Origin of the sequence: Rhizobium sp. BR 315 (assembly GCF_050577975.1) — a bacterium.
Lineage (GTDB): Bacteria > Pseudomonadota > Alphaproteobacteria > Rhizobiales > Rhizobiaceae > Rhizobium > Rhizobium miluonense.
The window spans coordinates 111,952-167,176 of the sequence record NZ_JARWKZ010000008.1; the positions used below are offsets into that span (position 1 = coordinate 111,952).

Annotated in this window: 56 protein-coding genes and 1 tRNA gene (2 of these 57 running past the window's edge); 23 read left to right on the forward strand and 34 right to left on the reverse strand. The window is 60.8% G+C overall.

The window, feature by feature from the left end; all coding sequences use genetic code 11:
- Window positions 1-112 carry the start of a DUF899 domain-containing protein gene (locus QD409_RS11580; protein ID WP_092845863.1) on the reverse strand. 614 nt of this gene lie to the left of the window's left edge, so only the first 112 of its 726 coding nucleotides appear in the window; the start codon lies at window positions 110-112; its stop codon lies off the left edge, out of view.
- A gap of 71 nt (window positions 113-183) precedes the next feature.
- Between QD409_RS11580 and QD409_RS11585 the strand changes: the two genes are divergently transcribed.
- Window positions 184-630 carry a MarR family winged helix-turn-helix transcriptional regulator gene (locus QD409_RS11585; protein WP_092845865.1) on the forward strand — a complete coding sequence of 149 codons (447 nt, stop codon included), beginning with the start codon at window positions 184-186 and terminating at the stop codon, window positions 628-630.
- Here QD409_RS11585 and QD409_RS11590 read toward each other — a convergent pair.
- The 3 genes from QD409_RS11590 to QD409_RS11600 form a co-directional block, all read right to left on the reverse strand.
- Window positions 617-1,387: an RES family NAD+ phosphorylase gene (locus QD409_RS11590; protein WP_092845867.1), complete on the reverse strand. Its 771-nt coding sequence runs from the start codon at window positions 1,385-1,387 to the stop codon at window positions 617-619. The genes QD409_RS11585 and QD409_RS11590 overlap by 14 nt on opposite strands.
- The gene (locus QD409_RS11595; protein ID WP_092845869.1) at window positions 1,347-1,730 is read right to left on the reverse strand and encodes an MbcA/ParS/Xre antitoxin family protein; all 384 of its coding nucleotides are present in this window, start codon (window positions 1,728-1,730) and stop codon (window positions 1,347-1,349) included. Before QD409_RS11595 ends, QD409_RS11590 begins: the two co-directional genes overlap by 41 nt.
- A 123-nt stretch (window positions 1,731-1,853) precedes the next feature.
- On the reverse strand, window positions 1,854-2,276 hold the full coding sequence (locus QD409_RS11600; protein ID WP_092845871.1) for an organic hydroperoxide resistance protein: 423 nt from the start codon (window positions 2,274-2,276) through the stop codon (window positions 1,854-1,856).
- Window positions 2,277-2,409: 133 nt separating this feature from the next.
- Here QD409_RS11600 and QD409_RS11605 point away from each other — a divergent pair, with 133 nt between their 5' ends.
- Entirely contained in the window at window positions 2,410-2,874 is a 465-nt protein-coding gene (locus QD409_RS11605) for a MarR family winged helix-turn-helix transcriptional regulator (protein WP_092845873.1), read from the forward strand.
- 113 nt (window positions 2,875-2,987) lie between these two features.
- Here QD409_RS11605 and QD409_RS11610 read toward each other — a convergent pair whose 3' ends face one another.
- Together QD409_RS11610 and QD409_RS11615 are read right to left on the reverse strand one after the other, a co-directional pair.
- Entirely contained in the window at window positions 2,988-3,719 is a 732-nt protein-coding gene (locus QD409_RS11610; protein ID WP_092845875.1) for a L,D-transpeptidase family protein, read from the reverse strand.
- 162 nt (window positions 3,720-3,881) lie between these two features.
- Entirely contained in the window at window positions 3,882-4,685 is an 804-nt protein-coding gene (locus tag QD409_RS11615) for a L,D-transpeptidase (protein ID WP_167667937.1), read from the reverse strand.
- A 132-nt stretch (window positions 4,686-4,817) separates the two neighbouring features.
- Between QD409_RS11615 and QD409_RS11620 the strand changes: the two genes are divergently transcribed.
- A complete protein-coding gene (locus QD409_RS11620) occupies window positions 4,818-5,003 on the forward strand; it encodes a hypothetical protein (protein ID WP_092845877.1) in 186 nt (61 codons plus the stop codon).
- A gap of 35 nt (window positions 5,004-5,038) precedes the next feature.
- Here the strand turns inward: QD409_RS11620 and QD409_RS11625 are convergent, their stop codons facing one another.
- From QD409_RS11625 to QD409_RS11640, 4 genes are all read right to left on the reverse strand, one after another.
- The gene (locus QD409_RS11625) at window positions 5,039-6,019 is read right to left on the reverse strand and encodes an alpha/beta hydrolase family protein (RefSeq protein WP_092845880.1); all 981 of its coding nucleotides are present in this window, start codon (window positions 6,017-6,019) and stop codon (window positions 5,039-5,041) included.
- 87 nt (window positions 6,020-6,106) lie between these two features.
- On the reverse strand, window positions 6,107-7,744 hold the full coding sequence (locus tag QD409_RS11630) for a cisplatin damage response ATP-dependent DNA ligase (protein ID WP_092845882.1): 1,638 nt from the start codon (window positions 7,742-7,744) through the stop codon (window positions 6,107-6,109).
- Window positions 7,744-8,754 carry a ligase-associated DNA damage response exonuclease gene (locus QD409_RS11635; protein WP_092845884.1) on the reverse strand — a complete coding sequence of 337 codons (1,011 nt, stop codon included), beginning with the start codon at window positions 8,752-8,754 and terminating at the stop codon, window positions 7,744-7,746. Before QD409_RS11635 ends, QD409_RS11630 begins: the two co-directional genes overlap by 1 nt.
- A gap of 29 nt (window positions 8,755-8,783) precedes the next feature.
- Window positions 8,784-9,554, reverse strand: coding sequence for a carbon-nitrogen hydrolase family protein (locus QD409_RS11640; protein ID WP_092845886.1), 771 nt, complete (start codon window positions 9,552-9,554; stop codon window positions 8,784-8,786).
- 218 nt (window positions 9,555-9,772) lie between these two features.
- Between QD409_RS11640 and QD409_RS11645 the strand changes: the two genes are divergently transcribed.
- Entirely contained in the window at window positions 9,773-11,143 is a 1,371-nt protein-coding gene (locus QD409_RS11645) for a TIGR03808 family TAT-translocated repetitive protein (protein WP_092845888.1), read from the forward strand.
- Here QD409_RS11645 and QD409_RS11650 read toward each other — a convergent pair.
- From QD409_RS11650 to QD409_RS11680, 7 genes are all read right to left on the reverse strand, one after another.
- Window positions 11,140-11,928, reverse strand: coding sequence for a crotonase/enoyl-CoA hydratase family protein (locus QD409_RS11650; protein WP_092845890.1), 789 nt, complete (start codon window positions 11,926-11,928; stop codon window positions 11,140-11,142). The genes QD409_RS11645 and QD409_RS11650 overlap by 4 nt on opposite strands.
- A complete protein-coding gene (locus QD409_RS11655; RefSeq protein ID WP_092845892.1) occupies window positions 11,925-12,794 on the reverse strand; it encodes a hydroxymethylglutaryl-CoA lyase in 870 nt (289 codons plus the stop codon). Before QD409_RS11655 ends, QD409_RS11650 begins: the two co-directional genes overlap by 4 nt.
- Window positions 12,791-14,779 (reverse strand): acetyl/propionyl/methylcrotonyl-CoA carboxylase subunit alpha, encoded by a 1,989-nt coding sequence (locus QD409_RS11660; protein ID WP_092845894.1) that lies wholly within the window; start codon window positions 14,777-14,779, stop codon window positions 12,791-12,793. Before QD409_RS11660 ends, QD409_RS11655 begins: the two co-directional genes overlap by 4 nt.
- Window positions 14,780-14,788: 9 nt before the next feature.
- A complete protein-coding gene (locus tag QD409_RS11665; protein ID WP_092845896.1) occupies window positions 14,789-15,172 on the reverse strand; it encodes a RidA family protein in 384 nt (127 codons plus the stop codon).
- A gap of 10 nt (window positions 15,173-15,182) precedes the next feature.
- Window positions 15,183-16,790: a carboxyl transferase domain-containing protein gene (locus tag QD409_RS11670; protein WP_092845898.1), complete on the reverse strand. Its 1,608-nt coding sequence runs from the start codon at window positions 16,788-16,790 to the stop codon at window positions 15,183-15,185.
- Window positions 16,791-16,825: 35 nt separating this feature from the next.
- Window positions 16,826-17,989 carry an isovaleryl-CoA dehydrogenase gene (locus QD409_RS11675; protein WP_092845900.1) on the reverse strand — a complete coding sequence of 388 codons (1,164 nt, stop codon included), beginning with the start codon at window positions 17,987-17,989 and terminating at the stop codon, window positions 16,826-16,828.
- A gap of 86 nt (window positions 17,990-18,075) precedes the next feature.
- Window positions 18,076-21,549, reverse strand: a complete 3,474-nt coding sequence (locus QD409_RS11680) for an indolepyruvate ferredoxin oxidoreductase family protein (protein WP_092845902.1) — start codon at window positions 21,547-21,549, stop codon at window positions 18,076-18,078.
- Between the two features lie 304 nt (window positions 21,550-21,853).
- Between QD409_RS11680 and QD409_RS11685 the strand changes: the two genes are divergently transcribed.
- The gene (locus QD409_RS11685) at window positions 21,854-22,513 is read left to right on the forward strand and encodes a glutathione S-transferase family protein (RefSeq protein WP_092845904.1); all 660 of its coding nucleotides are present in this window, start codon (window positions 21,854-21,856) and stop codon (window positions 22,511-22,513) included.
- Between the two features lie 6 nt (window positions 22,514-22,519).
- Here the strand turns inward: QD409_RS11685 and QD409_RS11690 are convergent, their stop codons facing one another.
- Window positions 22,520-23,416, reverse strand: coding sequence for a LysR substrate-binding domain-containing protein (locus QD409_RS11690; RefSeq protein ID WP_092845906.1), 897 nt, complete (start codon window positions 23,414-23,416; stop codon window positions 22,520-22,522).
- A gap of 150 nt (window positions 23,417-23,566) precedes the next feature.
- Here QD409_RS11690 and QD409_RS11695 point away from each other — a divergent pair, with 150 nt between their 5' ends.
- A complete protein-coding gene (locus QD409_RS11695) occupies window positions 23,567-23,752 on the forward strand; it encodes a hypothetical protein (RefSeq protein WP_092845908.1) in 186 nt (61 codons plus the stop codon).
- 27 nt (window positions 23,753-23,779) lie between these two features.
- Window positions 23,780-24,136, forward strand: coding sequence for an MmcQ/YjbR family DNA-binding protein (locus tag QD409_RS11700; protein WP_092845910.1), 357 nt, complete (start codon window positions 23,780-23,782; stop codon window positions 24,134-24,136).
- Between the two features lie 5 nt (window positions 24,137-24,141).
- Here QD409_RS11700 and QD409_RS11705 read toward each other — a convergent pair whose 3' ends face one another.
- Together QD409_RS11705 and QD409_RS11710 are read right to left on the reverse strand one after the other, a co-directional pair.
- The gene (locus QD409_RS11705) at window positions 24,142-24,762 is read right to left on the reverse strand and encodes a glutathione S-transferase family protein (RefSeq protein WP_092845912.1); all 621 of its coding nucleotides are present in this window, start codon (window positions 24,760-24,762) and stop codon (window positions 24,142-24,144) included.
- 147 nt (window positions 24,763-24,909) lie between these two features.
- Window positions 24,910-25,266 carry a DUF4406 domain-containing protein gene (locus QD409_RS11710; RefSeq protein ID WP_092845914.1) on the reverse strand — a complete coding sequence of 119 codons (357 nt, stop codon included), beginning with the start codon at window positions 25,264-25,266 and terminating at the stop codon, window positions 24,910-24,912.
- Window positions 25,267-25,391: 125 nt separating this feature from the next.
- Between QD409_RS11710 and QD409_RS11715 the strand changes: the two genes are divergently transcribed.
- Window positions 25,392-26,147, forward strand: a complete 756-nt coding sequence (locus QD409_RS11715) for a DeoR/GlpR family DNA-binding transcription regulator (protein ID WP_092845916.1) — start codon at window positions 25,392-25,394, stop codon at window positions 26,145-26,147.
- 167 nt (window positions 26,148-26,314) lie between these two features.
- Complete coding sequence (locus QD409_RS11720; protein ID WP_092845918.1) at window positions 26,315-26,815, forward strand: DUF2127 domain-containing protein; 501 nt, start codon at window positions 26,315-26,317, stop codon at window positions 26,813-26,815.
- Window positions 26,816-26,818: 3 nt separating this feature from the next.
- Here QD409_RS11720 and QD409_RS11725 read toward each other — a convergent pair whose 3' ends face one another.
- Both QD409_RS11725 and QD409_RS11730 read right to left on the reverse strand, forming a co-directional pair.
- Window positions 26,819-27,826, reverse strand: a complete 1,008-nt coding sequence (locus QD409_RS11725; protein WP_092845920.1) for an asparaginase — start codon at window positions 27,824-27,826, stop codon at window positions 26,819-26,821.
- Between the two features lie 101 nt (window positions 27,827-27,927).
- Window positions 27,928-28,554 carry a helix-turn-helix transcriptional regulator gene (locus tag QD409_RS11730; protein WP_092845922.1) on the reverse strand — a complete coding sequence of 209 codons (627 nt, stop codon included), beginning with the start codon at window positions 28,552-28,554 and terminating at the stop codon, window positions 27,928-27,930.
- A gap of 101 nt (window positions 28,555-28,655) precedes the next feature.
- On the opposite strand from QD409_RS11730, the gene QD409_RS11735 reads away from it, so the two are divergent.
- Window positions 28,656-30,080, forward strand: a complete 1,425-nt coding sequence (locus QD409_RS11735) for an MFS transporter (protein ID WP_092845924.1) — start codon at window positions 28,656-28,658, stop codon at window positions 30,078-30,080.
- On the opposite strand, the gene QD409_RS11740 is transcribed toward QD409_RS11735, so the two are convergent.
- The 4 genes from QD409_RS11740 to QD409_RS11755 all read right to left on the reverse strand — a co-directional run bounded on the left by QD409_RS11740 (window position 30,061) and on the right by QD409_RS11755 (window position 34,172).
- Window positions 30,061-31,059 carry an NAD(P)H-quinone oxidoreductase gene (locus tag QD409_RS11740; protein WP_092845926.1) on the reverse strand — a complete coding sequence of 333 codons (999 nt, stop codon included), beginning with the start codon at window positions 31,057-31,059 and terminating at the stop codon, window positions 30,061-30,063. The two genes, QD409_RS11735 and QD409_RS11740, sit on opposite strands and share 20 nt — an antisense overlap.
- A gap of 79 nt (window positions 31,060-31,138) precedes the next feature.
- Window positions 31,139-32,944: a GGDEF domain-containing protein gene (locus tag QD409_RS11745; protein ID WP_430762780.1), complete on the reverse strand. Its 1,806-nt coding sequence runs from the start codon at window positions 32,942-32,944 to the stop codon at window positions 31,139-31,141.
- Between the two features lie 208 nt (window positions 32,945-33,152).
- Window positions 33,153-33,398 carry a ribbon-helix-helix domain-containing protein gene (locus tag QD409_RS11750; protein WP_092845930.1) on the reverse strand — a complete coding sequence of 82 codons (246 nt, stop codon included), beginning with the start codon at window positions 33,396-33,398 and terminating at the stop codon, window positions 33,153-33,155.
- A 225-nt stretch (window positions 33,399-33,623) separates the two neighbouring features.
- Window positions 33,624-34,172: an HdeD family acid-resistance protein gene (locus QD409_RS11755; RefSeq protein ID WP_092845932.1), complete on the reverse strand. Its 549-nt coding sequence runs from the start codon at window positions 34,170-34,172 to the stop codon at window positions 33,624-33,626.
- 152 nt (window positions 34,173-34,324) lie between these two features.
- Here QD409_RS11755 and betI point away from each other — a divergent pair, with 152 nt between their 5' ends.
- From betI to QD409_RS11780, 5 genes are all read left to right on the forward strand, one after another.
- Window positions 34,325-34,912, forward strand: coding sequence for a transcriptional regulator BetI (betI, locus tag QD409_RS11760; RefSeq protein ID WP_092845934.1), 588 nt, complete (start codon window positions 34,325-34,327; stop codon window positions 34,910-34,912).
- 5 nt (window positions 34,913-34,917) lie between these two features.
- The gene (locus QD409_RS11765) at window positions 34,918-35,559 is read left to right on the forward strand and encodes a glutathione S-transferase family protein (RefSeq protein ID WP_430762781.1); all 642 of its coding nucleotides are present in this window, start codon (window positions 34,918-34,920) and stop codon (window positions 35,557-35,559) included.
- The gene (gene betB, locus QD409_RS11770) at window positions 35,559-37,022 is read left to right on the forward strand and encodes a betaine-aldehyde dehydrogenase (protein WP_092846023.1); all 1,464 of its coding nucleotides are present in this window, start codon (window positions 35,559-35,561) and stop codon (window positions 37,020-37,022) included. The genes QD409_RS11765 and betB overlap by 1 nt, the downstream gene beginning before the upstream one ends.
- Before the next feature lie 219 nt (window positions 37,023-37,241).
- Window positions 37,242-38,891, forward strand: a complete 1,650-nt coding sequence (betA, locus tag QD409_RS11775) for a choline dehydrogenase (protein WP_092845938.1) — start codon at window positions 37,242-37,244, stop codon at window positions 38,889-38,891.
- Between the two features lie 181 nt (window positions 38,892-39,072).
- Window positions 39,073-40,434, forward strand: coding sequence for a chloride channel protein (locus tag QD409_RS11780; RefSeq protein WP_430762782.1), 1,362 nt, complete (start codon window positions 39,073-39,075; stop codon window positions 40,432-40,434).
- 2 nt (window positions 40,435-40,436) lie between these two features.
- On the opposite strand, the gene QD409_RS11785 is transcribed toward QD409_RS11780, so the two are convergent.
- A complete protein-coding gene (locus tag QD409_RS11785; protein ID WP_092845942.1) occupies window positions 40,437-40,883 on the reverse strand; it encodes an RrF2 family transcriptional regulator in 447 nt (148 codons plus the stop codon).
- 487 nt (window positions 40,884-41,370) lie between these two features.
- Here QD409_RS11785 and QD409_RS11790 point away from each other — a divergent pair, with 487 nt between their 5' ends.
- From QD409_RS11790 to cysN, 3 genes are all read left to right on the forward strand, one after another.
- On the forward strand, window positions 41,371-42,108 hold the full coding sequence (locus QD409_RS11790; protein WP_092845944.1) for a phosphoadenylyl-sulfate reductase: 738 nt from the start codon (window positions 41,371-41,373) through the stop codon (window positions 42,106-42,108).
- Between the two features lie 126 nt (window positions 42,109-42,234).
- Window positions 42,235-43,188 (forward strand): sulfate adenylyltransferase subunit CysD, encoded by a 954-nt coding sequence (cysD, locus tag QD409_RS11795; RefSeq protein ID WP_092845946.1) that lies wholly within the window; start codon window positions 42,235-42,237, stop codon window positions 43,186-43,188.
- Window position 43,189: 1 nt separating this feature from the next.
- On the forward strand, window positions 43,190-44,680 hold the full coding sequence (gene cysN / locus QD409_RS11800) for a sulfate adenylyltransferase subunit CysN (RefSeq protein WP_092845948.1): 1,491 nt from the start codon (window positions 43,190-43,192) through the stop codon (window positions 44,678-44,680).
- Window positions 44,681-44,816: 136 nt separating this feature from the next.
- Here the strand turns inward: cysN and QD409_RS11805 are convergent, their stop codons facing one another.
- On the reverse strand, window positions 44,817-45,740 hold the full coding sequence (locus QD409_RS11805; protein ID WP_092845950.1) for a LysR family transcriptional regulator: 924 nt from the start codon (window positions 45,738-45,740) through the stop codon (window positions 44,817-44,819).
- A 182-nt stretch (window positions 45,741-45,922) separates the two neighbouring features.
- Between QD409_RS11805 and QD409_RS11810 the strand changes: the two genes are divergently transcribed.
- From QD409_RS11810 to QD409_RS11825, 4 genes are all read left to right on the forward strand, one after another.
- Complete coding sequence (locus tag QD409_RS11810; RefSeq protein WP_092845952.1) at window positions 45,923-47,485, forward strand: MFS transporter; 1,563 nt, start codon at window positions 45,923-45,925, stop codon at window positions 47,483-47,485.
- A 241-nt stretch (window positions 47,486-47,726) separates the two neighbouring features.
- On the forward strand, window positions 47,727-48,068 hold the full coding sequence (locus tag QD409_RS11815) for a hypothetical protein (protein WP_092845954.1): 342 nt from the start codon (window positions 47,727-47,729) through the stop codon (window positions 48,066-48,068).
- A 427-nt stretch (window positions 48,069-48,495) separates the two neighbouring features.
- On the forward strand, window positions 48,496-49,557 hold the full coding sequence (locus tag QD409_RS11820; protein ID WP_092845956.1) for a porin: 1,062 nt from the start codon (window positions 48,496-48,498) through the stop codon (window positions 49,555-49,557).
- 412 nt (window positions 49,558-49,969) lie between these two features.
- On the forward strand, window positions 49,970-51,055 hold the full coding sequence (locus QD409_RS11825; protein WP_167667935.1) for a 3-deoxy-7-phosphoheptulonate synthase: 1,086 nt from the start codon (window positions 49,970-49,972) through the stop codon (window positions 51,053-51,055).
- A 29-nt stretch (window positions 51,056-51,084) separates the two neighbouring features.
- On the opposite strand, the gene QD409_RS11830 is transcribed toward QD409_RS11825, so the two are convergent.
- The 6 genes from QD409_RS11830 to QD409_RS11855 form a co-directional block, all read right to left on the reverse strand.
- A complete protein-coding gene (locus QD409_RS11830) occupies window positions 51,085-51,513 on the reverse strand; it encodes a DUF6314 family protein (protein ID WP_092845958.1) in 429 nt (142 codons plus the stop codon).
- A gap of 87 nt (window positions 51,514-51,600) precedes the next feature.
- Complete coding sequence (gene msrA / locus QD409_RS11835) at window positions 51,601-52,128, reverse strand: peptide-methionine (S)-S-oxide reductase MsrA (protein WP_092845960.1); 528 nt, start codon at window positions 52,126-52,128, stop codon at window positions 51,601-51,603.
- Window positions 52,125-52,574, reverse strand: coding sequence for a peptide-methionine (R)-S-oxide reductase MsrB (gene msrB / locus QD409_RS11840; protein WP_092845962.1), 450 nt, complete (start codon window positions 52,572-52,574; stop codon window positions 52,125-52,127). The genes msrA and msrB overlap by 4 nt, the downstream gene beginning before the upstream one ends.
- Window positions 52,575-52,721: 147 nt before the next feature.
- The gene (locus QD409_RS11845; RefSeq protein WP_092845964.1) at window positions 52,722-53,249 is read right to left on the reverse strand and encodes a GAF domain-containing protein; all 528 of its coding nucleotides are present in this window, start codon (window positions 53,247-53,249) and stop codon (window positions 52,722-52,724) included.
- A 43-nt stretch (window positions 53,250-53,292) separates the two neighbouring features.
- Complete coding sequence (locus QD409_RS11850) at window positions 53,293-54,066, reverse strand: pentapeptide repeat-containing protein (RefSeq protein WP_092845966.1); 774 nt, start codon at window positions 54,064-54,066, stop codon at window positions 53,293-53,295.
- A gap of 391 nt (window positions 54,067-54,457) precedes the next feature.
- A tRNA-Pro gene (locus QD409_RS11855) sits at window positions 54,458-54,534 on the reverse strand.
- A 303-nt stretch (window positions 54,535-54,837) separates the two neighbouring features.
- Between QD409_RS11855 and QD409_RS11860 the strand changes: the two genes are divergently transcribed.
- Window positions 54,838-55,225, forward strand: the 5' portion of a protein-coding gene (locus tag QD409_RS11860; protein ID WP_430762783.1) for a hypothetical protein. Its footprint extends 38 nt past the window's final position; the window shows 388 of its 426 coding nt (coding positions 1-388); its start codon is at window positions 54,838-54,840; the stop codon falls past the right edge of the window.

A 55,225-nucleotide genomic window follows, 5' to 3' on the forward strand; every position in this document is an offset into this window, starting at 1 on the left:
AGGCCAAGCGTTCCGCATTGACGCGATCGCGAAGATGCGTTGCCTCTTTTTCGCTGGCAAGCAGTTGGCGGCGGGCCTCCAGCCACACCTCCCTGGAAACGACCTGGTTCATTGTCAGCGCCCTCCTCCGGCGTTTTCATCCCCAAATCTTGACAAATACATTGATATCAATATTAATGAATCATGTCAAACGCAGTCGAAATCCCCTTTGAAACCACGCTGTTAGTGCGCGACACATGCCTTTGCCTGCACGTGCAGCGAGCGGCACGCGCCTTGGCCCGCCGCTTTGATGAGGCGCTGCGGCCCTTCGGGCTCACCAACGGCCAATTCTCTCTGATGATGTCGTTGAACAGGCCGGCGCCGGCATCCATGGGGTCGATCACGGCACTCCTGGCAATAGATCAGACGACGCTGACGGCGGCGTTGAAGCCGCTGGAACGGCGGGGATGGGTTAGCATCATGCCCAATCCGAAAGATCGGCGCGCGCGCCTGCTCAGCCTCACGCCATCGGGAAAGGCAGCGCTTGCCGCCGCCGTACCGATCTGGAAGACGACACATGCGGTACTCGAGGAACGGCTGCCCGACGGCGATGGCAACCGCCTGCGCAGCGATCTTGCTACTCTGCTCTGAACTGCCGTTCCGACAGCCGGGGATCGCCGTCGAAATCCAGCCTTTCGAAACCGATCCGGCGCCGGGGAAATTCGCATAGCGCCTGGACACCGACGCGTGACAGCCGGATGCGCCATGTCTGGCGCTCCACAGGTTCGCGCGCCGAGAAGGCTTTAGCCGTGAGCAGTGCGATATTCCTGCCACCCTGAGGATCGCGGACGGAGCGATAGAGGATTGCCTCGATGCCGCCTGTCCGCGCCGCCTCCGCAAGTGACTGGCAGGCTTCATAATTGACGGGATCCGCCCAGTGCTGCCGATCGCGATCCAAAGGAGACGCGGTCAGATCGATCGCCGCATTCGTGGTGATCGCCGCGGCAAAGGCGGTGTATTCAGCGGCATTGGCGGGCAACGGCGTGTCAGGGGAATCGCGGAAGAAAAGCAGCCTGTAGAAGCTCATCTCCGCCAAGGCCGTCTCCACCTGCTCCGAGGCGTAGAAAACGCCGAGCGTGCGACCTGCACGACGGAAGCGGGAACCATGGGGATAGATCGCTCCGTAGCGAAAGGGTGTGGCAAGCAGATAGTCGAGCCCGGCACATTCCGGCGGCAGGACCGGCTTACTTTCCTCCAGGATGCTTTCAAGGAGAGCCTGTTCCTCCAGCGTATCCACAAGCTTCAGCGTCGAAACCTGATGCTGCGATTCCACCAGTCGCCAATATTGGCCGGAAATGGCCCTCGCCTCAGATGAGAGCGCGGCGGGCGTCCAGATAGGCAATGACATCGGTCAAACCGGAAATCGAGGTGATCTTGTCGATGGGTGCTGCGCCGAAGGCGATATTGCCGTTGCGCAGCCATTGGCGCGCCACAGCCTCATCGCCGCCAACGATGGCATCGAGCGAACGGAAGAGACGAACGAGAAGCACGGCCAGCTCGAACGGCTTGCTTTCGCGCTCGAGCAGATGATCCTGCCGCTTCATGCGCGAAATGGTTGCTTCCGATACACCGATGACGGCCGCAAGTATGCGGGCGTTCAATCCCAACCGCTCGGCGGCATTGACAACGGCCTTGGTGATGACGAGCGCTTCGCCGGGCCTCGCATGATCTATTACCTGGGCATTTATCATGACTACTTCCTTTCCCAAGAAAAGATATAGCACTTTTCTTGCAAAAGAAAAGGAGCGGCCGATGAAACCTGCCGCTCCTTTTCAATATATCCGGCCTTAGATTGGCAGGCCGTTCATTCCGGCTCAGACAACCGCGAATGCCACTTCGGTCGAGGTGCGCATGGCGTGGCTATAGGGGCACACGATATGCGCAGCGGCGGCGAGCTTTTCGGCCTCGGCTTTGTCCATGCCGGGGATGTGAACAGCCAGGGACACTTCGATGCCGAAGCCGGTACCGTCTGCGCGCGGGCCGATGCCGACAGTCGCCGTGACCTTTGCGTCTTCCGGAATCTTGACCTTCTGCTGGCCTGCGACAAATTTCAGAGCACCCAGGAAGCAGGCGGAATAGCCGGCCGCGAAGAGCTGCTCCGGATTGGTGCCGGTGGCGCCATCGCCGCCGAGTTCCTTCGGCACGGTCAAGGTGACGTCAAGGACGCCATTTTCGGAAACTGCATGGCCGGCGCGGCCACCGGTGGCGGAAGCTTTGGTCGTATAGAGAATAGGCATGTCATGTCTCCTTCGGTTTGGATGGAGATCATATACAGCACGATTTAATCGTGCGCAATATGTATTTTTTGCAATTTGATTTTGCAAGGTGAATTTGTGACAATGGCTCCAACAAGAAAATGGCGGAGCAGCAATGACGGACAAGGCAGATGGGCGCACCATGATCCCGGATGAGGAAACGCGGCTTGAAAGGCAGCTTTGCTTTGCCGTTTACAGCGCCGCGCATGCTTTCAACCGCGCCTACAAACCAATCCTCGATCGCGTCGGCCTCACCTATCCGCAATATCTCGTGATGCTCGTGCTGTGGGAAAAGGGCAGTCTTTCGGTCAAGATCATCGGCGAAAAGCTGGATCTCGATTCCGGGACGCTGTCGCCTCTTTTGAAGCGATTGGAGCAGGCCGGACTGATCGGCCGTGCACGCGACCCGAGGGACGAGCGTCAGGTGATCGTTTCGTTGACGGAGAAGGGTACCGACATGCAATGCCAGGTCGGCAGCATTATGGATGCCATCGGCCAAGCCACCGGCTGCGACATGACCGAGATAGCCCATTTGCGCAACCAGTTGCAGCGGTTGAAGGCCAATCTGGCCGCCGAGTGAAACCAAGCCTGAGCGCCCTGCTCGGTGCGTCGACGCGGTCAGCAAAAATAAGTCAGCAAAAATAAAAAGGGCGCCACATCCGGGCGCCCTGCTACTTCTTCGGTGATGCGCTCCTACGACGTCACCAGGATCGGCGCACGCTCCGGCACGCGATCGTAGAGATCGATGACATCCTGATTCAGCAGGCGGACGCAGCCGGAAGAAACGGCCTTGCCGATGGAACGCCAGTCCGGATTGCCGTGCAGGCGGTAAAGCGAGTCCTGCTTGTCCTCGAAAATATATAGAGCGCGCGCGCCAAGCGGGTTCTTCAGGCCCGGTTCCATGCCGCCATTGGCGATGGAGAACTTGACGAGTTCCGGCTGACGGGCAACCATTTCATCCGGCGGGTTCCAGCGCGGCCACTTCTTGCGCCACTGGATAACGCCACGGCCCTGCCAGGCAAAGCCCTCGCGACCGACGCCGATGCCATAGCGCATGGCGGTGCCGCCCTGCTCGGTGACGTAAAGCATGCGCTGCGTCGTGTTGACCACCACCGTACCCGGCGCTTCGCCCGTCGGATCAACGACGCGCTGACGATAGAAGCGCTGGTCGATCTGCTGATAGGGAACTGCCGGAACATGGAAGCCGCCATCATCGAGCGGCGCGTAGATTACCGCCGGATCCGGCTGTTCGCCATCATAGCTGGAGAACCAGGTCCGGAAGGGTCTGGGCGAACCGGAATATTGCACCGGGCTGACGACAGTACCGTTGTCGACAGCAGAAGCACAGCCGGCGAGCGTCGAGACAGCACCGATGCCGGCAAGGGCAAGGAAATTACGTCGGGATAGAGATGAAGGAAGGCTCATGTCGACAGCATAGTTCCTGTTGAAGAGGAAGCGAGAACCCGCAACACATAAGCTGATTCGGCTCCCCGAGAGGTTTGCAGAGACAGAGACAAAACTAAAGAGCGCAGTTGAACCCGGCTATCGCTCTTATGCAACATCACGAAAATTTGTGGTAAAATATCCCTACAAAACGACGATTTCCGTCCTCACAGGCACTCGGCTGTACAGATCCATCACGTCCTGGTTGAGCATGCGCACACAACCGGACGAAGCCGCTCTGCCGATCGACTGCCAATCCGGCGTGCCGTGGACGCGATAAAGCGTATCCTTGCCGTTTTGAAAGATGTAGAGCGCGCGGGCGCCGAGTGGATTGGTCGGCCCCGGATTCATGCCACCGCGCTCGGCCGACAATGGCTTCATCTGCGGTTCGCGAGCGACCATTTCCGCCGGCGGCGTCCAGCGCGGCCATTTCTGCTTCCATTGGATCACGCCCCTACCATGCCAGGCATAGCCGGCCGCGCCGAGACCGACGCCATAGCGCATGGCCTTGCCGCCCGGCTCGATGAAATAGAGAAAGTGCTCCCTGGTATCGACGATGATGGTGCCGGGCCGTTCATTGGTCTTGTAATCCACTTCCTGGCGCAGGAAGCGCGGATCGATGCGCTTGTAGGGGATGGCCGGCAGCGTGAAGTCGTCTTCGCTCTTCTGCGCATACATGGCCTGATGCACCGGATTGAAGGTCGGCAAGCCATAGGTCTGATGGAACTGGGTGCGGAAGAGATCACGCGATTTCGGCACGGGCTGCACCGGCAGACGCTGCACCCTCTGCGGATCGATACCTTCCGGGCGATAGAAGATCGGCGAGGTTTCCTGCACGAACCGATCCGGATCGGTCGCACCGGTATCGGGAATGATGCTGCAGGCGGACAAGGTCGCCAAAGCGGCAGCGGCAAGCAGGTGGCGGGAAACGGGCAGCAGATCGGCCATCATCGGAAACCAGTTGGAACACATGTCGGGTCGGCGACATGATGACCGGCGCGGCTGGAGCGAGGCTGGCGTCGATGGCGAAGATATTGCTCTGATTGACCAAACACCTGTTTTCCGTCGCGAAATTTGACCTTGCGAGCCAGAGGATGGCATGATTATCGCTCGCATCGACCAGGGCAGTTCGGTCGTGCCTATTATCACAAGACATGGCTGAAGCGGGCGGAGCGGGCACTGAAGGGCAAACATTTCCAGGAAAGGCTGGTACCGCGAACCAACGACGGCATTGCCTTCAAGCCGCTTTATGAGCGGCGGCACTGATCGATGAGATGGCGTAGCCGCCAGTCTGACGCCGACTAGACCGCCACGCTCTGGAAGAACCGGATGCTATCCTCGATCTCGCCCGGCAGGGCTGAATTATGGCTGCCTGCCACTGTCGCCACGTCCATCTTCACGCCGGCGGCGGTCGCCCGCTTGGCGAGCAGGGCGATGCGCGAGTCGAAATGAGCCTCCTCGGTGCCGTGAAACAGCTTCATCGGGCATCGGAAGCTATGTGCATAGCAAAGCGGCGAGCGCATCTGGAATTCGCGCGGGTTCCTGGTGTTGAAGCGGATATCCTGCGGATAGCGTCGGAAGAACGCATAGGCGTCTGGATTACCTGATATCGGTGCGGCTGCACGGAACCGCTTGGTCGACATGGCGGTCAGCATGGCCAGCGTGCCCCCGATGCTATGTCCGGCCAGGAACATGCGATGCGGATCGACGCCGGGCAGATGCCTCAGCCGGTTGGACGCCGCCAGAACATCGGCCACCTCATCATAGAAACCGGAGAAATTGCCCTTCTGGCCGTTTTCACCCCGCATCGAGGGGATCATCACGACATAACCAGCTTCGACATAGGGCTTCATCAACTGCCAATGACCCTGGCCGATGGCGTTGCCGCCGTGCAGGAAGATCACGGCCGGTTTCGGCGTGCGTCCGCGCGTGTATTTAGAAACCCAGGCGACCAGCTCCAGTTCGCCGCCAAGACCGCTGCGATAGAAAAGCTGATCGGCGGTGGGTGGCGTCACGAGCGGCTCGTAGATATCGGGAGCAGGCCCCTTGCTCACCAAGTCTGTCCGAAACAGTCGGCGCTCCTTGCTATAATTGCCCGACAGAAGCGGCGGCGCATCCTCGGCCTTTTCCGCAGCGGCGGCATTCTTGCTATCGGCGGGCTTGCCGCCGGACGTGCTGTCATCGGCCGATCTGCCGATGTTCGGCGCAAAAAGCGTAACGGCCAGACCAACAAGGACGCCGCGGCGATTGGCACGAAATGTGTTGTCGTCAGACGTGGTCATAGGCTCTGTCCAAATATCCCGGCGGCTCGAATCTGCACAGGTTGCAAGGCGAGGCCAACTCACATTGTGGTGAGGAATCGCCCTTCGCTATTCATCAACAACAGGAGCCTTCGCGTCAATCAGCGCGATCAAGCTTTCCAGCCGATCCGCCTCGTAAGGAGGCTTGTCGGGCCGAAGCCGGGCGATGCGGGGAAAACGCATAGCGACCCCGGATTTATGGCGGCTGGAGCGGTTGATACCCTCGAAGGCGACTTCAAGAACGAAGCCGAAATCGCGGTCGGCGCGCACCGCCCGCACGGGACCGAAACGATCGACCGTATTGTCGCGCACGAATTTGTCGAGCACCTCCAGCTCGGCATCGGTGAAGCCGAAATAGGCCTTGCCGACGGGCACGAGTTGTTCACCCTCCGGCGTCGTCGCCCATACGCCGAAGGTGAAATCGGAATAATAGCTGGATCGCTTGCCATGACCGCGCTGCGCATACATCAGCACCGCGTCGACATTGTAGGGATCGCGCTTCCACTTGAACCAGGGGCCTTTGGCCCGGCCGGCAAGATAGGCACTGTCCCTGCGCTTGATCATGACGCCTTCGATCACCGGATCGGGCGGCGATGAGCGCAGCCTGTCCAGTTCCTCCCATGAGGAGAAATCGACGAGCGGTGAGAGATCGAAGCGGTCGTGAGGCGCGGCCTCGACAATCTCCGTCAGCCGCTCGCGCCGATCGAGGAAGCCGCGTGCGCGCACATCCTTCGCACCATCGAACAGAAGATCGTAGGCGCGGATGAAGGCAGGGAATTCCTCCAGCATCTTTGCCGTCACGGTCTTGCGGTTGAGGCGCTGCTGCAGATCGGAAAAGCTGCGCGTCGGGCTGTTGGAGCGGACCGTGCCGCCGATCAGCAGCTCGCCATCCATGACGCCCTCGAAGCTCATCGCATCGACGATGTCGGGAAAGGCGCCGGAGATATCATCGCCCGAACGGGAATAGAGCTTGCTTGTGGCGCCGGAGCGCGAAAGCTGGACACGGATGCCATCCCACTTCCATTCGGCGGCAAAATCCGTTGGGTCGAGCCCATCGAGATCGCCTGGTTCGACGGGATTGGCGAGCATGACGGAATGGAAGATCGCCGGCGTCGCCAATATCGGCCGCTCGCCCTTCCCTTCCAGCCAGCGGAAAAGGCTTTCATAGGGCGGCTGCAGGCCATGCCACAGCGTTTCGATTTCGGTCACGTCCTTGTCGCTGAGCTCAGCCAGCGCCTGTTTGGCGAGGCGGGCCGAGACGCCGATGCGCATGGCGCCGGTCGCAAGCTTCAGGAAGGCGAAACGGCCCGACGTATCCAGCCGGTCCAGCAGATCGCGGACGAAGCTGCGCACCTCGGTACGACCCAGGGCATTCATGCGGCGTACGACCTCGCCAAGCTTCGGCTGTTCGCCGGGAGGGCGCTCGATGTCGCTTTCCTTGTCCCAGACCAGCGAGATCGTTTCGGCAAGATCGCCGACATAATCATAGGAATAACGGAACAGCACCTCGTCCATGCGTTCAAGGACTAGCTCACGCAGCATGGGCGGTTTGACGTTGCGCACCTCGAGCGTGCCGGCGATGGCGGCCAGGCCATAGCCGCGGTCTGGATCCGGCGTATCGCGAAAATAGTCGGTCAGCAGCTTCAGCTTGCCGTTGCGGCTCGGCGTCAGCACCAGGCGGTCGAGAAGGTCGGCAAAGGCTTTCATCAATCGCCCTCGTCTTCATAGCCGATGAGATGCAGCGGCTTGGCGGTGACACCCTGCAGCTCGCACCAGCGCACCAGCGCCTCTTCGCGCCCGTGGGTGACCCAGACCTCGCCCGGCTTCAAATCGGATATCGTCTCGGTCAGTTCCGGCCAGTCGCAATGGTCGGATATGACCAGCGGCAGCTCGACACCAAGCTGCTTGGCGCGCTGGCGCACCATCATCCAGCCGGAGGCGAAAGCCGGCAGCGGATCGTGGAACCGTCTCGCCCAGCGATCCTGGAAAGCGGAGGGCGGACCGACGACGACGGCGCCGTGGAAGATCGATTGATCCCGGCTTTCGATCGTGGCCGGCAGCAACTCGCCGAGCGCGATACCCTGGCTGACATAGTAATCACACAGCGTTTGCAGCGCGCCATGAATATAGATCGGCTTGTCATAGCCGGCATCGCGCAAGAGACGGATGACGCGCTGCGCCTTGCCGAGCGCATAGGCGCCGATCAGATGCGTTCGTTCCGGAAACTGGCGAAGCGAGGCCAAGAGCTTGCGTGTCTCGGCCATGGGATCGGGATGGTGGAACACTGGCAGACCAAACGTGGCCTCGGTGATGAAGACATCGCAGGGAACAGGGACGTAGGCTGCACAGGTCGGGTCCGGCCGGCGCTTGTAATCGCCGGAAACGACGATGCGCAGCCCATCCTTCTCCACCGCGATCTGCGCCGAGCCGAGCACATGGCCCGCGGGGTGGAACTGCACCTTGACGCCGTTGATCGTCACCACCTCGCCAAAGGCCGCCGCCTGTTCCGACCCTGCAAAGCCATCGCCATAGCGGATGCGCATGATGTCGAGCGTCTGGCGCGTGGCGAGCACATGGGTGTGGCCGGAGCGGGCGTGGTCGGAATGGCCATGCGTGACGAGCGCCCGCTCGACCGGGCGCACGGGATCGATATAGAAGCCGCCGATCGGACAGAACAATCCTTCAGGCGCGGGATAAAGCAGCTGGTCAGGTCTCATGACTTATGAGGATAGCGTGATTTGCACGATTAGGTAGCGATACGACCCGCTTTTTGAGCGAATCCGCGTTCGGGTTGTCGATCAGGCAGATCGAAGACAAGGACATCTTCGCTATGCGGCTTCGCCTTGGCCACGACGACACCGTTCGGATCGACGATCGCGCTGCTGCCATAGCTCACCCAGCCGTCATCGTTGCTGCCAACCACATCCGATGCCATCACCCAGCATCCCGTGTGCTTGGCGCATATTTGCAGGCTCGATATGCCTGGCTTGTGCCAGAGTTCAGCCTTGTGGGGCCGGAGCATCAGATTGATGGGATTGCAGATGAGGCCGACGCCCTTTCGGGCCAGACGCCTTGAGGTATAGGGATATCTCAGATCGGCGCAGATATTGATGCCGAAGCGCCAATGCCCTTCCTCCCAGACGGGAAAATCCTTTCCGGGCGTACGGCCCATTTCGAGCGGATGAGCCTTGGCATAGACCCCGACTATCCGGCCTGCCTTGGCGACCAAGGCACTATTGTAGAGCGCATCGTTTCTCCTCTCGAAAAAACCGATGATCGCGGTCGTCTTCCCGGAGGCGAAGCGGCCGACAAGGGCGTTCAACCTGATATCGCCGAGAGAAAGCGCGCGGCTCTTGGCTGTGGCCTTGTTATAGCTATGCCCCTGCAGGTAACATTCGGGAAAAAGGGCGAGATCGATGCCCTGCACTTCGGCCCAGGCCAGATCGCGCGCCAAGACCTCGGCCGTCTGCTCGACGGCGTCGAAAAGTGCCAGACGTTGAAAAGCCGCGATCCGCATGCGTCAGAACTAGCATAGGTGGTGAGTCGCCTCTAGCACCAACCGACTGGACTATGATCGCCGTCCGCGCCGGATTGGTTAAGGAAAGATGACAGCTATCGCTCGTCCGGTGGCGCCAAATGTCTGCGAGCCGTAGCCTGAGATTCCAGGCGTGCCAAAACGAGACAGATTTGGCTGGCACGATTTCTGCTTGGCCAATGTCGTTTCGGGAGTTCGTAATGATCCAGCGCCGTGCCTTCCTCGCTTCTCTGGCTGCTTCGGCCACCGCCGGCCTATTTGCGCCTGGCATCTTCGCTGCGCCGCTTGCCAGAAGCAACGGTGCCGAGCTGCGCGGGTCGATCGACGCTATCGCCTATAAGGCGACGCCGGGCACCAGCGACTTCAAAAGCGGCAAGCTGCAGGCGATGATCGACAATGCCGCGCGCAGCAACGTGCCGCTGTTCCTGCCGCCCGGCAATTACACCGTGTCCAACCTGACGCTGCCGGATAATACCCGCATCAGCGGCGTACCGGGCGCCACGCGCCTTATCTATGGCGGCGACGGCTATCTGATGAATGCGGACAAGGCCAAGCGCATCGAGCTTTCCGGGCTCGTTCTCGATGGTGGCAATCGATGGCTGGCCGACTATGTGGGAGCCCTCCTGCAATTTGCAGGCGTCGGCGATGTGCGGATCGACGATTGCGAGATTGCCGGCAGCCGCAAGCACGCCATGCAACTCGAACGCTGCGGCGGCCGGATCGAACGCAGCCGGATCTCCGGAGCTGCCGAGGCCGGCATCTACTCCGTCCAATCCACCGGATTGCAGGTGACAGGCAACAGCATCGAGGATTGCGGCAATGGCGGCGTCCTCATCCATCGCTGGGACAAGGCGGAGGACGGCAGCAACGTCACCGACAACCGCATAGCCCGCATCCGCGCCAATGGCGGCGGCACCGGCCAGAACGGCAACGGCATCAATGTCTTCCGCGCCGACGGCGTGCAGGTCTCCGGCAATCGCATCACCGATTGCGCCTTCACCGCAATTCGCGCCAATTCGGCATCGAATGTGCAGATCTCGGGCAACCAGTGCCTGCGTTCCGGCGAGACGGCGATCTATTGCGAATTCGAATTCGAAGGCGCTGTCATCAACAACAACCTGATCGATGTCGCCACAAACGGCATTGCCGTCACCAATTTCGACAAGGGTGGTCGGCTTGCCACGGTCACCGGCAACATCATCCGCAATCTGTCTATGACAGCCCCCTATGCCCAGGACGGTGGGTTCGGCATCGGCATATCAGCCGAAGCCGATACGCTGATTTCCGACAACGTCATCGAGAACGCGCCGCTCTGCGGCCTGAAACTCGGCTGGGGGCCTTACCTTCGCAATGTGGTCGCCACCGGCAACATCGTCAGACATGCCGGCATCGGCTGCGTCGTGTCGGTGGCGGATGGCGCCGGCTCGGCCGTCATTTCAAGCAATCTCTTCCAGGAGATGGAGAAAGGCGCGATTGTCGGCTTTCGCTGGGACAAGCCCGCCTCCGGCGATCTCTCCGCCGGAAGCTCGCAATTTCCGCAATTGACCGTCGCGAACAACAGAGTGGTTTAAGCCCGCCGCCAGTTCGGCTGACGCTTTTCGAAGAAGGCGGTAATGCCTTCTTTCGCCTCCTCGGTTTCCCAGGCATCGGCCAACTGTTCGACGACGTCGTCGATCATGCCATCGGTGATCGGCCGGCCGACCGAGCGGGCCAGCGCCTTGGCACGCGCCGCAGCCTGTGGAGATGCCGAAAGGAAATGGCGGATTTCGGCCTCGACGGCTTCATCCAGCGCTTCCTCGGCAACAACCCGGGACAGCAGGCCAGCGGCGTGCGCCTGCCAGGCATCGATGATCTTGCCGGAAAGGAAGAGCGGGCGGGCATTCGCCTCGCCGATACGGGCGACCACATAGGGGCTGATCGTAGCGGGAATGATGCCGAGGCGTACCTCCGTCAGGCCGAAACGGGCCGTCGACGCGGCGATGACCATATCGCAGACACTGAGGACGCCTATGCCGCCGCCGAACGCATTGCCTTGGACCCGGGCAATGAGGGGCTTTGGCAATTCGTTCAACGCCTTGAACAACATGGCGAGCCTGCGCGCCTCGACCATGCGCCCGGCACGCGTTGCATCAAACTGCGCACGCATCCAGCCGAGATCGCCGCCCGCACAAAAGCTTGTTCCCTCACCCGTGAGCACGACGACACGGACCGTCTTGTCATTGCCGAGATCGCGGACCGCTGTTGTCAAGGCATCGATCATCTCGGCCGAGAGGGCATTGTGCTTTTCCGGGCGCGCCAGCGTGAGACGGGCAACGCCGCGTTCATCGGTGGCGATATGGATCGTCGGCGACATCATGAGGCACTCCTGAGGCTACGGGCGAAGGCGGCGGCGCGGGCAAGCTTTTCCTCGTCGAGGCCGGTCTCGTAGCCATGCGCCGTCAAATAATCGTGGACTGCGACTGTATCGACATTGCCCTTTGCGCCGGGAGCGAAAGGGCAGCCGCCGAGGCCGCCAGCGGCGGCATCGAACACGCGCAAGCCGCGATCGAGAGCGACGGCAATGTTGTCGAGCGCTTGGCCTGACGTGTCATGAAAATGCCCGGCAAGTGCTGAGACGGGGAGTTCGCCCAGAACTGCAGCGAGCATCTGGTCGACCGCCTCGGGCGTGCCCTTGCCGATCGTGTCGCCAAGGCTGATCTCGTAGCAGCCGAGAGCTCGCAGCTGCCAGGCAACGTTCGCGGCACTCTCCGGCGGCACGGCGCCTTCATAGGGGCATTCGACGACGCAGCTGACATAGCCGCGCAACGGGACGCCGCGATCGCGGCTCGCGGCCGCCACCGGTCGGAACCGCTCGATGCTCTCGGCGATCGAGCAATTGATGTTGCGCATCGAGAATGTTTCGGAAGCCGACGCAAAGATCGCCACTTCATCGGCGCCGGCCGCAAGTGCCGCTTCGAAGCCCTGCATGTTGGGCGCCAGCGCCGCATAGCGCACGCCCGGCCTGCGTTCTATGCCGGCCATGACGGCGGCGGCATCGGCAAGCTGCGGCACCCATTTCGGGCTGACGAAGCTGGTGACTTCGATGCGGGCGAAGCCGCTGTCGGAGAGCAGATTGACCAGCTCGATCTTGCGCGCGGTATCAATCGGCTGCTTTTCGTTCTGCAGGCCATCACGCGGGGCCATCTCGACGATGGTGACCTGCTTGGAGCGTTCATCACTCATGCAGCATCCTCCGGGCGGAGCGCCAGAAGCACGGCGCTCTCGCTGGTCTGGTCTCCTTCGCCGACGTTCAGGCTCTCCACGATGCCATCGCGCATCGCCGTCAGCGTCAGCTCCATCTTCATGGCCTCCATGACGATCAGTGCCTGCCCCTTCGCCACCGCATCGCCCTCGCGAACGCGGACGATCTTGACGAGGCCGGGCATCGGGGCGATCAGCCTGTCACCGCCGGCGGCCGCCTCTTCTCCGCCATCGAGCGGATCGTGACGATGGAAGTAGTGCGTATGCCCATCCATGAACAGCGTCGTGCCATTCGATGCTTCGAAGATGGTGACGCTCGACTGACGGCCATCAATCTCTACGCGACGAGCCCCGTCTTCTGCCGGCAAAAGCCGCACCGGAATGGTACGATCCTCAAGCGCGACGCTGAAAAGCGCCCTTCCCTTCGCGGCTACGCGGCAATGTATGTGCCCACCGCCGAAATGCAGCGTGACGGGGCGGCTCAATTCGCCCCAAAGCTGCCAGGCGCCGAGCGAAAGCCAGGGATTGCTTGCATCGGGCCGAGCGAAACCGCCAGCCTCGACGATCGCAGCGATGGCCAGCGCCGCATCGTTAGGCTGTTGCGCCGAGGTCAGCGCCTCCACATCCCGGTCGATCAGTCCTGTATCCGGATGGCCGGCGGCAAAATCCGGCCGGCGGCTGAGACGGATGAGGAAATCGAGATTGGTGGTGGTCCCGGCAACCTGTATCTGCTCCAGGCCTTGCGTGAGCTTGGCAAGAGCGGCCTGGCGATCCGATGCATGCACCGTCAGCTTGGCGATCAGTGGATCGTAATGCGGGGTGATGGTATCGCCCTCGCGGACGCCGGCATCGATGCGGACGTCGCCCTCGGGAAAGCGCAGATGCGAGAGCGTGCCGGTTGCCGGCAGGAAGCCGCGCGACGGGTCTTCGGCATAGATACGCGCCTCGAAGGCCCAGCCATTTATAGTAAGCTCACCTTGAGTCTTCGGCAGAGGCTCGCCGCTCGCAACGCGCAATTGCCACTCGACAAGATCGACGCCGGCGATCGCCTCGGTGACGGGGTGTTCGACCTGCAGCCGCGTATTCATCTCCATGAAGAAGAAGCGATCCGGCGACAGGCCATCGGAAACATCGGCGATGAATTCGACGGTGCCGGCGCCGCGATAATCGATTGCACGAGCGGCGCGAACTGCCGCCTCGCCCATGGCGCTACGCATCTCCTGCGTCATGCCGGGTGCCGGCGCCTCCTCGATCACCTTTTGGTGCCGGCGCTGCAGCGAGCAATCGCGCTCGAAAAGATGCACGGCATTGCCTCGGGAATCCCCAAAGACCTGGATCTCGATGTGGCGCGGCTTGATCAGATATTTCTCGATCAACACGGCGTCGTCGCCGAAGGCGGATTTCGCCTCGCGCTTCGCCGCTTCCAGCGAGGCACCGAAATCCTCCGTCCGGTCGACGCGGCGCATGCCTTTGCCGCCGCCACCCGCCCGCGCCTTGATGAGAACGGGAAAGCCGATGCCATCAGCCTGTTCGGCAAGAAAGCCGGGCTCCTGCCCATCGCCGTGATAACCGGGAACGACAGGCACGCCGGCCCGCTCCATCAGTGCTTTGGCCGCATCCTTGAGCCCCATGGCCCGGATCGAAGCCGGCGACGGACCGATGAAGACCAGACCTGCAGCCTCGACCGCCTCGGCGAAATCGGCGTTTTCCGAGAGAAAACCGTAGCCGGGATGGATGGCTTCGGCGCCCGTCCGCTCAGCAGCCGCAATGATCTTTTCCTTCGAAAGATAGCTGTCGCTCGCCGCCGCCGGACCGATATGAACGGCCTCGTCGGCCAGCGCCACATGCAAGGCATCCCTGTCGGCGTCGGAATAGACGGCGACGGTGCGGATGCCCAGGCTCCTTGCTGTACGGACGACCCGGCAGGCGATTTCGCCGCGATTGGCGATCAATATCTTCGAGAACATCGGCAGACCCTATTGCGCGGCAATGACTTCGACTTCGAGCAGCCAGGCGGTATCGAAAATGCCGGCGATCACTACCGTCATGGCCGGCGTGAGCGAGCCTAAATATTCGCTGCGGATCTCGCGGTTCACCATCGTGTGGTGACGGTCGGCGAGAAAGGTGGTGACCTTGACGATATCGTCCTTGCTCATACCGGCCGCCTTCAGCTGGGCGTCGATGTTGTGCCAGACCTGACGAGCCTGTGCCTGAAAGCCCTCCGGCAAGGTGTCGTCGACATCGGTCGGAATCTGGCCGCTGACGAACAGCAATCGCTCGAAATTCTCGAGCTTCACGGCCTGTGCGTAGCCGCCGCGCGGCTGCGGCGCATTCTTGGCATTGATGGCATCGCGTTTCATTTCCATCTCCTCACATCCTGAATAGACCGAAGCGCGTGTCTTCGATCGGCGCGTTGAGTGCTGCTGAAAGCGACAGAGCCAGCACGTCGCGGCTCTTGCGCGGATCGATGATGCCATCGTCCCAGAGGCGGGCCGAGGCATAGAGTGGGTGGCTCTGGGTTTCGAACATCTTGAGGGTCGGCGCCTTGAAGGCGGCCTCCTCCTCCTTCGTCCAGGGCTTGCCGGCGCGGGCCAGCGCCTCTCCGCGCACCGTGGCGAGCACGCCCGCCGCCTGCTCCCCACCCATCACCGAGATACGGCTGTTGGGCCATGTCCAGAGGAAGCGCGGTGAATAGGCACGGCCGGCCATGCCGTAGTTGCCCGCACCGAAGGAGCCACCGATCAACATGGTGACCTTCGGAACCTTGGTGGTCGCAACGGCCGTCACCAGCTTCGCACCGTTCTTGGCGATGCCCTCGGTCTCGTATTTCCGGCCGACCATGAAGCCGGTGATGTTTTGCAGGAAGACCAGCGGGATCTTGCGCTGTGAGCAAAGCTCGACGAAATGCGCGCCCTTCAGCGCCGACTCCGAGAAGAGCACGCCGTTATTGGCGATGATGCCGACGGGAATGCCGTGGATATGGGCAAAGCCGCAGACCAGCGTTGTGCCGTAGCGCGCCTTGAACTCATCGAGGCGGGAGCCGTCCACCATACGGGCGATGACCTCGCGCACGTCATAGGGCGTGCGCAGGTCGGAGGGGACGATGCCCAGAATGTCCTCGGGATCGTAGAGCGGCGCCTCCGGCGTGCGAAGCTCGACACTCTCAGGCTTGCGGCGATTGAGATTGGCGACCGCCTGCCGGGCGAGTGCGAGCGCATGGGCATCGTCGCGGGCGAGATGATCGGCTACGCCGGAGAGGCGCGTATGCACATCGCCGCCGCCGAGATCCTCGGCCGAGACCACTTCCCCTGTCGCCGCCTTGACCAGCGGCGGACCGGCAAGGAAGATCGTCCCCTGCTTCTCGACGATGATGGTTTCGTCCGACATAGCAGGCACATAGGCGCCGCCCGCCGTGCAGGAGCCCATGACGACGGCAATCTGCGGGATGCCGGCCGCCGACATATTGGCCTGATTGTAGAAGATGCGGCCGAAATGATCACGATCCGGAAAGACCTCGTCCTGGTTCGGCAGGTTGGCGCCGCCGGAATCGACGAGATAGATGCACGGAAGATTGTTTTCTGCGGCGATTTCCTGAGCCCGCAGGTGCTTCTTCACCGTGATCGGATAGTAGGTGCCGCCTTTGACCGTGGCATCGTTGCAGACGATCATGCAATCGCGGCCGGAGACACGACCGATGCCGGCGATCAGACCGGCGCCTGGGGCCTCATCGCCGTGCATTCCATGAGCTGCCGTCGCGCCGATCTCCAGAAACGGCGTGGCGGGATCGATCAAGCCGGCAACGCGATCGCGCGGCAACATCTTGCCGCGGCTCACATGCCGCTCGCGCGCCTGCGCTCCGCCGCCTTCCGCCGCCTTCGACGCCGCAGCCTCGGCGACACCGATCGCCTCCAGCAACGCAGCGCGATTGTCGCGGAAGCGATCCGAATGCGTCGATATCTCTGATTTCAGGACGGTCATACGGCCTCACCGGTCGAGTAAGATGGAATTCGAAATCAGGCCGTTTCGCCGAACAACTCGCGGCCGATCAGCATGCGCCGGATTTCGGACGTGCCGGCGCCGATCTCGTAGAGCTTGGCGTCGCGCAGCAGCCGTCCGGCGGGATAATCATTGGTATAGCCATTGCCGCCGAGCGCCTGGATGCATTCGAGCGCCAGCGCCGTCGCCTTCTCGGCGGAGTAGAGAATACAGCCGGCGGCATCCTTGCGGGTCGTCTCGCCGCGATCGCAGGCGGCTGCGACCGCATAGACATAGGCGCGCGCGGCATTCATGGTGACATACATGTCGGCAAGCTTGCCCTGCATGAGCTGGAACTCGCCGATCGACTGGCCGAACTGCTTGCGCTCATGCATGTAGGGCAGCACCACATCCATGCAGGCGGCCATGATGCCGACGGGGCCGCCCGACAGCACAACGCGCTCATAATCGAGACCCGACATCAGCACGCGAACGCCACCATCGACTTGGCCCAGAACATTTTCCTCCGGCACTTCGCAATCGACGAAGATCAGTTCCGACGTGTGGGAGCCGCGCATGCCGAGCTTGTCGAGCTTCTGTCCGACGGAAAACCCCTTGAAGCCTTTTTCGACGAGGAAGGCGGTGATGCCGCGCTGGCCGGCATCCGGGGAGGTCTTTGCATAGACGACGAGGACATCGGCATCGGGACCGTTGGTGATCCACATCTTGCTGCCGTTCAGCACATAGTGATGGCCATGCTTTTCGGCTTGGAGTTTCATGGAGACGACATCGGAGCCGGCGCCCGGTTCCGACATGGCCAAGGCGCCCACATGCTCGCCGGAGATCAGCTTCGGAAGATAGCGCTCCTTCTGCGCCGTCGTGCCGTTACGATGGATCTGGTTGACGCAAAGGTTGGAATGGGCGCCATAGCTCAGGCCGACGGAAGCCGAAGCGCGGCTGATCTCTTCCATGACAACCGTGTGGGCGAGATAGCCGAGGCCGGCGCCGCCAAAGGCCTCATCGACGGTGACCCCGAGCAAGCCGAGATCGCCCATCTCCTTCCAGAGATGCATCGGGAAGCCGTTGTTACGATCGATCTCATCAGCGATCGGCGCGATTCGGTGGTTGGCAAAACGGCGCACCTGCTCGCGCAGTGCCTCGATGTCCTCCCCGAGCGCGAAGTTCAATCCCCCTGCAAACATCCGGCTTCTCCTCCCGACCGTCGCAAACGTCCGATCCTTGTGAACGTATATCTCTTTATGCCCGCTTCAAGCGCCTGCCTTAACCGTCATGCGGCATTGGCCGGCACTTGCTGCTTCTCCTGCGGCGTCTCATAGGCCTTCATCTTGTCCGCGATCTTCGCCATGATCTTCCGGACCGCCTCTTCCTTGACCGGGCCGAAGCCTCTTATCTCGTCAAACAACGAGAGGAGGACAAGAGCCTCGGCTTCGTTGTCGTGGCGCAGACCTGCAAGTACACGCCCGGCAATCCCTTCGTATTCGGCAATCAGGCGGCGTTCCGCCCGACGCTCTTCCATATAGCCGAAGGGATCGAAGACGGTGCCGCGCAGCCGCTTCATCGGCGCAAGGGCGCGCAGCAACGGCAGGATCCAGGCGCCGAATTCGCGCTTTTTCGGCCGGCCGTTCGGATCCTTTCCGCCAAGGATCGGCGGAGCTAGATTGAAGGCCAGCTTGAAATCGCCTTCCATCTCCTCCCGCAGTTGTGCCTCGAACGCAGGATCCGTCAGAAGACGGGCGACCTCGTATTCATCCTTATACGCCAGAACCCGCGCATAGGTGACAGCAACGGCAAAAGGCACCTTGTCCGAAAGCCGCTCCCTGATTGCCAAGGCATTGGCATGAGCCACGAAACGGGCATAGCGCTCGGCAAGCGCGCTGTCCTGATAGGCAGTCAGATGTGCCTTGCGATGCTTGATGAGTTCATCGAGGCTCATGCCCGCCAGCGTCTTGCCGGCATCCGGCTCGGCGATCATGGCCTCCACGGCCTGCGGATCATGCGCGAGAAGCCGGCCCCAATGGAAAGCGGAAAGGCTGGCTTTGACCGCGACGCCGTTGAGCTCGATCGCCTTTTCGATCGCCTCCAGCGACAGCGGCAGCAAGCCACGCTGCCAGGCAAAGCCGGTGAGCAGGATGTTGGTCGACATGGCATCACCGGTGACTTCGGTTGCCACGTGGTTGAAATCGAGGAAGACGGATCTGTCGCTGACCGTCTTGGCAATTGCTTGCTGAACCGAGCCGGCCTTGAAATCGAAATCGCGATTACGCACGAAATCGGCAACCGGCATCAGGCCCGTGTTGACGATGGCAGTGGTCCGCATCGATGAACAGAGCGTAATCGCATCCTTGGAGGCGCCCACAACCTCATCCGCTGATAACAGCAGATCAGCACCGCCGTTGACGATGCGCGACGAGGTGACATCAGCCTCATTGTGACCGATGCGCAGATGGCTCATGACGGAGCCGCCCTTCTGGGCGAGGCCGGCCATATCGAGGATCATTGGCACCTTGCCGTCGAGATGCGCGGCCATGCCGAGGATGGCACCGATGGTCAAGATACCAGTGCCGCCGATGCCGGCAATTGCGATGTTCCAGGGCCGCTCGCCGATGGCGGGGATTTCGGGCATCGGCACTTCGATATCCGCATGCTCCAGAGCCTTTCGTTTGCGGCGCTTGCCGCCATGAACGGTCACGAAGGACGGGCAGAAGCCTTTGACGCAGGAGAAATCCTTGTTGCAGCTCGACTGGTTGATCTGGCGCTTGCGGCCGAATTCCGTCTCAAGCGGCTCCACTGAGATGCAATTGGATTGCACCGAGCAATCGCCGCAGCCCTCGCAAACGGCCGAGTTGATGAAGACGCGCTTGGCCGGATCCTCCATCAGCCCACGGCTCCGGCGGCGGCGCTTCTCGGCCGCGCAGGTCTGGACGTAGACGATCGCCGAACAGCCCTCGGTCTCGCGCAGCGTCAGCATCACCTGATCGATATGGTCGCGATGCAGTATCTTGACACCAGGCGCCAGCTCGGCAGCGCGATAGGCGTCGGGATTGTCCGACAACAGGTAGATCGGCTTGACGCCCTCGTCATGCAGCTGCTTGGTCACCAGTTGCGGCGTCAAATGGCCGTCGATCTGCTGGCCACCCGTCATGGCGACGGCATCGTTGTAGAGCAGCTTGTAGGTGACGTTGACCTTCGCGGCGACTGACTGGCGGATGGCGAGAATGCCGGAGTGGAAATAGGTGCCGTCGCCGAGATTGACAAACATGTGCTTTTCGTCGGTATAGCGGGCGATCGCCGTCCACGGCACGCCTTCGCCGCCCATCTGGGTGAAGGTCTCGGTGCTGCGATCCATCCAGGTGACCATATAGTGGCAGCCGATGCCGGCGATGGCGCGGCTGCCTTCTGGAACGCGGGTGGACGTATTGTGCGGACAGCCGGAGCAGAAGAACGGCGTGCGGTTCAGCGGCGCCACATGGCTGCGGCTGATCTGGCCGCGCTCGGCGAGATAGGTAAGCTTGGCCGCGATGCGATCATGCAGGCCCTGATCGAGGTCGAGCTTGACGATGCGCCCGGCGATGGCTCTGGCAACGGCGCCGACGGTCAATGCCGAAGACAGGCTGAGATAGGGTTTGTCGTGCTCGTCGAACTTGCCGACGATGCGCGGGCGGACATCGGCGCGCCAGTTGAACAGCTGCTGCTTGATCTGGTTTTCGATGATCTCGCGCCGCTCTTCGACGACGAGAACTTCGTCCAGCCCTTCCGAGAAATGCCGGACAGCTTCCGGCTCCAGCGGCCAGGGCATACGCACCTTCAGGATACGCAGGCCGATCGCCGCCATTTCCCTCGGGCCGATCTCGAGCTCGCGCAACGCCTGCAGCACATCTTCATAGGCCTTGCCGGAGGAGATGATGCCGAAGCGGGCATTGGGCACGTCATGCGTGACTTCGTCGACGCGATTGGCGCGGGCAAAGGCGATAGCGGCATAGGCCTTGTAGTTTTGCAGGCGATCGTCCTGGATCAGCGGCGGATCGGGCCAGCGCAGATTGAGGCCGCCGGACGGCAATTCGAAATCGGTCGGCAGGACGAACTGCCGCTTTTCGCCCGAGAGATCCACGGCTGCGGTCGTTTCGACCGTGTCGGCAATGAATTTCATGCCGACCCAGCAACCGGAATAGCGCGACATGGCGATGCCGAGCAGGCCATATTCCAGGAATTCGTGGATGGATGAGGGATAGAGAACCGGAATGAGCGCCGACATGAAATCATGGTCGGTCTGATGCGGGATGGTCGAGGATTTGGCAGAATGATCGTCGCCGGCAAAACAGAGGACACCGCCATGCCTCGAAGTGCCGGCCGCATTGCCGTGCTTCAGCACATCGCCGGAGCGATCGACGCCAGGGCCTTTGCCGTACCAGATGCCGAGCACGCCATCCTTGCGGGCGCCTGGCGAAAGGCCGACCTGCTGCGAGCCCCAGACGGCCGTTGCAGCAAGGTCCTCGTTGATCCCAGGCTGGAAGGTGACGTCATGCGCGTCGAGGTAAGTTTGCGCTTTCAAAAGCTGCTGGTCGTAACCGCCAAGTGGTGAGCCGCGGTAACCGGAAATGAAGGCGGCCGTGTTGAGGCCGGCGACGCGGTCCCGCCGCATCTGGGTCATGGGCAGCCGCACCAGCGCCTGCAGGCCTGTCATGAAAACGCGGCCGTCCTCTGCCTTATATTTGTCGTCTAGCGAAACGCCGGTCGCAAGCATCTGCTCTCCTCCCGAGATCGCAGTCACCGATTGCCCATATGCATTTCACCGGATGCCTCCTACCGCATCCGACGAAAGCCGTGATCGAACGGTAACATGCACCGACGCTAATTTCCGAACGAAGGCTAGGCCTCCGCAGCATGATTTGCAAAGATTTCGGCCGGTTGGCAGATGTTTTCGTGCTTACGGAACAAGCGGTACTGCCATCCATCACAAGCTTTCATCGGAGATATCAGCGCCAAGGCCTTTTACTCCCGCAACTCGCCCAATAATGTCGCGCCAACTCGAATCTGGGAGACCTCACATGCTGACGATCTACGGTGTCTATCGCTCGCGCGCCGCGCGCAATTACTGGATGGCTAGGGAGATCGGCATCGAGTTCAAATCCGTGCCGGTCATCCAGGGGAGCCGGCTTGCCAATCCGCTCGCCGCCGATGCGCCTATCAACACGCTGTCGCCGGAATTTCTGGCGGTCAATCCGATGGGCATGATCCCCTGCATCAAGGATGGTGATCTCATGATGCATGAATCGCTTGCCATCAACCTCTACCTCGCCCGCAAATATGGCGGCCCGCTGGCCGGCAAGACGGTCGAAGAGGAAGGGCTGATGTCGATGTGGACCATGTGGGCCGCGACGGAAGTCGAGCCCTACAGCGTCGCGCTTGTGCGCATCTATGACAATGCCCAGGAAAACAGCGAGCCTGGCAAGGCCGGCATCGCAGTCGCCTGCCGCTCGCTGAAAAGGCCGCTCGATGTCTTGGAAAAGCACCTCCAGAATCACGAGCATCTTGTCGGAGGCCGCTTCACCGTCGCCGACCTCAATCTCGCGGAAGTGCTGCGCTACGCCCAGACAGAACAGGAGCTCTTCGACGCCCATCCTGCGGTGAAGACGTGGATCGAGCGCTGCCAGTCGCGCGACGCCTATAGGGCCATGCAGGCAACCCGCGGCAAAGAGCCGGTCTGATAGAGACTATCGGAAGAGACGCATGCTCTCTTCCATTTCTTCGCGGATCCATGCCTTGAAAGCGGTGACCTTTTTCGGCTCCCGCACACCTTCGGCCGCAACGAAATAGTGGCCGAAGCCTGTCCTGGCGCGGATGCCGAAAGGGTCGACGAGGCATTTCTGCTGCAGCGCATAGGCTGCGAGCGTTTGCCAGGCGAGCATGGTTCCTTGGCCGGCCATGGCGGCATCGAGGCAGAGCGACGCGTCGTTGAAGATATGCCGTTCCTCCATACAATGACCTGACAATCCGGCCTCGCGCAGCCAGATCTCCCAACCGAACATCGCATGTCCGTCAATGACTGCGGGGACTTTCAGAAGGTCGGCAGGCTGCCGGAGCGTGGCGGCGATCTGCGGCGTGACGACGGGGAACACTTCCTGCGCCAGCAATAGCTCGGATTTGACATCAGGCCATTGCCCGTTGCCGACCCGAATGCCGATATCGACATCCGACGTCGCCGGATTGATCAGCCGCGTGGTGGCATCGATGCGCAGCCGGATATCCGGATGGCGGATGGCGAAGCGATCGAGCCGGTACACCAGCCAGCGAGCCGCGAAAACCGGCGCAACCGAAATGGTGAGGATATTGTCGTCCCGATGCTGCGCGACCGCCACGGCCGCCGACAACGCCTTGAAACCCTCTTCAAGCCGCGCCAGCACCACGACTCCCGCCTCGGTGACCGCCATGCCCTTGGACGTACGCTCGAACAGCGGCCGGCCCAATTGCGCCTCGGTCTTGATGACCTGCTGGCTGACGGCACCTATCGTCACGCCCAATTCGTCGGCAGCCGCCTGCAGCGACCCTAGTCGTCCGACCGCTTCAATGGCTCGAAGGCCGTTCAAATGTACGCTGTTGAGATTTCTCATATAGAATATCTATATCAGCATCTCGTCATTCTCAATTGCGCACGGCACAAACAAGCGCGATTATTACAGCATGGAATTGAAACCTGCCGCCACCCCACCGGCTGATGCCCTCATGGTTGCATCGATGCGGAAAATCTCAGGAGGCATGTCATGTCTATATTGAAGCTTTTCTTCAATCACTTGCTGGATGAAAATCGCAGGCGGGAAGACGATCCGCTGCAGCACCCCATGCTCGCGGCCATGTCGCTCGAAGAACTCGCCGACCTGCCGCTCATGCCGGAAAATCTCGGCCGGTCTATGGACAAAAGAGCCGTTCAACCGGAAGAATGCGCTTAGGTGAGACCCTACGCCTCTGGAGCGAACATGTCCTCAAACGTCGATATGGATGTCATCGCGGAACGACTGAACAGGCTCGTGGTGCAAGCCCGGTTGCCGGGGGTCGAACCTGGAGCACATTACGGCCTCCCGGCATTCAAGGTTGGCGGCAAGGCGTTCGTGACGGTGAAGAACAACGAGACCGTCGTGCTGTCGCTGCCGATCGACCGCAAGGAACAACTGATGGAAATGGCGCCGGAGATCTATTTCCAGACGGATCACTATGTCGGCTGGCCTTCCCTTCCCCTGCGCATAGGTGCGATCGGAGATGAGGAGCTGGAGCTGCGTTTGATCGAGGCGTGGCGATACCGCGCCCCGAAAAAACTTCTGGCAGCATTTGGCTGAGACGATCAGCCTTCTTCGACGGCAAGCGCCTTCTTGACAGCCGGACGCTCGAGCATGCGCGCATAGTGGGCGCTTACCTTCGCGAACTGGTCGCGATCGACATTGTCTCCCGGCAGCCACTTTGCCATGGTGAAGAGATAGCCGTCAGCGACCGTATACTGATCGCCCATCACCCAGGGCCCCTTCAGCATCTTGTCCTCGATGAGGGCAAAGCTCTCCGTCATGGTCTGCGGCACCTTGGCCTTCATCGTCTCGATGGCAGCGGCATCGTCCGTCCAGCGATAACCACGCCCCTTGTGCGAATGGTTGATGTGCACCGTGGACGATAGATAGCTGTTGAAGGCCTGCATCTGGGCGAACTCGAAGGGATCATCGAGCGGCGCCAGCTTTGCGGCAGGCACGATCTGGGCAACGTAAGCCAGAATCGCAACGTTTTCCGTAATGACGCCCTTGTCGGTCACCAGTGCCGGCACACGGCCCTTGGGGTTGACGGCTAGATAATCCGGCTGGCGCTGATCGCCATTGGCGAGGTTGAGGCGCCGGGGCTCATAGGCGAGACCGGATTCTTCCAGAGCGATGAGACTGGCGAGAGCACAGCTTCCGGGCGCAAAATAGAATGTCAGCATGTTCCGTTCCTCGATTGGATCCGACGGGAAGCTAAAGGCAACCCAGCCAATACGGAAGTGGCCGATGCTGATACCTTCTACAAAAGGTTTTGATCGATCAAGCGGCATGCCCACCCCCACGGGTCGCGAGAATGGGCTGCCGGCGGTTTAGGCGCAGCCGGGTACGTCCTCCAGTCTGTGCCAGACGGGAATACCGCGTTCGCGGGCGATGCGGACATCGTTGTCGGCGCCCTTGGAATCGCCCGGCAATCTCAGAACGCCCTCGCAAAGCTGCAGCAGACGACCGGCCGTCGGATGAAAAATCTCCTCATAGAGATCGTCACCGATGCTCTTGCCGCCGGCGGCATGCCAGACCGGCAAGGCGACCCATTCGCCGATCATCGGCAAGTGCCCGGCCTTGAACAGAGCGTAGGACGGCTCCTCAAGGCACTTCAGGTTCTCGGCCATCTTCTTCGGATCGTCCCCGGTGCCGGAACGATAGGGCCCGGCGATCAAGATCAACATGTCATTTCTCCATTTTTCCTCCTGCTTCCTGCAGGAATTTGCACGAATATGCGTATATTTTCTTGAATGTCGAATCTATTCTGATAGATTCACGAATATTCATGAAATTTCGTGCAGGAACAGACATGCTGACCAGTCAACGCAAGGCCCTTATTCTCGATCGATTGCGCCGCAACGGCCAGGTGATCGCCAAGGCATTGGCCGACGATCTTGAGCTATCCGAAGACACGATCCGCAGGGACCTGCGAGAGATGGCGGCGGAAAAGCTGCTGAAACGGGTGCATGGCGGAGCGCTGCCGCTTGCCCCAGATCTACCGGACTTCTCGGCCCGGCAGGCGGTCTCATCGGAGGAGAAACGCCGGCTCGGCGCCTATGCTGCGAGCATGATCAAGTCGGGCCAGACCGTGTTTCTCGATGGCGGCACCACGAATGCCGAAATCGCCCGCCAGCTCCCGAAGAATCTTGCCGTCACCATCGTCACCCATAGCCCGACGATAACAGGCGAGCTGGAACATCATCCCCTCGCCGAAGTCATCCTGATCGGCGGCAAGCTCTACAAACATTCGATGGTGGCGACAGGTGCTGCGGCCATGGTGGCGATCGCATCCATAAGGGCCGATATCTTCTTTCTAGGGATCACCGCAATTCATCCCGTCCACGGCTTTTCGACCGGCGATTTTGAGGAAGCGGCTATCAAGCGCCATATCGCACAGTGCTCGGCGGAGACCTACGTGCTGGCGACGGCTGAGAAGCTGGATGCGGCCTCCCCATGCCAGATCCTGCCGACCAAGGGCGTTTCCGGCCTGATCGTGCCGTCCGATATTCCCAAAGAGAGCCTGACACCCTACCGGAATGCCGGTGTGCCGATTTTCCTGGCCTGACGCGCACATCGCATCCGGCCCTTGGAAAAGAGATAGTTCGTCAGGATTTGCGCCGCCGTCATCATGATGCGGTCGAAGATTGATCCTATGCCGACCGGACATCGACTTGTCTTGCGGTCATCGCCGATCAAGTCTACCTCAATATCGTGCAGAGGTTACGATCGCCCATGAACGAACGCCGCATTCACCAAATTTTCGAAATCAGCATCCTGTTGAAGGGTGCCCATGCTTTGATCGAGTGCATTGGCGGCCTCATCCTGGCGCTCGTCAGCACCGAATCCATCCTTCGCCTGGTGAACCGGATCGTGCAGCCCGAGCTCCTCAACGATCCCAAGGACTTCGTCGCGATCCACCTGCATGCCTGGGTGCAGGATTTCTCCGTCGGCACCAAGAATTTCTATGCCTACTATCTGCTGAGCCACGGACTGGTGAAGGTGCTGCTCGTCATCGGCCTGCTGAGGGGCAAGATGTGGGCCTATCCGGCATCGCTGGTCGCCTTGGCGCTTTTCATCGTCTACCAGCTTTACCGCTTCACCGACACGCACGGCATCGGGCTCATCATCCTTACCGTCTTCGATCTGTTCGTCATGGTCCTCATCTGGCACGAATACAGGATCGTCCGGCAACATGTGCCGGCACGACAAGTCAGACATCGGATCCAGGAGTAGAGCTTATGCCGTCAAGGCCGAGGCCGGTCTGATATCGCCGACATGGATGCCGTTCCAGTTCTTGAAGGACTTGTTGGCCATCGCCATCAGCCCCGCATGAACCACGCCATCCTTCTCGAAGAAGCGAGCGAGCGTCGCCGCAACCATGACCTCTGCTGCACGGCCGGTGCCATCATCGCATTTGATCGCGATGGCAATGCCCTGCTCCGGGATCGAAGCGCAGAACACGCCTTCGGCACCGGTCTTGGCGAAGATGCGGCCAGGAGCGACCTGCATCAGCTTGGTGCAGGCGCGGTCGGTGCCGGCCACGTAGAACGGCTCGGCCATACAGGCTTCGAACAGCCGGCGCGATGCCTTGGCGCGCAGCGGCTCGAGACCGACGCCGGTCGCCATCTTGGCAAAGCCATGCGCCAGTCCCTTGAGCGGGACCGCATAGGTCGGAATCGAGCAGCCGTCCGTGCCGCAATTGTCATGCGCGAGAACGGCGCCGGTCAGGCTCTGCATCGTTTCGCGGATCTGCTGCTGCAGCGGGTGATCGTAACCGACATAGCCCTTGGGATCGATGTCCTGATGGCAGCAGGCGCAGACGAAGCCGGCGTGCTTGCCGGAGCAATTGTTGTGCAGCGCCGTCGGCTTGTCGATCGTGCGTGCCTGGTGGATGAGGGTCTTCTGATCGGAAGACCAATGGGCGCCGCATTCGAGCGTGCCGACATCGCGATCGGCGCGCGCCAGCATGGAGGCTGCGAGCGCGACATGCTCGTCTTCGCCATTATGGGAGGCACAGGCGAGCGCCAGTTCCTTGTTGCCAAAGCCATAGGCGTCTGCGGCGCCGCTTTCGACCAGAGGCAGGGCCTGCATCGCTTTGCAGGCGGAACGCGGAAACACGCCCCTGTCGATATCGCCGACCGAGAAGACCACCTTTCCATCGCCATCGACCGCAACGATGGAACCGCGATGGCGGCTCTCGACCAGATTGCCACGGGTGACTTCGACGCAGACGGGATTGGACATGACGGAATGCTGCCTTTGATTTGCGGGATGGGCAGTGATAGCCGCTGCGCCGGGGATTGCCAATCGTCGATGACGCCCGTCAGCATCAAAAAGCGCGCCACTCAGGCGGCCGGCCTGATCCGATAGGCACACCGCCTCGCACCGAGCAGGATATGCTCTTCCCGCTCCACTTGCGCACCGAGCACCATGCGGAAGGTTTCCAGCTCGGAGCGGCAGAAGCCGGCGCAGGCGCAGGCGGCTGCGCAGATGGGACAATGATTCTCGACCAGCATGAGCGAGCCGTCATCATCCTGCCAGTGATCGGCCATGTAACCTTCCTGCGTGCGAATGGCGGCGAGGCTCGCGACGCGTGAGGCGAGGTCAGCCGTGAGATCTATTTCGCTGCGGTAGCGTCGAAGCGTTTCGGTTTCGCGGGCGGAGATGACCGTATCGACGGCGCTCTGCCCCAGCTGGCTGACCATGGTCGCAAGCAGCGTCGCTGTGAGATCCGCGTGGCCATCCGGAAATTGCCGGTTGCCGCCCGCCGTCAGGTGCCAGAGCCGCCGTGGCCGGCCTCTGCCCGTTGCAGTCTCCGTCACTGGCTCGACCAATCCCTCCTCCGCCATCTTCGTCAGTTGCTGGCGCGCCGCCTCGGACGATATGCCGAGCGCATCGCCGACGGCCGCAGCGAGCTGCGGTCCATCCGTTTTCAACAGGATCAGAATTCTGTTGGCAGGTGATTGGCGCATTTTTCCAAGTTATCTCTTGTTTTAATCCGGTAGCCGTGTAATTTTCCAAATTATAACTTGGAAAATAATCAACCGCTAGGGAAAATACCGAGGATCGTCCGATGTCCAGCATCGAAAACACCGCTCCCCTCAAATCAGCCTCCATCTTCACGCTGTTCTCGCCAAGGCTTCTGCCTGCGACGCTGATGCTTGGCGGCGGCGTCGCGCTTTATGCCGTTGAATCCTACATCACTGCCACGATCGCCCCCTCGATCGTCCGGGATATCGGCGGCCTCGAATTGTTCTCCTGGATGACGACCCTCTTCGTCGCCGCCGGCGTCCTCGGATCGATCACGGTCGCGACCCGACCGAAGGGCATGGGCCTGCGTGCCGTCTATATCGCCGCAGCGCTCACCTTCGGCATCGGCAGCCTGGTTTGCGCCATCGCGCCGACCATGCCGGTGCTGCTCATGGGCCGCGCCGTACAGGGCTACGGCTCGGGCATGCTGTCCGGTCTTGCCTATGCCTTTATTCGCTTCATTTATCCTGAGCCCCTCTGGCGCAGGGCTTCCACGCTCTACGCTGCCATCTGGGGTGTGGCGACGGTGCTCGGACCGACGCTCGGCGGCCTCTTTGCCGCCGGAGGCGCCTGGCGAGAGGCCTTCATCATCCTCGTACCACTGGCCGTCTTGATGGCGCTCTCGGCTCGCTGGCTGCTGCCCGATGTCGCGGATGATCGGATCGACACCAGAACACCGCTGGTCCAGATCATACTTCTGCTTGCCGCAGTCCTGTTCGTCAGCATTGCCGGCACGATCGAGCACGGACCGTACAAGGTCGTGCTGATCACCGTGTCGATCATACTCGTGGCAATGATGGTCATGACCGAACGCAAGAGCGAGGTACGGCTCCTCCCCTACGGCGCCGTCGTGCTCGGCAATCCAATCTCGCGGCTCTATCTGACAATATTCACGCTGATGCTGGTGCTGACGAGCGACATCTACATTCCGTATTTCCTGCAGACGCTGCACGGCGTCACACCATTGATCTCGGGCTATCTCGTCGCATTGGTGGCACTTGGCTGGACCATCGCTGCTTTCTTCAGCGCATCGTTTTCGGGCAAGCGGGCGGCAATCGCCATCATAGCCGGCTGCATTCTGGAAACCGCGGCCACAGCATCGCTGATCCCACTTCTGGCGACAGCAACGCCCTTCTCCAGGCTCGCAGAATTCGCGCCGGCTGTTATCGCCATGTTCCTGATGGGCTTCGGTGTCGGCCTCGGCTGGGCGCATCTCGTGACAAGGATCATCGGCATCGCCAGAAGAACCGAGCAGGACAAGGCCTCGGCCGCCATCTCGATGACCCAATCGCTGGGCGGCGCGTTCGGCGCAGCGGTCGCCGGCGTCATCGTCAATGGCGCGGGCCTGACCCATCCGGGCGGCGTTGCCGGCGGCCTCTCGGCCGCAAGCTGGCTCTATGCGCTGATGGCCGTCCCAGGATTGGTCGCCATCGCCCTCTCCTTCACGATCAGGCCAGCTTCAGCATGATCTTGCCGATGTGGTCGCTGGTTTCCATCAAGCGGTGCGCCGCGATCACATCGTCAAAGGCGAATACCTTGTGAATGACGGGGGCAACCGTGCCCTCGTCGAGCAGCGGCCAGACCTGGGAAAGCAGGTCGTCGCGGATCGCGCGCTTTTCCTCCGCCGTGCGCGGGCGCATGGTCGAGCCGGTTACCGTCAGGCGCTTGACCATGATCGGCTGCAGATTGACCTTGTCCGCCACCGCACCTCCGAGGAAAGCGATGATCGAAAGGCAGCCGTCGCGGGCGAGCGACGCGAGGTTCTTCTCCAGATAGGCCGCGCCGATCATGTCGAGAATGATATCGACGCCATGTTCCGTCTCCGCCTTGATGACCTCGGCGAAATCCTCCTGCCTGTAATTGATGGCCCGCTTTGCGCCGAGCTTCTCGCACGCCTCGCATTTTTCCTTCGAACCTGCAGTCGTATAGACCGTCGCACCGAAAGCGCGGGCAAGCTGGATCGCCGTCGTCCCGATGCCGCTGGAGCCGCCGTGGATCAGCACGCTTTCCCCCTCGGTGAGACCCGCCATCTGGAAGAGATTGGCCCATACGGTGAAGAAGGTCTCGGGAACGGCTGCTGCGCGCACGGCATCATAACCATTCGGGAAGCGGAGTGCCTGGCCGGCCGGCAACACGCAATATTCGGCATAGCCGCCGCCATTTGCGAGGCCGCAGACCTTGTTGCCGATCGCAAACTCCGTCACGCCGGGCGCAACGTCCACGACCTCCCCGGCAACTTCCAGACCCAGTATCGGGCTTGCATCCTTCGGCGGCGGATAAGTGCCCTGACGCTGCGCCACATCCGGCCGGTTGACACCGGCGGCCTCGACTCGAACCAAGATCTCGCCCGGCTTCAGGACCGGTAGAGATTTGCGGCCGATGGTCATGACCTCAGGCCCGCCAAAGGACGGCAAATCCACAAAACGCATTTCAGACGGCAAGGGCATGGCGCAATCTCCTCTCCCAGCAAAGCAGTGGAGATAGTTTAGCGCAGCGCGCTTGAAAAGATGGCTCGGCGGAAAGGCGTCAATTCGTCTCGGCCAGACCGAGGAATGCGACGCCGGCAGCACTTTCCTTTGCCTTCGTCTTGATGCCGGCAATGGAGGTGCTGACGCGGTTGATATTGTCGATCACCAGTCCCTCGGGCAGTTGCAGGATGCCGATCGAGCAGCGCATCAGCGGGAATTCGGCTTCGGCGCCGCTGCGATCGTGACCGCGAATACGGCCGGCAGCACGATCCTCGGCCGAATAAAGATCAAGAACATCCGCATGAAAATCGGCAAGCAGCCGGTCCAGAACCTCGCGAAGCTCGCCCGTACTCCAGCCGCTGACGCCGATGAAGAAATCGTCGCCGCCGACATGGCCGAGGAAATTGCGCTCGGCAAAGAAATAGCGGCGCATCAGCGCCGCAAACAGTGAAATGGCATGATCGCCGAGATGGAAGCCATAGGCATCGTTGAACGGCTTGAAATTATCGAAATCGCAATAGCAGAAGTGCCTGACTTCATCACCATCGCGGCCGGTGCTCTGCATAAAATCGTGGATCGCCCTGTTGCCGGGGAGCCCGGTCAGCGGGTTCTGGTCCTGGGCGATCTTCAGTTGCTTCTCGTTGATGACCTTGATCAGCGAGGCAGCGGAAACGATACCGGCATAATGCGTGCCTTCGGTGACGATCAGGCAATCGCTGCTTTCCATATTGGCGAAGATCGCCATCAGCGTATCGGCGTCGGAATCAAGACCGACGATCGGCGCCATCTCGACGAAATGCGAGATCGACCGCTCATAGACCTTGTTCTTCAGAAGGTCGCGGCCGAAGGGCTGATAGATGTATTCCTTGAGCTGGTACTCGTGGATGATGCCGCGCGGCTCGTCATTGGCGTTGACCACGGGGAAATAGGCGCGGCGCGGATTGCGGCGGAAGAGCTCGAAGACGCTGTCGATGCTATCGCTTTCGCGGATGGTCGGCAGCACCTCGATCTGCTTGCGGATGAGGATCTCGTCAAGCGACTGGCTGTTTCGTACCGTCTTGCCGAGATCCTGGAGATGCGGAAAGCTCTGCTTCAACTCGTTGACCAGCACCGTCGGACGCGCAATGAACCAGCCCTGGACGAGATCAACGCCAAATTCGCGGCAGGTCAAGAACTCCGCCTCGGTCTCGATGCCTTCGGCGATGACGCGTGTGCCGAGAACATGGGCGATGTTGACCAGATTTCTGAGAATGTGCCGTTTGCGGGCGCTGCGGTCGATATCGACGATGAAGTGCCGGTCGATCTTGAGGTAGTCGACGGGATAATCGGACAGCAGCTTCATTTCGCCATGGCCGACGCCGAAATCGTCGATCGCCAGCTTGAAACCGGCGTTCCGCATTCTTGCGACCAGACCGGAGAACTCGGGCACGCTGGTATTGTCGAAGCGCTCGGAGAATTCGAAGCAGACGGAGGAAGGCGCCATGCCCGCCTTTTTCATATGCTGCAGCAGGCTATCGACCAGTACACCACCCTGCGGGATCAACCGCACATCCAGATTGAGGAAAAGCGTGGCCGAGACGGCATTGGGAAGCGTGGCAAATTTTGCCAGCGCGCGGCTGGTGACCATCTGCTCCAGGCCGAGAAGCTGCCCGGTGCGCTCGGCCTCGTCGAGCATGTCGAGCGGGCTGCCGAAGCCGATGCGCTCCTGGCCGCGCATCAAGGATTCATAGCCGAAGACGGCGCCGGTGCCGGCTTCCACGATCGGCTGAAAAGCGTTTTCGATCACGAGTTTGGCAAGGGTGACAATCTGGTCGCTGGCATACCGGCGCAACACGCCGGGCTCGACTGCGGCAGTCAGGGACATGCCAATCTCCGTTGGGATTTTTATCAAATTATTTGAGTAAGGTTTTGGATCTACTGCATTTTCAACCCAAGATGCGCCATAAAGCGTCAACGAAACCTTTCCGGTATGTGAAAGTTTCGTGAATGGTAAAGCAATATTAACCATTGATCCGGTCCGAAAACAGGGCACGCCGAGATAGGCCATGGCCGGAACTGACTGATTTTCCGGCCTAATTGTGCGAGTGCTGCTCCGCCTCATAGTCGGCGAACATATCGGCAACGCAGCGACCGCCGTTGGCCGTCTCATCATTGGCCGCTTGTGGCACATCGCAAACATCGCTGCGCCTGCGCGCCGCATCCCACATACGCAGGGCTTCCCGCACGACTTCACTGCTCGAGGCATAGGTGCCGGTGTCGACTGCGGCGCGAATGCCGGCGGCCTGAAGCGGAGAGATGGAAACCGTTACCATCGGCATGATATTCCTCCCTTGACGTTATCAAGCGGAATTCTCGCTGGAGACGCATTTCGCTGCCGTCGGCGGTGCCTTCGAGGCATGTCCTTCAGACATGCGTGCTCCAGAGCTAGCACCGTCGCTACATCCATTCGGCGACGCTCCGCCCACAAGGCAGAGCGATAAGGGTAGCGCCGCTCACGCTTCTTGTCAAAAAGTAGTAGTCCGTTATCCGTTGTGCTAGAACAGTTAGCGCTTGAGGACGAGACCGAAAGCAACCAGCGTCCAGCCCTGGAAAATCAGATCGAATGCCAGAAAAAGCCCGAGAATCCAAAGGCTGTTGACCGGCCAGCCGAGCATGATGGCGATGCCGGCAATGGCAGTCGCAACACCACTGATGACGATCCAGATCCAGCCGCGCTCGGGCTTCACTTTGCGCCCGACCCAGACGCGGAACGTGCCGGCGATAATCAGCGCGACGGCGAGGAACAGCGTCAGCGCCGCGGAGGCCAATAGCGGATTGGCAAAGGCGAGGATGCCGGCAAGCGTATAGAGCACACCGCTAAGCACCCAGAAGAGGATGTGCTCCCAACCCCTCACCTGAAAGGCGTGGGCCAAATGCACGATGCCGCCGATCAGCATCAGCAAGCCGACATAATAGACCGATGCCACCGTGGCGATGAACAGATTGCCGAGCGCAATGCAGCCGCAAACTAGCAGCAGGACGCCGAGGCCAACAAACCAACCCCATTTGTCGCGCATCGCAGATGAGGGAACTTCATCAAGCATATCAACCATGACCGCACCTCCTCCTGAGTGGAAGTATGACACAGAAATACAACTCGGAAAGAGGTTGCGGATTTTTCGCCGACGTCTGCAAGGCACGCAATTTTTTATTGATTGATTAGTCAATCAAAAATAAGCTCAGCTTCAACCTCAAGGATTGATGCATGCCCAAAGTCGGAATGGAACCGGTGCGCCGCAAGGCGCTAGTGGATGCAGCGATGCGCGTGATCGGCGATCACGGCTCGCTGACCGTCACCATGTCCGAAATCGCCAAGCAGGCCGGCGTTTCCCCCGCTCTTGCTCATCACTATTTTGGTAGCAAGGAACAGCTGCTGATCGAGACCGTCCGTGTCCATCTACAGCGGCTGCGCGACAGTGTGGTGACGGCGCTTAGGGCCGCGACGACACCGCGCGACAAGCTCTCAGCGGTTATCCGCGTCAGTTTCCAGGCAGATCAGTTCGCGCCGGAGACGATTGCCGCCTGGCTCGCCTTCTATGCGGAAGCCCAACGCTCGGAAGAGACACGCCGCTTTCTCGTCATCTATGCACGCCGGCTGCATTCGAATCTGGTGGCCAATCTCAAAGCATTGTGCTCGGCCGGCGACGCCGAGCGGATCGCTGAGGGTGCGGCCGCGATGATCGACGGGCTCTATATTCGCCAGGGCCTTAGATCCGCGCCGATCAGCACCGAGGCGTCGATCGCGCTGACCGAGAATTATCTCACGACCAACCTCAACGCGTTGAAAGGCTGAAGACCATGTTGACCGTCTGGGGCCGCAAATCGTCATCCAATGTACAGGCGCTGATGTGGTGCATCGGCGAGCTCGGCCTTGCCTATGAGCGCATCGATGCGGGATTTAAATATGGCGTCAACGACACGCCTGAATTCCTGGCGATGAATCCGAACGGCACTGTTCCGGTGCTGCGCGAGGACGATGGCGAGCCATTGTGGGAAACTGGCGCCATCCTGCGCTACCTCACCACGCAATATGGCGACGATGCCTTCTGGCCGAAGGATGCGCGGCGTCGCGCCCAGATCGACAAATGGACGGAATGGGCCAAGATCAACATTGCCATGAACTTCACCGGCCAGGTGTTCTGGCGCGCGGTGCGAACGGCCCCTGCTCTGCGCGACGAGAAGGCAATTATCGCGGCTATCGCCGCGCTCGGGACGAAGCTTGACATCGCCGAGTCGCAGTTCGGACGGCATCGTTTCCTTGCCGGCGATAATCTGACGCTCGCCGACATACAATTCGGGCACGTTCTCTATCGCTATTTCGAGATCGACATCCAGCGCCCTGCCCATCCGCGGCTGGAGCGCTACTACGAAAACCTGACCGAGCGACCTGCTTTTCAAGAGCATGTCATGGTCTCCTATGAAGAATTGAGGGTTCTATGATGCGCGCACAACCGAAAGCCTCGCATTTCATCGACGGAGAATATGTCGAGGACACCGACGGCACCGTTATCGAAAGCATCTATCCGGCAACCGGCGAGGTGATCGCCCGCCTGCACGCGGCAACGCCCGCTATCGTCGAAAGGGCGATCGCCAGCGCCAAGCGGGCGCAGCCGGAATGGGCTGCCATGAGCCCGACGGCACGCGGCCGCATCCTGAAGCGCGCCGCCGACATCATGCGGGAGCGTAACCGCGAGCTTTCCGAGCTGGAGACGCTGGATACGGGCAAGCCGATCCAGGAAACCATCGTCGCCGACCCGACCTCAGGCGCCGACAGCTTCGAATTCTTCGGCGGCATCGCGGCGGCCGGCCTCAACGGCTCCTACATTCCGCTCGGCGGCGATTTCGCCTATACCAAGCGCGTGCCGCTCGGCGTCTGCGTCGGCATCGGCGCATGGAACTACCCGCAGCAGATCGCCTGCTGGAAGGGCGCCCCTGCGCTTGTCGCCGGCAACGCCATGGTGTTCAAGCCGTCGGAGAACACCCCGCTCGGCGCGTTGAAGATCGCCGAAATCCTCATCGAGGCAGGCCTGCCGAAGGGCCTCTACAACGTCATTCAGGGCGATCGCGAAACCGGACCGCTGCTTATCAACCATCCGGATGTGGCGAAGGTATCGTTGACCGGCTCCGTGCCGACGGGCCGCAAGGTGGCAGCTGCGGCTGCGGGCAACCTCAAGCATGTCACCATGGAACTCGGCGGAAAGTCGCCGCTGATCGTCTTTGACGATGCCGATATCGACAGCGCCATCGGCGGTGCCATGCTCGGCAATTTCTATTCGACGGGCCAGGTCTGCTCGAACGGCACGCGCGTCTTCGTCAACAGCAAGATCAAGTCCGAATTCCTGAAGCGCTTGAAGGCTCGCACCGACGCCATGCTCATCGGCGATCCGATGGATGAGGCAACGCAGATCGGCCCGATGGTCTCCTGGGCGCAGCGCGAGAAGGTGCTCGCCTACATCGAAAAGGGCAAGGCCGAGGGCGCGACGCTGCTGACCGGCGGCGGCATCCCGAACAATGTCTCCGGCGAAGGCTATTACATTCAGCCGACCGTGTTTGCCGACGTCACCGACGACATGACGATTGCCCGCGAAGAAATCTTCGGGCCTGTCATGTGCGTTCTCGATTTCGATGACGAGGCCGAGGTGATCGCCCGGGCCAACGCCACCGAATTCGGCCTTTCCGGCGGCGTCTTCACCGCCGACCTGACCCGCGCCCACCGCGTCGTCGACCAGCTCGAGGCCGGTACGCTCTGGATCAACACCTACAATCTCGCCCCGGTGGAAATTCCCTTCGGCGGCTCCAAGCAATCCGGCTTCGGCCGCGAGAATTCGCTGGCGGCACTGGAGCATTATTCGGAACTAAAGACCGTATACGTCGGCATGGGGCCGGTACAGGCGCCGTATTGAACAAAGCCCTTCGCCCCGTGAAACGGGGAGAAGGTGGGTTGGAGGAATCGAACGGAGTGAGATTGCGACAAGCCGGATGAGGGGCTGCTTCAGATACGCCGCATCCCGTTGCCCCGCCCCTCACCCTAGCCCTCTCCCCGCTCATGCGGGGCGAGGGAACGATCAGAGCCAGCCATTATCCTGCAGCTCAAGAAGAACGTCCGAAAGAAGGCAATAGTCATGCAAGCAGATTTCGTCATCGTCGGCTCGGGTTCGGCCGGCTCCGCCATGGCCTATCGCCTGTCGGAGGACGGCAAGCATTCGGTTATCGTTCTGGAATTCGGCGGCAGCGACTTCGGCCCCTTCATCCAGATGCCGGCAGCGCTTGCCTGGCCGATGAGCATGGACCGCTATAATTGGGGCTATCTCTCCGAACCCGAACCGCAGCTTAACAATCGTCGCATCACCGCCCCGCGCGGCAAGGTGATCGGCGGTTCCTCCTCGATCAACGGCATGGTCTATGTGCGTGGACATGCCGAGGATTTCAATCGCTGGGAGGAGCTCGGCGCCCAAGGCTGGGCCTACGCCGACGTGCTGCCCTATTTCAAGCGGATGGAGCATTCGCATGGCGGCGAAGACGGCTGGCGCGGCAAGGATGGCCCGCTGCACGTGCGTCGCGGCGACGCCCGCAACCCGCTCTTCCACGCCTTCATCGAAGCCGGCAAGCAGGCCGGCTTCGAGGCGACGGAGGATTATAACGGCAGCAAGCAGGAAGGCTTCGGCCTGATGGAGCAGACGACCTGGATGGGCCGGCGCTGGTCTGCGGCGACAGCCTATCTCAAGCCCGCCCTCAAGCGGCCGAATGTCGAGCTCATTCGTTGCTTTGCCCGCAAAGTCGTCATCGAAAACGGCCGCGCGACCGGCGTCGAAGTCGAGCGAGACGGCAAGATCGAGATCATCAAGGCAAACTGCGAGGTGATCGTCTCCGCCTCCTCGTTCAACTCACCGAAGCTGCTGATGCTCTCCGGCATCGGTCCTGGGCAACATCTGCGCGACATGGGGATCGAGGTGAAGCTCGACCGTCCGGGCGTCGGCGCCAATCTGCAGGATCACATGGAATTCTATTTCCAGCAGACCAGCCTGAAGCCGGTGTCGCTCTATTCCTGGCTGCCCTGGTACATGCAGGGGATCGCCGGCGCGCAATGGCTGTTCTTCAAGAAGGGGCTCGGCACATCGAACCAGTTTGAAGCCTGTGCCTTCCTGCGCTCGGCGCCGGGCGTCAAGCAGCCCGACATCCAGTATCACTTCCTGCCGGTCGCCATCAGCTATGATGGCAAGGCAGCGGCCAAGAGCCACGGTTTCCAGGCGCATGTCGGCTACAATCTGTCGAAATCACGCGGCGACGTGACGCTGCGCTCCTCCGACCCGATGGCCGATCCGGTGATCCGCTTCAACTATATGAGCCACCCAGAGGACTGGGAGAAGTTCCGCCATTGCGTGCGCCTCACCCGCGAGATCTTCGGGCAAAAGGCCTTCGACGGCTATCGCGGCGCGGAAATCCAGCCTGGGTCGAACGTCCAGACCGACGAGCAGATCGACGCCTTCCTGCGCGAGCATCTGGAAAGCGCCTATCACCCCTGCGGCACCTGCAAGATGGGCTCAAAGGACGATCCGATGGCGGTGGTCGATCCCGATACCCGCGTCATCGGCATCGATGGCCTGCGCGTTGCCGACAGTTCGATCTTCCCGCATGTGACCTATGGCAATCTGAACGGCCCTTCGATCATGACCGGCGAAAAGGCAGCCGACCATATCCTCGGCAAGCCAAGGCTGGCCCGCTCGAACCAGGAACCGTGGATCAATCCGCGGTGGGAGACGAGTGATCGATAAAGCTCGACATAGCTCATCATGCATCGAAGGTTGACGCCGGCAAACAGTCGGCGCAAAGAGACGACCGTCAGCAAAGTGAAGCTCCGTAAGACAGTGTTACTATCTTAAAACGCCGTTTTTAAGCAGATTGCTCGATCAGAGTTCGAAAGACCCGTCTATAAATCCGTCGGTCACCGGTCATATGCCCCCGATCTATCGCAAGTCCAAGCTGCTCCGCCGTTCCCGCGTCATCTGGGGTTCGTTCAATCTATGGCGGCCGCGATTGGTGTTCTGGACGGGGGCTCTGGCGATCGGCGTGATCAGCGTCGGCTTTGCCAAGCTTGCGGACCTGGCGCAGCGGGCCTTTGCGGGCATTACCCACTCCGGCGGGTGGATGTGGCTGCTGCCGCTGCTGTTGACGCCGGTCGGCTTCGTCCTGTCTGCTTATCTTGCCGCGACCCTGTTTCCCAATTCGCAAGGAAGCGGCATTCCGCAGGCGATCGCGGCCCGACATCTGCATCATGACGAGGATCGCACGAAACTGCTGTCGCTGCGGCTCGCTTTCGGCAAGATCGTGCTGACCATACTCGGGCTTCTGAGTGGGGCCTCGATCGGCCGCGAAGGGCCGACGGTGCAGGTCGGCGCCTCCTTCATGTTGGCCGTCGCCCGGTTCGGGGGCATTGCGCAGGCAAAGGGATTGATCCTTGCCGGCTCGGCGGCAGGCATCGCGGCAGCCTTCAACACGCCGCTTGCCGGGATCGTCTTTGCCATCGAGGAAATGAGCCGCACCTATGAATCCCGCGCCAACGGCCTGGTCCTGACGGCCGTCATTCTTTCCGGCCTTGCCGCGCTCGGTCTTTCCGGCAGCTACAACTACTTCGGCACGGCCGATGCAGCGCCCACGATGCTTCGAGATTGGATCGTCATGCTGATCTGCGGCGTCGGCGGCGGCGCGCTCGGTGCCACCTTCAGCGGACTGGCACTCTATGCCGGCATCCGCATCCGCCGCTGGGCGCAGCCGCAACCGCTGAAGCGCATGCTGATCCTGGCCGGCCTTTGCGGCCTTGTCGTGGCTACCATCGGCGTGGTCTCCGGCGGCCAGACCTTCGGCACCGGTTACGAGCAGGCCCGCGGCGCGGTGGAAGGACATGCCCTGCCGCCGCTCTTCTTCGTCGAGAAGCTACTGGCAAGCTTCCTGTCGATGATCTCGGGCATTCCCGGCGGCATTTTTGCGCCATCACTTGCCGTCGGCGCCGGCTTCGGCAGCACGGTCGGCACGCTTGTCGGCAGCGGCGTGGCGCTTGCCGCGATCCTCGGCATGGCAGGCTATTTCGCCGGCGTCGTCCAGGCGCCGATGACCGCCTTCGTTATCATCCTGGAAATGACCGGCGACCATCAGGCCGTCATTCCGATCATGGCGGTGTCGATGATCGGCTATGTGACGTCACGGCTGCTGTCGCGCGAACCCTTGTACCATGGGCTTTCGCGCGTCTTCATCGCAGCGGCCATCCGCGCACGGCGAGCCATGGAGAAAGAAGCCGGAGAGGAGCACGTCGCAAGCTGAAACTAGGCCATCAGCCTCGTCACTTCAGCGCCTTGCGGCTGAGCGATCGCGTCGGCGATCGTGGTAGAGAACAGGACCTTGCGGGTCGCGTCCGCCACCCGGGCAAAGACATGGCGGATTTCGCAGGTCTGCTCACCATCGCAATCGTCGCAGCGACGATAGGCGGTGAGCGAAAGACAGGGAAGCGGCGCCAAAGGCCCATCGATGACCCGCAGGATCTCGCCGAAGGTGATCTCGTTTGCCGGTTTGCGCAGGAGATAACCGCCCTGCTTGCCACGGCGGCTGATGACGATACCTTGATGCTTCAGGTCGAGAAGGATCTGTTCCAGGAACTTCTTCGGGATCTTCTGCTGGGCTGCGATGTCGGAAATCATCATCGGCTCGCCTGCCTCGGATTGGGCCAAGGCAGAGAGCGCCCGCAGCGCATATTTTGCTTTCTGAGTAATCATTTCGAACCGCTTCACACACACATGCGATACGTTCGGCCGATGGATTCGGCCGGTCCGCTCTAGAACTCCTCAACCCTCGTCCCCAGGGCGTTTCGAAGCACTCACACCCATGGCGCAACGCCAGGAAATATCAGCAACCCAAACTTGTTATCATTTTTAGCCGCTATGCCCACAGTTTAGCTCAAAATCCACCGCAGCGCATCTTTTTGGGCATCACTTCCGATTTCCATTTGACAAGCTATGTGTAACTCTACTATTTCTATAGACATTAAAGCAAGCACTTAAACATGACAAGTCGTGTCAAGTGCTTCCGAAGGGCCTTCTGGCGGTGAAGCGCCTTGGTTAACAGCCGAGGCGGTCGCTTTTCCTTATCAGCGCTGCTTCATGGAGATATTTACTCTCCATCCGCTTCCTTTCGAAATCTATTTTTCTGTCCGCCATCCTTGCGAGCTGCGATACTCCGGGCAATATCAGGACAGGATCCCCCATGACTGCCATTACATCAATTGAAGATGCCGCGACGCTCAACAGCCAGCTCGCATCGCTCGATCTTGCCGGCCGTCTGTCTCTCGTCGCCGGCCTTGGCGAGCGCGTCGTCTTCACGACGTCGCTTGGGATAGAGGACCAGGTGATCACGGCGGAGATCGGCAATCACCGCCTGCCGATCGAAGTGGCGACGCTGCAGACCGGCCGTCTCTTTCCGGAAACACTCGCCCTGATCGATGAGACGGAGAGCCAGTACGATATCCGCATCGTCCGTTACGAGCCGGAACAAGCAGATATCGAAGCCTATGCGGCAAAATACGGTCTGAACGGTTTCTACGAAAGCGTCGAAGCCAGGCATGCCTGTTGTGGCGTGCGCAAGCTGAAGCCGCTTGCGCGTGCACTTTCGGGCGCCAGCATCTGGATCACCGGCCTGCGCCGCGGCCAGTCCGCCAATCGTGCCGATACGCCGTTTGCCGAGTTCGATCCCGAGCGCAACCTGTTCAAGATCAACCCGCTGGCCGACTGGGACATCGATGCCATCCGCGCTTATGTCGCCGACAACAGCGTTCCGGTGAACCCGCTGCATGCACGCGGCTATCCGTCGATTGGCTGCGAGCCATGCACCCGCGCCATCAAGCCGGGCGAGCCCGAGCGTGCCGGCCGCTGGTGGTGGGAAAACGACGAAAAGCGCGAATGTGGCTTGCATGTTCACGAAGAAGGCACGGCCGCAGCCCAATGATATACCCGCCGGTTCCCGGCATCGATTCGAAGCGCGTCCCCTACGCCGCCGATCAACTGGAAGCCAACGCATCCATTCTTTCCGGCCAACCTTCGGTCGGGACATTTGAAAGTTCTGGAGTGATAAATGCCCGATAGCCGTCCGGATACGGAAATCTCCAATCCGCAAAGCACCAAGCCACCGCTCGATCCGCATCTGAAGGCGCTTGAAAACGAGTCCATCCATATCTTCCGCGAGGTAGCGGCCGAATTTGAGCGTCCCGTCATGCTCTATTCGATCGGCAAGGATTCCTCTGTCCTGCTGCATCTGGCACGCAAGGCCTTCTATCCCGGCCGCGTCCCCTTCCCGCTCTTGCATGTGAACACCGGCTGGAAATTCGCCGAGATGATCACCTTCCGCGACGAGATCGTGAAGAAGTACGATCTCGACCTGATCGAGCACATCAATCCGCGCGGCAAGGCGGAGAACATTACGCCCTTCACCCATGGCTCGGCGCGCTATACCGACATCATGAAGACTGAGGCGCTGCGCCAGGCACTCGATGCCGGCCAGTTCGATGCCGCTTTCGGCGGCGCCCGCCGCGACGAGGAAGCCTCGCGCGCCAAGGAGCGCATCTACTCTTTCCGCACGCCGGACCATCGCTGGGATCCACGCAATCAGCGCCCGGAACTCTGGAACGTTTATAACGGCCAGATCCGCAAAGGCGAAAGCGTTCGCGTCTTCCCGCTCTCCAATTGGACCGAGGTCGATATCTGGCGCTACATCCAGGCCGAAAATATTCCGATCGTGCCGCTCTATTTCGCCGCAAGGCGCCCGATCGTCGAGCGCGACGGCATGATGATCATGGCGGCCGACCCGCGGCTCGAACTGCTGCCGGATGAGGTCAAGCGCGAGGAGCTCATCCGCTTCCGCACGCTCGGCTGCTTCCCGCTGACCGGCGCAATCCGCTCCACCGCCACAACCCTTGAAGACGTTATTGCAGAGCTGGAAATCGCCACGGTTTCCGAACGGCAGGGCCGCGCCATCGACCGCGACCAGTCCGGCTCCATGGAAAAGAAGAAGCGCGAAGGATATTTCTGAGATGACCGTAAACGCAAACGTCGTCACCTTGCCCGCTGTTGGGCCTGCCGTCGAGCCTGCCAAGGCACTTCGCGACTCGCGCCCCCTTCGCCTGATCACCTGCGGTAGCGTCGATGACGGCAAGTCTACGCTGATTGGTCGTCTTCTCTGGGATACCAAAGCAGTCAAGGAAGACCAGGCCGCAACCCTTCAGCGCGATTCCACCGGCAAGCAGAACGATCTCGGCCTGCCCGACTTCGCACTGCTGCTCGACGGACTGCAGGCCGAGCGCGAACAGGGCATCACCATCGATGTCGCCTATCGCTATTTCTCGACCGACAAGCGCTCTTTCATCGTCGCCGACACGCCCGGCCACGAGCAATATACCCGCAACATGGCAACCGGCGCTTCCACCGCCGATCTCGCCGTGCTTTTGATCGATGCGCGTATGGGCATCCTCGAACAAACCCGCCGGCATGCGACGATTGCATCGCTGCTCGGCATCAAGCAGTTCGTGCTGGCCATCAACAAGATCGACCTGACGAATTACGACCGTGCCGGCTTCGAGAAGATCGCCAACGAATTCCGCGAATTCGCTCTCTCGCTCGGCGTCAAGCAGATCACGGCCATCCCGATGTCGGCGCTGAAGGGAGAAAATGTCGTCTATTCCGGCCAGGCGGTCATGCCCTGGTATAACGGTCCGACGCTGGTCGAAGCGCTGGAACTGGCCACCGTCCGCTCGGCACAGACGGTTGGCTTCCGCCTTTCGGTGCAGCGCGTCTCCCGCCCAGGCGAAAGCTTCCGCGGCTATCAGGGCACGGTTGCCGGCGGCTCGGTGAAGCCGGGAGACAGCGTCATGATCCTGCCGTCGGGCATGGTCGCCAATGTCTCGAAGATCGTCACTTTCGATCTGGTGCGCAACGCGGCTGTTGCCGGCGATGCCATCACGCTCGTTCTCGATCGCCAGGTGGACGTGTCCCGTGGCGACATGATCGTCGCCATCGACAACCAGCCGCAATCCGGTCTCTCCTTCGATGCCCAGATCGTCGCACTGCAGCCGGAAGGGATCGAACCCGGCAAGCGCTACTGGCTGAAGAGCGGCAGCCGCCGCCAGCGCGTCCAAGTGCAGCCGATCGCTCAGCTCGAACTCAAAACCGGCGCTTGGGCACCGGCGCAGACGCTCTGGATGAATGCCATCGGCAAAGTCCGCCTGACTTTCGACGAAGCCGCCATCTTCGATCCCTATGAGCAGAACCGTTCGACTGGCTCGTTCATTCTGATCGACCCCGAAAGCAACAATACGGTTGCCGGCGGTATGATCACCGGCAAGCGCTCCGACCGCGGCGGCATCCATAAGGACGGCCAGCGGGTTCTCCTGTCCCTGCCGGCCGACCTCGCCGAGCAGATCATGGCAAGCGAACTCTTCGCCAGCCGCCGCGATGAAACGGAAGTGCGCCGTGTTACCGCGGCGCAAGCAGCCGAGATCTGGGCGAACGCAGCCAGCGACATTTGATCGTGGCTTAATACCGAGTGACAACGAGGCCGACCAAGGTCGGCCTCGCCCCCGGAATGGCGGGGCGGCTGCGATCCGCGTTTGCTGGCAATCTCAAGCCAGAATTCTCAAACTGAAACCGGCCAGCCGGTCTTTTTTATGCCACGGATGCCCCCGGCAAAGCTTCGCAGCTTTTTGCAAAGAGCCGCTCTCCAAGAAAATCGACAAATACGCGGACCTTGGGCGACAGATGCCGGCTTGATGGCCAAAGCATATGGAAGTGGCCGGGTTCATCGATGAAGTCGTCGAGAACGGTTTGCAGCTTTCCTTCGGCAAGCGAACTGCGCACGAGGAAATCCGGCATGCATCCGATCCCGAGCCCGGCGACGGTGGCGCCGCGCACGGCCTCCATATTGTTGCAGGAAAAGGCGGTGCGCATGCGCAGCTCCGGCTCCGCTTCCGGCAGGCTTAGCGGCCATTCCTGCAGCTTGCCGCTATTGGGAAACCGGAACCGTACCGCGGAATGCTCGTTGAGCGCACGCGGGCAATCGGGAATACCGTGGCGTTCGAGATAGCAGGGAGCTGCGCAAAGCAGCATCTGGAATGGCCGCAGGGTGCGCGACATCAACCGCGAATCCGGCAGATCGCCGCTACGGATCGCGACATCGACCCCTTCCTCGATCATATCGACGATGCGGTCGTTGAAATCGATATCGAGTTCGACCTCGGGATAGCGCTCCACGAACTCCGGCACCACGGGCAACAGGAAATGATAGCTGACGATGGGCACGCTGACGCGTAGCCGCCCGCGCGGCACCGCCACTGCCTGAGCGAGCGAGGCCTGGGCATCGTCGAGATCGTCGAGCACGCGTCGGCAGCGCTCGTGAAAGAGGCGTCCTTCCTCCGTCAGCCGGATGCTGCGGGTGGAGCGCTGCAACAGCCGAACGCCGAGCTGGCGCTCCAGATTGCTGACTGCCTTGCCCACCGCAGAGGCCGAAAGACCGAGCACACGACCGGCGGCTGCGAAACTGCCGAGATCCGCCGTCCGGACGAAAGCATGCAGGCCACTCAAGCGATCCATGGGTTACTCCATTCGAGCGTTTTCTTCCGGTATATATGGAGCAATAGCCTCATTATCATAAGATTACAGCAAAACTATCTTGCTGGGGTCCCTCAAAGCCCGTGGGCCGCAGCGCTCGGCTCGCATCCACTCCCAGGAACGCCCACGGTTCTCCTTGCTCGAACCCAACGGAAAACCCGACGATGACCTCGCCCAAGACAAAGGTCGCAAGTCCGACCGAAAAATTCTTTGTTCTCATCGCAGTCTGCTGCGCGGCGGCAGCGATGCCGCTGACATTCACAGGCCCGGCCGTTGCGCTGCCGGCCATCAGCCGATCGCTTGGTGGCAGTCCAATCGCTCTCAACTGGGTGACCAATGCCTTCATGTTGACCTTCGGCAGCAGCCTAATGGCCGCCGGCGCGCTTGCCGACAGCTTCGGACGTCGGCGCATCTTCCTGACCGGCGTCGGCTGCTTCGCATTGTTCTCCGCCGGACTGGCTTTCGCCGGCGATATCGTCTTGTTCGACATATTAAGGGCACTGCAAGGTCTTGGCGCCGCCGCCGCCTTCTCAGGCGGCATGGCGTCGCTCGCCCAGGAGTTCGACGGCACTGCGCGCATGCGGGCTTTCAGCATCGTCGGCTCCAGCTTTGGCGTCGGCCTCGCCTTCGGGCCGATCGCATCCGGCCTGATGATCGACGCCTTCGGCTGGCCGTCGATCTTCCTGCTCGTCGTGGCTCTGGCGCTCCTCTCCCTTGGCCTGGCTGCCTATTTCCTGCGCGAATCCCGCGACCCTGACGCAACCGGGCTCGACTGGCCGGGAGCGCTGAGCTTCACACTTGCGCTGACGCTCTTCACCTATGGCGTGCTGCGTGCACCGGAGACCGGCTGGAGCGATCTGCTGGTCATCGCGCTGCTGGCCGGCGCTGCGTTGCTGTTCCTCGCCTTCGGCATCATCGAACGCTCGGTGAAAAGGCCGATGCTGGATCTTACCTTGTTTCGCTATCCGCGCTTCGTCGGCGTGCAGCTGCTCGCGGCGGCGCCCGCCTACGCCTTCGTGGTGCTGCTGATCCTGCTGCCCGTGCGCTTTGTCGGCATTGAGGGTATGAGCGAGATTGCTGCCGGGCGGATGATGATCGCTCTTTCGGCGCCCCTTCTCATCCTGCCGGTTATTGCCGGTCTTCTGACCCGCTGGTTCAGCGCAGCAACGATCTGCGGCGGTGGTCTTCTCATTTCAGCGGCAGGTCTCTTCTGGCTCAGCCATTTCGCCGCCGGTTCGGCACCGCAGGCATTGATCGGTCCGCTCTTGATGATCGGCATCGGCATCAGCCTGCCCTGGGGCCTGATGGATGGCCTGGCCGTCAGCGTCGTTCCGAAAGAGCGGGCCGGTATGGCAACGGGCATCTTCAGCACCACGCGCGTTGCCGGCGAAGGCGTTGCCCTTGCCGTCGTCAGCGCCATCCTCTCCGCCTTCATCCAGTCAAAACTCGGGGCACCGGCCGGCGAGCAGGCTTCGGCCGCCGCGCAACGGCTCGTCACTGGCGACCTTGCTGCCGCCGCATCAAATGTGCCGGCGATCGGTCATGACGCGCTGATCCACGGTTACGGCGATGCTTTCAGCGCGCTGCTCTGGCTCCTGACCGCGATCACGACCATCACCGCAATCGTGGTTTTCTCCTTCCTCGGCCGGGGAGCATCGAACGATATGGCGGAGGACGCTGCCCCATTGTTGCCGGAAGAAGAAGAGCTCCGCATATCGAAAGCCTAAGCAATTTCATGGGCCGGTTGGGACAACAATTCCGACCGGCCCATGGAGCGTCCCGACACGACAAGGCGGCAATTCGAAGGCTGAAAAGCGCCGAAAGCGCACTCGCGGCGCAACATAATGTTTCGCAACCACATAAAATGTGCGCGCCCCAACGCGATGCGCCTCCCTCTTCGCAACGGTGCGAGGCTGGCGTTTGGGCGCGCCGCTGCTATATCAAATCCCCATGATATCAGACCGGTTTTTGAAGATTATCGCATGGACTTATATCGCGGCGCTCGTTGCCGTGACCTTTGCGCATCTCAATTGGCAGGCCGCGCTTGGTAATCCTTTCGACATTTTCCGCGCCGGGGCGCTTTGCCTTGCAGGCATGCTTGCCCGCCTCGCCTATCCGCAATCCCCATCCTTCACCTGCCTGCTGATGATCGGCAGCGTGCTGGTACTCTGCTTTTCGCATTTCCTGGCAAACGGCAATTACGGCTCGACGCTCGACATCGTCGTCGGCATGATCAGCGGGTTGTGGGGCATCATGCTCGGCTCGGTGTTGAGCAAGCTGCTAAGCTCGGCCTCCAAGCGAACGGCATAGCATCGGAAAACGCGTTATTCGTTACGGGACACCCTCGCCACTTTAGAGGGTTTGCTAGATCCGTTTGAATGGATCGCGCCAATCGCCTCATCTTTTAGCGATCACTCAATTATATCCGGCACGTTTTTAAGCTCCGAATTCGATTATTTCGTTTTCCCAAATGACTATTACGTCACCAATATTATGCAATACTTACTATCTACGTTTGTATCTGTGGCATTCGCGCAACTAAATTTTTTAAATGACGGAAAAACCGTTCTGAGAAAAATATATCATATAACTTTACAGGAATTCGTCTTTAATAACGACCAGAAGCGGGTGGGGCCCGTTTCTCCCGAGTCGGGGTATTTAAACAGGGATAGGGTTAAGGCACGTCGGTTTTTCGGCGCGGTTGCCTGTGCCCAATCTATTATGGATTGGAGTTTTCATGAACATCAAGAGCCTTCTTCTCGGCTCCGCTGCTGCTCTCGCAGTAGTTTCCGGCGCTCAGGCAGCTGATGCCATCGTCGCCGCTGAGCCGGAACCGCTCGAATACGTCCGCATCTGCGACGCATACGGCGCTGGTTACTTCTTCATCCCGGGCACGGAAACCTGCCTCAAGATCGGCGGCATGGTCCGTACCGAAGGCAAGTGGTTCAACGCTTATGCCCCGGACACCCATTTCGGCACGCTGTGGCACACCCGCGCTCAGTTGAGCATCGACACCGCTTCCGACACCGAGTACGGCCCGCTGAAGACCAACACCCTTATGCGTTGGGATTGGCAGGACGGCGGCTCGACCTCCACGAAGATGGTCGCTGCCTACATCAGCCTCGGCGGCTTCACCGTCGGCAAGCTCGACTCGCAGTATAACTCCTACATGGGTTACGCTGGCAACGTCATCAACGACGACGTCGTCTATGACGGCCCGTACGAACTCAACCAGTTGACCTACAACTACGATGCCGGCAACGGCTTCACGGCTGTTATCTCGGTTGAAGACAGCAACTCGGGCACGGGCGCTACCGGCGTCAACGGCGAAGACAGTTCCAACCACTACGCTCCTGACGTTGTCGCCGGTGCTGGCTACAAGGCCGGCAACTTCGGCTTCAAGGTCGTTGGCGGTTATGACTCCATCGTCGAAGAAGGCGCAGTCAAGGCTCGCGTCGATGCCGACTTCGGCGTCTTCAAGGCCTTCTTGATGGGCGGCTGGAACACCAACGGCGACAAGCTGAACAAGTACGCAAGCGCCAACGGTTCCGGCGCCGCCTCCAACATCGGCTGGGGCGACTGGGCTGCTTGGGGCGGCGTAACCGTTCCGATCAACGAAAAGCTGCAGGCTAACGCTCAGGTTGCCTACACCGACTCGAAGATCTTCGCGGCAACCGCAAACCTCCGTTGGAACCCGGTCAAGAGCCTTCTGGTTCAGCCGGAAGTATCCTACACCAACTGGGACTCCATCAATCAGGACCAGTGGGCCGGTATCCTGCGCTTCCAGCGCAGCTTCTAAGACCTCTTTCCCGAGGATCTGATCTGACTTGACCCCTGATCGGATGGGGACTGGTCCGGCTTCCAGCGAAGTCGGACCGGTCCTTCCGAGAGGAGGTTTGTCGTTTCATCCAGCGCCACTGCGATGGCTTGCGATCGTGGCCGGAACCGCAGCCAATGAGCCCGTGCTTCAACTGCCAAGCGATCGACGGCGGTACCGTCTGAACACTCGTATTTCTCCCCCTTCAACGGCATCGACATCCAGCATTTTTTGTCGTAGAGACAGCTCATGTCGAACAACTATGCATATGCCTCGCGATTTTATTCGTACCGCTGCTCTCAGCGGAGGCGGGCCTGTGCGTAGTTAGAAGAGACACGACAGCAAAGACCCGAACAGCCGCTAGTCTACCTGGCGGCTTTTTTGTCGCCACGGTATGACCCTCAAAGGAACCGATACCGTGCTGAATTCCACTGATGACCTGCGCATTGTCGAGATCACGGCGCTGACGCCGCCCTCTCGGATCATAGACGAAATCCCCCGTGACGAGGCTGTCACGGCGACCGTCACACAGGCGCGCAATGCCGTTCACAATATCCTGCACGACGAGGACGACCGGCTGATCGCCGTCATCGGCCCCTGCTCCATCCATGATCCAGCTGCGGCCCATGAATATGCGGCACTACTCAAAGAGCAGCGGGACCGCTTCGCCGACGATCTCGAAATCATCATGCGCGTCTATTTTGAGAAGCCACGCACGACCGTCGGCTGGAAGGGCCTGATCAACGATCCGCATCTCGACGGCAGCTACCGCATCGAGGAAGGTCTGCGCATCGCCCGCAAGCTGCTGTTCGACGTCAACGAGATCGGCCTGCCGGCCGGCTGCGAATATCTCGATACGATCACGCCGCAATATATTTCCGATCTGGTCAGCTGGGGTGCGATCGGCGCGAGGACGACCGAGAGCCAGGTGCACCGGCAGCTGGCATCGGGCCTATCCTGCCCCGTCGGCTTCAAGAACGGCACGAATGGTGACGTGCGCATCGCACTCGATGCCATCGTCGCGGCATCACAGCCGCATCACTTCCCGGCCGTGACCAAGGAAGGCCTTGCCGCAATCGCGTCGACCCGCGGCAATGAGGACTGCCACATCATCCTGCGTGGCGGCAAGCAGCCCAATTATGATGCTGCGAGCGTCCAGGCGACGGCGGAACAATCGCTCAAAGTCGGGCTCGAGCCGCGGATCATCATCGATGCCAGCCATGCCAATAGCAGCAAGAATCCGGAAAACCAGCCGCTCGTCGTCACCTCCGTCGCGGAGCAGGTCTCAGCAGGCGACCGGCGGATCAAAGGCATGATGATGGAAAGCAATCTGGTTGCGGGCCGTCAGGACCTCGTGCCCGGCAAACCGCTGGTCTATGGCCAAAGCATTACCGACGGCTGCATTGACTGGCCGACCTCCGTCCGTACGCTGGAGGATCTGGCAAAAGCGGTGCAGGCACGGCGACGACTGGCGCGATAAATCGGCCCGCCGTCAGCGGACGGGCGGAGTTATGCACGTCGATAGTGCGCGAGGCTCAGATAATGCTTCCTGGGCCCGCGCACGTGCCACATCTCAGCCCATGCATTGGGGCTACGAAAGAAGAGACGGCCCCGGTAGAAATCGGGACCGCAAAGATGGGTGACACGCTGCGACGCGCCTTCGCCGATGCGGATGAACTCCGAAAGATTGGGGAAACGCACGGCGAGATCGTCATCTGCGTCATCAAGCCGATAGGTACGGCTGCTTCTCAGCGTCACGTTATCGCTTCGGGTGTCGCCGTGCTCTTCGAACTGGACAGGCGTCACAGACGCCTGTCCCTCGAATGTGATCAGGGAGCGATTGAAGCGATCGATGATCCGCCGCCTCACCTCCCATGTGCCGAGAAAGAGTTTCAGCTGGCTAGACAATTTCCGCTTCTCTTCGAATCGCGAAAACACTTTATCTTCTTGTTTCTTTACGCATTCCGGACGGAAAACCGCTGTGCACTTTTCCTGGAAATGCTCTAAAGCCGGCCGATCCCTCCATCAGGACGCTGCGCGCTGCGCGGTATCAGCCTGCCGGCGCGGCAGCTTCCAGCCGGGCCGGGCGAAATGGCACGTATAGCCGTTCGGATAGCGCTCCAGGTAATCCTGGTGTTCCGGTTCTGCTTCCCAGAAATCGCTGACCGGCGCAACCTCGGTGACGACTTTGCCGGGCCACAGGCCGGAGGCGTCGACATCGGCGATCGTATCCAGCGCAACCTGCTTCTGCTCGTCGCTACTGTAGAAGATCGCCGAGCGGTAGCTCAGGCCGACATCATTGCCCTGGCGATTAGCTGTGGACGGATCATGGATCTGGAAGAAGAATTCCAGCAGGTCGCGATAGCTGATCTTCTGTGGATCGAAAATGATCTCGATCGCCTCGGCATGGGTGCCGTGGTTGCGATAGGTGGCATTGCGGACGTCGCCGCCGCTATAGCCGACGCGCGTCGAGATGACGCCGTTATAACGGCGGATGAGATCCTGCATGCCCCAGAAGCAACCGCCGGCGAGAACTGCACGTTCCGTTGTCATCTTACATCCTCCACTTGATCGATATAGGCACCATAGCCCTCTGCTTCCATGCGGTCACGCGGCACGAAGCGAAGGGAGGCTGAATTGATGCAATAGCGCAGGCCGCCGCGATCGATCGGCCCATCCGGGAAAACATGACCCAGATGGCTGTCCCCATTTGCCGAGCGCACTTCGACGCGCATCATGCCGTGCGACAGGTCGGTCAGCTCGCTGACATTGGCGGGTTCGATCGGCTTGGTGAAGCTCGGCCAGCCGCAGCCGGAATCGAATTTATCCGCAGAAGCAAAAAGCGGCTCGCCCGAGACGATATCGACATAGATGCCCGACTGCTTGTTGTAGAGATACTCGCCGGAGCCCGGACGTTCCGTGCCGCTCTGCTGCGTCACGCGATATTGCTCGGGGGTAAGCTTGGCGATGGCCTCTGTCGTCTTGCTGTATTTGCCCATTGTTGTTCTCCTTGCCCATCCGCACGCATTTCGAGCTTGGCCGGGTCCTGCTTTAGGATGGGAGAGGGCCGAATAAAGCTCGATCAGCGCTAAGGGAGTGATTGCAGAGCCGAATATAGGCATCGCCAACGCGATTTGCCATATCGATCACGCGTGCGTGACGCCCTGCCCCGCAGCTCGACCGTCCGCTTCGCAAGCACTGACATAAATTGCCGCAAGCGCCTCGATGCCGGCCTGATCGTCACCATCGAAACGACCGGTAATGGGGCTGTCGAGATCGATCACGCCCAACACCCGGCCATCGCTGAAGAGCGGCACCACGAGTTCCGACCGCGAGGCGGCATCGCAGGCGATATGACCCGGAAAGGCATGCACATCCTCGACGAGGATCGAGCGCGCCTTCTCTACTGCCGTTCCGCAGACGCCGCGGCCGACGGCAATGCGCACGCAAGCCGGCTTGCCCTGGAACGGGCCCAGCACCAGTTCGTCGCTCGTGCGCAGGAAATAGAAGCCTGCCCAATTGAGATCCGGCAGCATCTGGAAGATCAGCGCCGATGTATTGGCAGCATTGGCGATCGGATCTTCCTCGCCCGCAAGCAAGGCCTGCAGCTGAAGCGCAAGCTCGCGATAGAATTCAGGCTTGCCGTCGTTCTGGATCGTCTTCTCTGCAAACATCGCATAACGCCTTCTCTAAGGATCTCTTCCCTCGGCAGCCGTATCAGTCCTTGTCATCCGGGTCATCCGGTGAGCATGGCCAGGCGGCGGGCGCCGTCAGCCACAATGGCAATTTGGTGGCATTGTCCCCACAGGCCAGGTTGAGCTGCGCCTGCTGCAGACCTGTCGCATTCGAGAGGTCCAGCCCCTCGATGCGGGTCAGATACAGGAAGGCGCCGCTGAAGGAGACCGGCCCCTGGATCACAGCGCCGCTCAGCGTCGCGCGCGAGAGGTTTGCGAAGGAGAAATTCACGCCTGACAGCACCGCCTTGTTGAAATCGGCGCGGCCGAGCTCGGCCTTCTGAAAATCCGCATTGGCAAGTTGCGCGCCGCCGAATTCAGCCCGCTGCAACTCGGCATTGGCAAAGGAGGCATCATTGACAGACGCATTGCTGAAATCGGAACGGTAGGCCTCGATCTTCTTGAAGTTTGCGCCATCGGCATGAGCATTCTTCAACCAGGCGCGCACCAGTGTCGCCTTTTCGAGATTGGCCGACGTCAGGTTGGTTTCGCTTAGATCCGTGCTGTCGAAATGGACGCCGGCAAGATTGGCGCCATGCAGATCGCTGTTCTGCAGCATGATGTTGGTCTTGCTGCACTTGCTCCAATCGAGACCCGGCGCTGCGACGTTGCCGCAATCGGCAGCATGTAGAGCATTGCCGCTGGAAGCCAGAAGAAATGCGGCACTTAAGGCCGATACGCCAAGGCCCGTCGCAATCCCCAGCCTGCGCCCGACGATAGCGCGAGACCACAGGCCATAGCGTTGCGGCCGACGCATGCGCCCTTCCCCGGCCGTTTCGGCCACTCCTACAGCAAGACTCATACCATCCCTCCGCTACAGCGCCCGCAAATCATCCCAAGCCTGAGTCGGATGCACGCGCCCTCCCTTTGTATATGGTGCTTCGCACGACAAAAAGAGCCGGTTTTGCAAAAGCGTGCCTGAAAGACGAACGGATGCTAACGGCGAGGAAACAAGAGGACAGTCATTGGCCTTCGGACCATCCCGCAAGCGTGGGCGGTATTCCCCGCCATTGCAGAGCACCTACCGGCCATGCGGGCAACCAAGCAGCCGCGACAGCGAACGGATCTGGTTCACCCGATCCTGCGACCGGGATTGGAGAGAATATCTCTATGGGGGATTTTTCGGGAAAAAGATCAGTATTTTAAGCTGGTCGGAGTGGAGTGATTCGAACACTCGACCCCCACGTCCCGAACGTGGTGCGCTACCAGACTGCGCTACACTCCGTGACCAGCGGCGCTTCTATAGACCAGCCATTTTTGATGCACAAGCACCAATTTCAAAAAAAGCGTTTGATTTTTGACGAAAAGATTACAACCGCATCTGCCTAGAAAATTGGCAGGAAACAGGTGCCGAAACTGCCAGCGTGCAAAAGACGCAACAGATCAAGTAAAATCCCGCTTGTACACGCGGATAGGAATTTTCTTTTGCCGGCTTTGGCGCTAAAGCCCTAGGCGGGACAGGTGGAAACGTCGTGGGACAGCGCGGCTTTCTGCGACCGATGCGAGACAGAAGCTCAAGGACGACACGATGAATATCCGCATGATCACCGCGGCGGGACTGTTGCTGGCGCTAGCCGGTTGCAGCACCACAACGACGACAATGAAAGCGGCCCTGCCGCTGCTGGCAAAGAACCCCGTTCAGGATCGCTGGCAAGGCCAGTCCGCCGGGCGCTTCTTCGCAGCCTACGGCCCGCCACTCTCCGACCGCGACGACGGCGGCAGCCGTGTCTACACCTGGCGCGGCGGCTACAAGAACGTCACCATCAAGACCAAGGACGGCAAGAAGACCGGAAAGCGCTCTCTCAGCTGCAAAGCTGATATCGTTACCGACCAGAGCTACGAGATCCGTTCGGTCCACATCCTTGGCGACCAGCCTGGTATCAGCGGCTCTTCCTATTGCGCCGAGCTTCTGGCGC

Bases quoted from the DNA above. Each gene is read 5' to 3' on its own strand.
- QD409_RS11745 (WP_430762780.1), bottom strand. From the start codon at position 32,944: ATGTCCCTGACTGCCGCAGTCGAGCCCGGCGTGTTGCGCCGGTATGCC.
- betB (WP_092846023.1), top strand. From the start codon at position 35,559: ATGCGCGCACAACCGAAAGCCTCGCATTTCATCGACGGAGAATATGTC.
- QD409_RS11655 (WP_092845892.1), bottom strand. From the start codon at position 12,794: ATGAGTGATGAACGCTCCAAGCAGGTCACCATCGTCGAGATGGCCCCG.
- QD409_RS11740 (WP_092845926.1), bottom strand. From the start codon at position 31,059: ATGCCCTTGCCGTCTGAAATGCGTTTTGTGGATTTGCCGTCCTTTGGC.
- QD409_RS11645 (WP_092845888.1), top strand. From the start codon at position 9,773: ATGATCCAGCGCCGTGCCTTCCTCGCTTCTCTGGCTGCTTCGGCCACC.
- QD409_RS11670 (WP_092845898.1), bottom strand. From the start codon at position 16,790: ATGACCGTCCTGAAATCAGAGATATCGACGCATTCGGATCGCTTCCGC.
- QD409_RS11700 (WP_092845910.1), top strand. From the start codon at position 23,780: ATGTCCTCAAACGTCGATATGGATGTCATCGCGGAACGACTGAACAGG.
- QD409_RS11615 (WP_167667937.1), bottom strand. From the start codon at position 4,685: ATGGCCGATCTGCTGCCCGTTTCCCGCCACCTGCTTGCCGCTGCCGCT.
- QD409_RS11680 (WP_092845902.1), bottom strand. From the start codon at position 21,549: ATGCTTGCGACCGGCGTTTCGCTAGACGACAAATATAAGGCAGAGGAC.
- QD409_RS11650 (WP_092845890.1), bottom strand. From the start codon at position 11,928: ATGATGTCGCCGACGATCCATATCGCCACCGATGAACGCGGCGTTGCC.
- QD409_RS11730 (WP_092845922.1), bottom strand. From the start codon at position 28,554: ATGCGCCAATCACCTGCCAACAGAATTCTGATCCTGTTGAAAACGGAT.
- QD409_RS11785 (WP_092845942.1), bottom strand. From the start codon at position 40,883: ATGATTACTCAGAAAGCAAAATATGCGCTGCGGGCGCTCTCTGCCTTG.
- cysN (WP_092845948.1), top strand. From the start codon at position 43,190: ATGACCGTAAACGCAAACGTCGTCACCTTGCCCGCTGTTGGGCCTGCC.
- QD409_RS11755 (WP_092845932.1), bottom strand. From the start codon at position 34,172: ATGGTTGATATGCTTGATGAAGTTCCCTCATCTGCGATGCGCGACAAA.
- QD409_RS11820 (WP_092845956.1), top strand. From the start codon at position 48,496: ATGAACATCAAGAGCCTTCTTCTCGGCTCCGCTGCTGCTCTCGCAGTA.
- QD409_RS11710 (WP_092845914.1), bottom strand. From the start codon at position 25,266: ATGTTGATCTTGATCGCCGGGCCCTATCGTTCCGGCACCGGGGACGAT.
- QD409_RS11625 (WP_092845880.1), bottom strand. From the start codon at position 6,019: ATGACCACGTCTGACGACAACACATTTCGTGCCAATCGCCGCGGCGTC.
- QD409_RS11690 (WP_092845906.1), bottom strand. From the start codon at position 23,416: ATGAGAAATCTCAACAGCGTACATTTGAACGGCCTTCGAGCCATTGAA.
- QD409_RS11665 (WP_092845896.1), bottom strand. From the start codon at position 15,172: ATGAAACGCGATGCCATCAATGCCAAGAATGCGCCGCAGCCGCGCGGC.
- QD409_RS11810 (WP_092845952.1), top strand. From the start codon at position 45,923: ATGACCTCGCCCAAGACAAAGGTCGCAAGTCCGACCGAAAAATTCTTT.
- betA (WP_092845938.1), top strand. From the start codon at position 37,242: ATGCAAGCAGATTTCGTCATCGTCGGCTCGGGTTCGGCCGGCTCCGCC.
- msrA (WP_092845960.1), bottom strand. From the start codon at position 52,128: ATGACAACGGAACGTGCAGTTCTCGCCGGCGGTTGCTTCTGGGGCATG.
- QD409_RS11595 (WP_092845869.1), bottom strand. From the start codon at position 1,730: ATGATAAATGCCCAGGTAATAGATCATGCGAGGCCCGGCGAAGCGCTC.
- QD409_RS11590 (WP_092845867.1), bottom strand. From the start codon at position 1,387: ATGTCATTGCCTATCTGGACGCCCGCCGCGCTCTCATCTGAGGCGAGG.
- QD409_RS11695 (WP_092845908.1), top strand. From the start codon at position 23,567: ATGTCTATATTGAAGCTTTTCTTCAATCACTTGCTGGATGAAAATCGC.
- QD409_RS11630 (WP_092845882.1), bottom strand. From the start codon at position 7,744: ATGAAAGCCTTTGCCGACCTTCTCGACCGCCTGGTGCTGACGCCGAGC.
- QD409_RS11720 (WP_092845918.1), top strand. From the start codon at position 26,315: ATGAACGAACGCCGCATTCACCAAATTTTCGAAATCAGCATCCTGTTG.
- QD409_RS11845 (WP_092845964.1), bottom strand. From the start codon at position 53,249: ATGTTTGCAGAGAAGACGATCCAGAACGACGGCAAGCCTGAATTCTAT.
- QD409_RS11610 (WP_092845875.1), bottom strand. From the start codon at position 3,719: ATGAGCCTTCCTTCATCTCTATCCCGACGTAATTTCCTTGCCCTTGCC.
- betI (WP_092845934.1), top strand. From the start codon at position 34,325: ATGCCCAAAGTCGGAATGGAACCGGTGCGCCGCAAGGCGCTAGTGGAT.
- QD409_RS11780 (WP_430762782.1), top strand. From the start codon at position 39,073: ATGCCCCCGATCTATCGCAAGTCCAAGCTGCTCCGCCGTTCCCGCGTC.
- QD409_RS11605 (WP_092845873.1), top strand. From the start codon at position 2,410: ATGACGGACAAGGCAGATGGGCGCACCATGATCCCGGATGAGGAAACG.
- msrB (WP_092845962.1), bottom strand. From the start codon at position 52,574: ATGGGCAAATACAGCAAGACGACAGAGGCCATCGCCAAGCTTACCCCC.
- QD409_RS11640 (WP_092845886.1), bottom strand. From the start codon at position 9,554: ATGCGGATCGCGGCTTTTCAACGTCTGGCACTTTTCGACGCCGTCGAG.
- QD409_RS11635 (WP_092845884.1), bottom strand. From the start codon at position 8,754: ATGAGACCTGACCAGCTGCTTTATCCCGCGCCTGAAGGATTGTTCTGT.
- QD409_RS11750 (WP_092845930.1), bottom strand. From the start codon at position 33,398: ATGCCGATGGTAACGGTTTCCATCTCTCCGCTTCAGGCCGCCGGCATT.
- QD409_RS11735 (WP_092845924.1), top strand. From the start codon at position 28,656: ATGTCCAGCATCGAAAACACCGCTCCCCTCAAATCAGCCTCCATCTTC.
- QD409_RS11715 (WP_092845916.1), top strand. From the start codon at position 25,392: ATGCTGACCAGTCAACGCAAGGCCCTTATTCTCGATCGATTGCGCCGC.
- QD409_RS11660 (WP_092845894.1), bottom strand. From the start codon at position 14,779: ATGTTCTCGAAGATATTGATCGCCAATCGCGGCGAAATCGCCTGCCGG.
- cysD (WP_092845946.1), top strand. From the start codon at position 42,235: ATGCCCGATAGCCGTCCGGATACGGAAATCTCCAATCCGCAAAGCACC.
- QD409_RS11825 (WP_167667935.1), top strand. From the start codon at position 49,970: ATGACCCTCAAAGGAACCGATACCGTGCTGAATTCCACTGATGACCTG.
- QD409_RS11600 (WP_092845871.1), bottom strand. From the start codon at position 2,276: ATGCCTATTCTCTATACGACCAAAGCTTCCGCCACCGGTGGCCGCGCC.
- QD409_RS11675 (WP_092845900.1), bottom strand. From the start codon at position 17,989: ATGTTTGCAGGGGGATTGAACTTCGCGCTCGGGGAGGACATCGAGGCA.
- QD409_RS11765 (WP_430762781.1), top strand. From the start codon at position 34,918: ATGTTGACCGTCTGGGGCCGCAAATCGTCATCCAATGTACAGGCGCTG.
- QD409_RS11790 (WP_092845944.1), top strand. From the start codon at position 41,371: ATGACTGCCATTACATCAATTGAAGATGCCGCGACGCTCAACAGCCAG.
- QD409_RS11585 (WP_092845865.1), top strand. From the start codon at position 184: ATGTCAAACGCAGTCGAAATCCCCTTTGAAACCACGCTGTTAGTGCGC.
- QD409_RS11850 (WP_092845966.1), bottom strand. From the start codon at position 54,066: ATGCGTCGGCCGCAACGCTATGGCCTGTGGTCTCGCGCTATCGTCGGG.
- QD409_RS11705 (WP_092845912.1), bottom strand. From the start codon at position 24,762: ATGCTGACATTCTATTTTGCGCCCGGAAGCTGTGCTCTCGCCAGTCTC.
- QD409_RS11685 (WP_092845904.1), top strand. From the start codon at position 21,854: ATGCTGACGATCTACGGTGTCTATCGCTCGCGCGCCGCGCGCAATTAC.
- QD409_RS11725 (WP_092845920.1), bottom strand. From the start codon at position 27,826: ATGTCCAATCCCGTCTGCGTCGAAGTCACCCGTGGCAATCTGGTCGAG.
- QD409_RS11805 (WP_092845950.1), bottom strand. From the start codon at position 45,740: ATGGATCGCTTGAGTGGCCTGCATGCTTTCGTCCGGACGGCGGATCTC.